Annotated in this window: 58 protein-coding genes (2 of these 58 only partly in view); 34 read left to right on the top strand and 24 right to left on the bottom strand. The window is 67.8% G+C overall.

What is annotated here, in order from left to right; translation table 11 throughout:
- The 3 genes from VMT65_RS20575 to VMT65_RS20565 all read left to right on the top strand — a co-directional run.
- Positions 1-31, top strand: the end of a protein-coding gene (locus VMT65_RS20575) for a MaoC family dehydratase (protein WP_326309931.1). The gene continues 389 nt to the left of window position 1, outside the view; the window shows 31 of its 420 coding nt (coding positions 390-420); the start codon falls outside the window, past its left edge; the stop codon is at positions 29-31.
- Complete coding sequence (locus tag VMT65_RS20570; protein WP_326309930.1) at positions 28-1203, top strand: lipid-transfer protein; 1176 nt, start codon at positions 28-30, stop codon at positions 1201-1203. The genes VMT65_RS20575 and VMT65_RS20570 overlap by 4 nt, the downstream gene beginning before the upstream one ends.
- An 87-nt stretch (positions 1204-1290) precedes the next feature.
- The gene (locus tag VMT65_RS20565) at positions 1291-2136 is read left to right on the top strand and encodes a helix-turn-helix domain-containing protein (RefSeq protein WP_326309929.1); all 846 of its coding nucleotides are present in this window, start codon (positions 1291-1293) and stop codon (positions 2134-2136) included.
- On the opposite strand, the gene VMT65_RS20560 is transcribed toward VMT65_RS20565, so the two are convergent.
- Entirely contained in the window at positions 2055-3059 is a 1005-nt protein-coding gene (locus VMT65_RS20560) for an LLM class flavin-dependent oxidoreductase (RefSeq protein WP_326309928.1), read from the bottom strand. The two genes, VMT65_RS20565 and VMT65_RS20560, sit on opposite strands and share 82 nt — an antisense overlap.
- Before the next feature lie 124 nt (positions 3060-3183).
- On the opposite strand from VMT65_RS20560, the gene VMT65_RS20555 reads away from it, so the two are divergent.
- On the top strand, positions 3184-3507 hold the full coding sequence (locus VMT65_RS20555) for a hypothetical protein (RefSeq protein WP_326309927.1): 324 nt from the start codon (positions 3184-3186) through the stop codon (positions 3505-3507).
- Here VMT65_RS20555 and VMT65_RS20550 read toward each other — a convergent pair.
- Complete coding sequence (locus VMT65_RS20550) at positions 3500-4087, bottom strand: TetR/AcrR family transcriptional regulator (RefSeq protein ID WP_326309926.1); 588 nt, start codon at positions 4085-4087, stop codon at positions 3500-3502. The genes VMT65_RS20555 and VMT65_RS20550 overlap by 8 nt on opposite strands.
- A gap of 77 nt (positions 4088-4164) precedes the next feature.
- Here VMT65_RS20550 and zapE point away from each other — a divergent pair, with 77 nt between their 5' ends.
- The 9 genes from zapE to VMT65_RS20505 all read left to right on the top strand — a co-directional run bounded on the left by zapE (position 4165) and on the right by VMT65_RS20505 (position 13006).
- Complete coding sequence (gene zapE / locus VMT65_RS20545; protein WP_326309925.1) at positions 4165-5133, top strand: cell division protein ZapE; 969 nt, start codon at positions 4165-4167, stop codon at positions 5131-5133.
- A 221-nt stretch (positions 5134-5354) separates the two neighbouring features.
- Positions 5355-6503 carry a glycosyltransferase family 4 protein gene (locus VMT65_RS20540; RefSeq protein ID WP_326310318.1) on the top strand — a complete coding sequence of 383 codons (1149 nt, stop codon included), beginning with the start codon at positions 5355-5357 and terminating at the stop codon, positions 6501-6503.
- A complete protein-coding gene (locus VMT65_RS20535) occupies positions 6503-7954 on the top strand; it encodes a UDP-glucose dehydrogenase family protein (protein ID WP_326309924.1) in 1452 nt (483 codons plus the stop codon). Before VMT65_RS20540 ends, VMT65_RS20535 begins: the two co-directional genes overlap by 1 nt.
- Before the next feature lie 322 nt (positions 7955-8276).
- The gene (locus VMT65_RS20530; protein WP_326309923.1) at positions 8277-9215 is read left to right on the top strand and encodes a DUF4129 domain-containing protein; all 939 of its coding nucleotides are present in this window, start codon (positions 8277-8279) and stop codon (positions 9213-9215) included.
- A gap of 49 nt (positions 9216-9264) precedes the next feature.
- Positions 9265-9768, top strand: a complete 504-nt coding sequence (locus tag VMT65_RS20525; protein WP_326309922.1) for a hypothetical protein — start codon at positions 9265-9267, stop codon at positions 9766-9768.
- A 20-nt stretch (positions 9769-9788) separates the two neighbouring features.
- On the top strand, positions 9789-10751 hold the full coding sequence (locus tag VMT65_RS20520; protein ID WP_326309921.1) for an AAA family ATPase: 963 nt from the start codon (positions 9789-9791) through the stop codon (positions 10749-10751).
- A gap of 7 nt (positions 10752-10758) precedes the next feature.
- The gene (locus tag VMT65_RS20515) at positions 10759-12033 is read left to right on the top strand and encodes a DUF58 domain-containing protein (protein WP_326309920.1); all 1275 of its coding nucleotides are present in this window, start codon (positions 10759-10761) and stop codon (positions 12031-12033) included.
- Entirely contained in the window at positions 12030-12461 is a 432-nt protein-coding gene (locus VMT65_RS20510) for a hypothetical protein (protein ID WP_326309919.1), read from the top strand. Before VMT65_RS20515 ends, VMT65_RS20510 begins: the two co-directional genes overlap by 4 nt.
- Entirely contained in the window at positions 12461-13006 is a 546-nt protein-coding gene (locus VMT65_RS20505; RefSeq protein ID WP_326309918.1) for an RNA 2'-phosphotransferase, read from the top strand. Before VMT65_RS20510 ends, VMT65_RS20505 begins: the two co-directional genes overlap by 1 nt.
- A gap of 39 nt (positions 13007-13045) precedes the next feature.
- Here VMT65_RS20505 and VMT65_RS20500 read toward each other — a convergent pair whose 3' ends face one another.
- Positions 13046-13393 (bottom strand): hypothetical protein, encoded by a 348-nt coding sequence (locus tag VMT65_RS20500; RefSeq protein ID WP_326309917.1) that lies wholly within the window; start codon positions 13391-13393, stop codon positions 13046-13048.
- Between the two features lie 194 nt (positions 13394-13587).
- Between VMT65_RS20500 and VMT65_RS20495 the strand changes: the two genes are divergently transcribed.
- A complete protein-coding gene (locus VMT65_RS20495; RefSeq protein WP_326309916.1) occupies positions 13588-14622 on the top strand; it encodes an AraC family transcriptional regulator in 1035 nt (344 codons plus the stop codon).
- 6 nt (positions 14623-14628) lie between these two features.
- Here the strand turns inward: VMT65_RS20495 and VMT65_RS20490 are convergent, their stop codons facing one another.
- Entirely contained in the window at positions 14629-14868 is a 240-nt protein-coding gene (locus VMT65_RS20490; protein WP_326309915.1) for a glutaredoxin family protein, read from the bottom strand.
- A gap of 127 nt (positions 14869-14995) precedes the next feature.
- Here VMT65_RS20490 and VMT65_RS20485 point away from each other — a divergent pair, with 127 nt between their 5' ends.
- Positions 14996-15244 (top strand): DUF433 domain-containing protein, encoded by a 249-nt coding sequence (locus VMT65_RS20485; RefSeq protein WP_326309914.1) that lies wholly within the window; start codon positions 14996-14998, stop codon positions 15242-15244.
- Between the two features lie 29 nt (positions 15245-15273).
- Here the strand turns inward: VMT65_RS20485 and VMT65_RS20480 are convergent, their stop codons facing one another.
- Positions 15274-16134, bottom strand: coding sequence for a MaoC family dehydratase (locus VMT65_RS20480; protein ID WP_326309913.1), 861 nt, complete (start codon positions 16132-16134; stop codon positions 15274-15276).
- A gap of 271 nt (positions 16135-16405) precedes the next feature.
- Positions 16406-18121, bottom strand: a complete 1716-nt coding sequence (gene kstD, locus VMT65_RS20475; RefSeq protein WP_326309912.1) for a 3-oxosteroid 1-dehydrogenase — start codon at positions 18119-18121, stop codon at positions 16406-16408.
- Positions 18122-18264: 143 nt separating this feature from the next.
- On the opposite strand from kstD, the gene VMT65_RS20470 reads away from it, so the two are divergent.
- From VMT65_RS20470 to dmpG, 3 genes are read left to right on the top strand one after another with little or no spacing between them, the layout of a single operon-like run.
- Complete coding sequence (locus VMT65_RS20470) at positions 18265-19050, top strand: 2-keto-4-pentenoate hydratase (RefSeq protein WP_326309911.1); 786 nt, start codon at positions 18265-18267, stop codon at positions 19048-19050.
- A 28-nt stretch (positions 19051-19078) separates the two neighbouring features.
- Positions 19079-19987, top strand: a complete 909-nt coding sequence (locus VMT65_RS20465; protein ID WP_326309910.1) for an acetaldehyde dehydrogenase (acetylating) — start codon at positions 19079-19081, stop codon at positions 19985-19987.
- Positions 19988-19999: 12 nt separating this feature from the next.
- Positions 20000-21064, top strand: coding sequence for a 4-hydroxy-2-oxovalerate aldolase (gene dmpG, locus VMT65_RS20460; protein WP_326309909.1), 1065 nt, complete (start codon positions 20000-20002; stop codon positions 21062-21064).
- A gap of 405 nt (positions 21065-21469) precedes the next feature.
- On the opposite strand, the gene VMT65_RS20455 is transcribed toward dmpG, so the two are convergent.
- Entirely contained in the window at positions 21470-21937 is a 468-nt protein-coding gene (locus VMT65_RS20455; protein ID WP_326309908.1) for a hypothetical protein, read from the bottom strand.
- A gap of 293 nt (positions 21938-22230) precedes the next feature.
- Between VMT65_RS20455 and VMT65_RS20450 the strand changes: the two genes are divergently transcribed.
- Both VMT65_RS20450 and VMT65_RS20445 read left to right on the top strand, forming a co-directional pair.
- A complete protein-coding gene (locus tag VMT65_RS20450) occupies positions 22231-23214 on the top strand; it encodes an NADP-dependent oxidoreductase (RefSeq protein WP_326309907.1) in 984 nt (327 codons plus the stop codon).
- Positions 23214-24164, top strand: a complete 951-nt coding sequence (locus VMT65_RS20445) for an AraC family transcriptional regulator (protein WP_326309906.1) — start codon at positions 23214-23216, stop codon at positions 24162-24164. Before VMT65_RS20450 ends, VMT65_RS20445 begins: the two co-directional genes overlap by 1 nt.
- A gap of 109 nt (positions 24165-24273) precedes the next feature.
- Here VMT65_RS20445 and hsaB read toward each other — a convergent pair whose 3' ends face one another.
- The 4 genes from hsaB to hsaA are packed head-to-tail and all read right to left on the bottom strand — an operon-like array spanning position 24274 to position 27834.
- Positions 24274-24858: a 3-hydroxy-9,10-secoandrosta-1,3,5(10)-triene-9,17-dione monooxygenase reductase subunit gene (gene hsaB, locus VMT65_RS20440; protein ID WP_326309905.1), complete on the bottom strand. Its 585-nt coding sequence runs from the start codon at positions 24856-24858 to the stop codon at positions 24274-24276.
- A gap of 22 nt (positions 24859-24880) precedes the next feature.
- Complete coding sequence (hsaC, locus tag VMT65_RS20435; RefSeq protein WP_442790271.1) at positions 24881-25780, bottom strand: iron-dependent extradiol dioxygenase HsaC; 900 nt, start codon at positions 25778-25780, stop codon at positions 24881-24883.
- Positions 25781-25782: 2 nt separating this feature from the next.
- Complete coding sequence (gene hsaD / locus VMT65_RS20430) at positions 25783-26661, bottom strand: 4,5:9,10-diseco-3-hydroxy-5,9,17-trioxoandrosta-1(10),2-diene-4-oate hydrolase (RefSeq protein ID WP_326309903.1); 879 nt, start codon at positions 26659-26661, stop codon at positions 25783-25785.
- Between the two features lie 3 nt (positions 26662-26664).
- Complete coding sequence (hsaA, locus tag VMT65_RS20425; protein ID WP_326309902.1) at positions 26665-27834, bottom strand: 3-hydroxy-9,10-secoandrosta-1,3,5(10)-triene-9,17-dione monooxygenase oxygenase subunit; 1170 nt, start codon at positions 27832-27834, stop codon at positions 26665-26667.
- A 199-nt stretch (positions 27835-28033) separates the two neighbouring features.
- On the opposite strand from hsaA, the gene VMT65_RS20420 reads away from it, so the two are divergent.
- Together VMT65_RS20420 and VMT65_RS20415 are read left to right on the top strand one after the other, a co-directional pair.
- The gene (locus VMT65_RS20420; protein WP_326309901.1) at positions 28034-29263 is read left to right on the top strand and encodes a Rieske 2Fe-2S domain-containing protein; all 1230 of its coding nucleotides are present in this window, start codon (positions 28034-28036) and stop codon (positions 29261-29263) included.
- The gene (locus VMT65_RS20415) at positions 29263-29592 is read left to right on the top strand and encodes a hypothetical protein (protein WP_326309900.1); all 330 of its coding nucleotides are present in this window, start codon (positions 29263-29265) and stop codon (positions 29590-29592) included. The genes VMT65_RS20420 and VMT65_RS20415 overlap by 1 nt, the downstream gene beginning before the upstream one ends.
- 6 nt (positions 29593-29598) lie before the next feature.
- Here VMT65_RS20415 and VMT65_RS20410 read toward each other — a convergent pair whose 3' ends face one another.
- Positions 29599-30009, bottom strand: a complete 411-nt coding sequence (locus tag VMT65_RS20410) for a cupin domain-containing protein (protein ID WP_326309899.1) — start codon at positions 30007-30009, stop codon at positions 29599-29601.
- A complete protein-coding gene (locus VMT65_RS20405; protein ID WP_326309898.1) occupies positions 30006-31070 on the bottom strand; it encodes a saccharopine dehydrogenase NADP-binding domain-containing protein in 1065 nt (354 codons plus the stop codon). The genes VMT65_RS20410 and VMT65_RS20405 overlap by 4 nt, the downstream gene beginning before the upstream one ends.
- A 96-nt stretch (positions 31071-31166) precedes the next feature.
- On the opposite strand from VMT65_RS20405, the gene VMT65_RS20400 reads away from it, so the two are divergent.
- Positions 31167-32078, top strand: a complete 912-nt coding sequence (locus VMT65_RS20400; protein ID WP_326309897.1) for an AraC family transcriptional regulator — start codon at positions 31167-31169, stop codon at positions 32076-32078.
- Positions 32079-32115: 37 nt separating this feature from the next.
- Positions 32116-32853, top strand: a complete 738-nt coding sequence (locus VMT65_RS20395; protein WP_326309896.1) for an SIR2 family NAD-dependent protein deacylase — start codon at positions 32116-32118, stop codon at positions 32851-32853.
- A 5-nt stretch (positions 32854-32858) separates the two neighbouring features.
- On the opposite strand, the gene VMT65_RS20390 is transcribed toward VMT65_RS20395, so the two are convergent.
- Positions 32859-33611, bottom strand: a complete 753-nt coding sequence (locus VMT65_RS20390) for a DUF427 domain-containing protein (RefSeq protein WP_326309895.1) — start codon at positions 33609-33611, stop codon at positions 32859-32861.
- 164 nt (positions 33612-33775) lie between these two features.
- On the opposite strand from VMT65_RS20390, the gene VMT65_RS20385 reads away from it, so the two are divergent.
- Positions 33776-35200, top strand: a complete 1425-nt coding sequence (locus VMT65_RS20385) for an amino acid permease (protein ID WP_326309894.1) — start codon at positions 33776-33778, stop codon at positions 35198-35200.
- Positions 35201-35204: 4 nt separating this feature from the next.
- On the opposite strand, the gene VMT65_RS20380 is transcribed toward VMT65_RS20385, so the two are convergent.
- From VMT65_RS20380 to VMT65_RS20355, 6 genes are read right to left on the bottom strand one after another with little or no spacing between them, the layout of a single operon-like run.
- Positions 35205-35702 (bottom strand): YbjQ family protein, encoded by a 498-nt coding sequence (locus VMT65_RS20380; protein WP_442790270.1) that lies wholly within the window; start codon positions 35700-35702, stop codon positions 35205-35207.
- A 16-nt stretch (positions 35703-35718) separates the two neighbouring features.
- On the bottom strand, positions 35719-36762 hold the full coding sequence (locus tag VMT65_RS20375) for an acyl-CoA dehydrogenase family protein (protein WP_326309893.1): 1044 nt from the start codon (positions 36760-36762) through the stop codon (positions 35719-35721).
- Positions 36763-36802: 40 nt separating this feature from the next.
- Positions 36803-37846, bottom strand: a complete 1044-nt coding sequence (locus VMT65_RS20370) for an acyl-CoA dehydrogenase (protein ID WP_326309892.1) — start codon at positions 37844-37846, stop codon at positions 36803-36805.
- Between the two features lie 19 nt (positions 37847-37865).
- Positions 37866-38996, bottom strand: a complete 1131-nt coding sequence (locus VMT65_RS20365) for an acyl-CoA dehydrogenase family protein (RefSeq protein WP_326309891.1) — start codon at positions 38994-38996, stop codon at positions 37866-37868.
- Positions 38997-39881, bottom strand: a complete 885-nt coding sequence (locus VMT65_RS20360) for an enoyl-CoA hydratase (RefSeq protein ID WP_326309890.1) — start codon at positions 39879-39881, stop codon at positions 38997-38999.
- Positions 39878-41425, bottom strand: a complete 1548-nt coding sequence (locus VMT65_RS20355; RefSeq protein ID WP_326309889.1) for a FadD3 family acyl-CoA ligase — start codon at positions 41423-41425, stop codon at positions 39878-39880. The genes VMT65_RS20360 and VMT65_RS20355 overlap by 4 nt, the downstream gene beginning before the upstream one ends.
- 71 nt (positions 41426-41496) lie before the next feature.
- Here VMT65_RS20355 and VMT65_RS20350 point away from each other — a divergent pair, with 71 nt between their 5' ends.
- From VMT65_RS20350 to VMT65_RS20315, 8 genes are all read left to right on the top strand, one after another.
- Positions 41497-42717 (top strand): acyl-CoA dehydrogenase family protein, encoded by a 1221-nt coding sequence (locus VMT65_RS20350; protein WP_442790289.1) that lies wholly within the window; start codon positions 41497-41499, stop codon positions 42715-42717.
- Complete coding sequence (locus VMT65_RS20345; RefSeq protein ID WP_326309888.1) at positions 42714-43508, top strand: SDR family oxidoreductase; 795 nt, start codon at positions 42714-42716, stop codon at positions 43506-43508. The genes VMT65_RS20350 and VMT65_RS20345 overlap by 4 nt, the downstream gene beginning before the upstream one ends.
- 207 nt (positions 43509-43715) lie before the next feature.
- Positions 43716-44471, top strand: coding sequence for a hypothetical protein (locus VMT65_RS20340; RefSeq protein ID WP_326309887.1), 756 nt, complete (start codon positions 43716-43718; stop codon positions 44469-44471).
- A 69-nt stretch (positions 44472-44540) separates the two neighbouring features.
- Positions 44541-45149 (top strand): TetR/AcrR family transcriptional regulator, encoded by a 609-nt coding sequence (locus VMT65_RS20335; RefSeq protein ID WP_326309886.1) that lies wholly within the window; start codon positions 44541-44543, stop codon positions 45147-45149.
- A gap of 68 nt (positions 45150-45217) precedes the next feature.
- Entirely contained in the window at positions 45218-46369 is a 1152-nt protein-coding gene (locus VMT65_RS20330) for an acetyl-CoA C-acetyltransferase (RefSeq protein ID WP_326310315.1), read from the top strand.
- Between the two features lie 134 nt (positions 46370-46503).
- A complete protein-coding gene (locus VMT65_RS20325; RefSeq protein WP_326309885.1) occupies positions 46504-48330 on the top strand; it encodes a multicopper oxidase family protein in 1827 nt (608 codons plus the stop codon).
- Between the two features lie 80 nt (positions 48331-48410).
- Positions 48411-48974, top strand: a complete 564-nt coding sequence (locus VMT65_RS20320) for a hypothetical protein (protein ID WP_326309884.1) — start codon at positions 48411-48413, stop codon at positions 48972-48974.
- Between the two features lie 188 nt (positions 48975-49162).
- Complete coding sequence (locus tag VMT65_RS20315; RefSeq protein WP_326309883.1) at positions 49163-50557, top strand: uracil-xanthine permease family protein; 1395 nt, start codon at positions 49163-49165, stop codon at positions 50555-50557.
- Here the strand turns inward: VMT65_RS20315 and VMT65_RS20310 are convergent.
- Together VMT65_RS20310 and VMT65_RS20305 are read right to left on the bottom strand one after the other, a co-directional pair.
- Positions 50546-51427, bottom strand: a complete 882-nt coding sequence (locus VMT65_RS20310) for a metallophosphoesterase family protein (protein ID WP_326309882.1) — start codon at positions 51425-51427, stop codon at positions 50546-50548. The two genes, VMT65_RS20315 and VMT65_RS20310, sit on opposite strands and share 12 nt — an antisense overlap.
- A gap of 76 nt (positions 51428-51503) precedes the next feature.
- Positions 51504-52760 carry an RNA-guided endonuclease InsQ/TnpB family protein gene (locus tag VMT65_RS20305; protein WP_326309881.1) on the bottom strand — a complete coding sequence of 419 codons (1257 nt, stop codon included), beginning with the start codon at positions 52758-52760 and terminating at the stop codon, positions 51504-51506.
- Positions 52761-52916: 156 nt separating this feature from the next.
- Here VMT65_RS20305 and VMT65_RS20300 point away from each other — a divergent pair, with 156 nt between their 5' ends.
- Positions 52917-53750, top strand: coding sequence for an SDR family oxidoreductase (locus VMT65_RS20300; protein WP_326309880.1), 834 nt, complete (start codon positions 52917-52919; stop codon positions 53748-53750).
- Between the two features lie 301 nt (positions 53751-54051).
- Here VMT65_RS20300 and VMT65_RS20295 read toward each other — a convergent pair whose 3' ends face one another.
- Together VMT65_RS20295 and VMT65_RS20290 are read right to left on the bottom strand one after the other, a co-directional pair.
- Entirely contained in the window at positions 54052-55131 is a 1080-nt protein-coding gene (locus VMT65_RS20295; protein ID WP_326309879.1) for an NAD(P)H-dependent flavin oxidoreductase, read from the bottom strand.
- Positions 55128-55477, bottom strand: the final stretch of a protein-coding gene (locus tag VMT65_RS20290) for a CoA-transferase subunit beta (RefSeq protein ID WP_326309878.1). It continues 409 nt past the right edge of the window; the window shows 350 of its 759 coding nt (coding positions 410-759); its start codon lies beyond the right edge, outside the window — the gene reads right to left on this strand; it ends in the stop codon at positions 55128-55130. The genes VMT65_RS20295 and VMT65_RS20290 overlap by 4 nt, the downstream gene beginning before the upstream one ends.

The following is a 55477-nucleotide window of genomic DNA, read 5'->3' as shown; positions in this document are numbered from 1 at the left end:
AGCCGTTATCTCCCTGGAGGAGTCGAAGTGAGCGAGCTGAGCCGCAAGGCGGCGATCGTCGGCATCGGAGCGACCGACTTCAGCAAGGACTCCGGCCGCAGTGAGCTGCGGCTGGCCGCCGAGGCCGTCACCGCCGCCCTCGCCGACGCGGGTCTCACGCCCGCCGACGTGGACGGTCTGACGACCTTCACCATGGACACCAATACCCAGGCCGCCGTGGCGCGCGCCACCGGGATCCCGTCCCTGAAGTTCTTCAGCAATATCCCCTTCGGCGGTGGCGCGGCCGCCGCGACCGTGCAGCACGCCGCCATGGCGGTGGCGACCGGTATCGCCGATGTCGTGGTGGCGTACCGAGCCTTCAACGAGCGCTCCGGAAACCGCTTCGGGCAGTTCGCGACTCACCTCGCGACCGGCAACCCCAGCTCCTCGGGCGTGGACAACGCGTTCTCCTACACGCACGGCCTGGGTACCCCGGCCGCGCAGGTGGCCATGGTGGCGCGGCGCTACATGCACGTATACGGCGCGCGCAGTGCGGATTTCGGCCGGGTGGCCGTCGCCGACCGCAAGCACGCGGCGGTGAATCCGGCGGCGCACTTCTACGGCAAGCCGATCACCCTCGAGGAGCATCAGGCCTCGCGCTGGATCGCGGAGCCGCTGCACCTGCTGGACTGCTGCCAGGAGACCGACGGTGGCGTGGCGATCGTCGTCACCAGTGCCGAGCGGGCCAAGGATCTACCCAACAAGCCCGCGCTGATCGCCGGTGCCGCACAGGGTTCCGGAGCCGACCAGTACGTCATGACCAGCTACTACCGCGACGCCATGACCGGCCTGCCGGAAATGGGCCTGGTCGGCGACCAGCTGTGGGCGCAGTCCGGGCTGCGGCCGCAGGATATGCAGGCCGGAATCCTCTACGACCACTTCACCCCGTTCGTGCTCATGCAGCTCGAGGAGCTCGGCTTCTGCGGTCGCGGCGAGGCCAAGGACTTCATCGCCGACGGCGCCATCGAACTCGGCGGCCGCCTCCCCCTCAACACCCACGGCGGCCAACTGGGCGAGGCCTACATCCACGGCATGAACGGGATTGCCGAGGGCGTGCGCCAAATCCGCGGCACCTCCGTGAATCAGGTGGAGGGGCTGGAGAACATCGTGGTCACCGCCGGAACCGGCGTGCCGACCTCGGGTCTGGTGCTCACCACCCACTGAACGGGGCTGCGGGCCCGGACGGATATCGGTAATTTGTCCGGGTCTTGCCCGATATGGAAACCGCTCGGTTTCCATAGAATCGACCTGGTGTCCGACAGGTCTGAAATGGGCGAGTTTCTTCGATCGCGACGGTCGCGATTGCGACCCGAGGACATCGGCTTGCCCGTGTGGGGGCGGCGGCGGGTGCCCGGGTTGCGGCGCGAGGAGGTCGCGCATCTGGCCGGGGTGAGCGTCGAATACTACGTGCGGCTGGAACAGGGTCGGGCCGAGGCGGTGTCGGAAGGCATCATCGACGCCATTGCCACCGCCCTGCGGCTGAGTGCGGACGAGCAGCGGCATTTGCACAACCTGGCCAAGCCGCCGCGTTCGCTCCCGCGGCCGGACGAGCCGCTGCGGCCGGGGCTGCAACAGCTGCTCGACTCCATGACCCGCACGCCCGCCTATATCGTCGGCCACCGCACCGACATTCTGGGCTGGAACGCCGCGGCGGTGGCCCTGTTCGGTATCGACTTCGCGGAATTGGCCGAGCGGGAACGCACCTGGCTGAATCTGATCTTCTTCGATCCGGGTATCCGTGCCCTGACCGCCGACAGTTGGCCGATGATCGCCGGGCATACCGCCGCCGATATGCGGCTGCGCGCGAGTCATCGGCCCGACGACCCGGAGCTGCGGGAGCTCTTGTGCGAGATGACCGAGCGCAGTCCGGAATTCCGGGAGTTCTGGGAGACGCACGAGGTCAGCGACTTTCAGCACGGTCGCTACGTCTTGCGTCACCCGCTCGTCGGCGAACTGCACGTGGATTACGAATTGCTGGATGTCCCGGCCGATCCCGGGGTGCGCGCGATCGTGACCTACTCCGCCGCGCCGGGCAGCGCGTCGGAGCGGGCGCTGGCCGCCGCGCTCGACGTGAGAACCTCCGAGGCCAGGCGGTGAAGTTGATCATCGAGGTGCTCGGGCGGGAAGAGCCACAGGCCGAGCGAGTTCGCCCCGGCGTCCAGTAGGGCGGTGAGGCGGGTGCGGACCTGGGCGGGCGTTCCGGCCACCGCGAACTCGTCGATCCAGGCGTCGGGCACCGGGAGTTGTTCGGAGGGCGCGAGTTCGGCCACGGCGGTGCGGATTTCCTTGGCGTACGGTGACTTTCCGACCAGGGCCGATGCCGATTCGGCCCGCAGGAACATGGCGACGGCCGCGCGCACCGCGTCCCGCGCGACCCGCTCATCCTCGTCGATGGCGGTCAGGACGAAGGCGGTGATGGGGGCGTGCCGCGGCAGCAGTTCGCGCACCCACCGCACATAGGCGGGACCGGCGAGCACGGAAAGTAGGACGCCGTCGGCCTTTTCGCCCGCCAGCCGCAGACCGCGCTCGTTGACCGCGCCGATCCACAGTTCCGGCGGTGTGGCGGGCGGGAAGCTCAGCTGGATGCCGGACAGGGTATGGGTGTCGGTCTCGCGGTCGACCGTCGCGCCGGCGAGCAGTTCGCGCAGGATGTCGGTGGTCTCGGCGAGGGCGGTCAGCGGTCGCCGGGGCAGCAGTCCCATCTGCTCGAGCCAGCCGCGACCACCCAGTCCGATGCCCGCGCGCACGCGGCCCGGATAGGTGCGCGCGAGGCCCGCGAATTCCATGGCCAGGACCGCCGGATGCCGGGTCGCGATGCTGGCCAGGCCGAGCCCGACGGGAATCTCGCGGGTCGCGGACAGGAGTTGGGTGAGGCCGGACAGGCCGCCGGTGAAGAAGCAGTCCTCGGAGAACCAGAGTTCGCCGAGGCCGAGGCGCTCGGCCAGGGCCGCGCCCGCGGTGAGCTGCTCGGGCGGGGTCAGGCTGCCGAAGACAATGCCGATCTTGTCGGAAGGGATCATGCCCGAGTTAACCGGGCATAGTGTCCACTTATTCCGGAGGGTTTGCGGCCGCTCGCGATTGGGCCACGGTCGCGGGTCGCGGCGTAGATTGGGGCGCAATGCCTTTGTGGGGAAAGGGGACGCGATGACCTTGCGAGATCGGCTGAACGAACTGCCGGCGATGGGGAGCACGCTGGTGTACGGGGAACCGCTGCAGACGCCCGACGGGACCACGATCATCACCGTCGCGGCGGTGAATCCCTGGCGGGGTTCGCGCCCGATCGGGGTGTTCGTCATCCATGGCGGTGAGGTCAAATGGGAAGCGGCCGTGGATGCCTCACGGATCGCGATCATCGGGGTGACCACCGGGCTGATCGCGGCGACCCTCGGAACCCTGGCGGTGGTCAAGTCCCCGCCCTGGCCGAACATGCGCTTCTGGGATGTCCGGTATCGGCAGGAGATCAAATAGCTGCACGCAGCTGAACGGCCAGCACGGCCGCCAGTTGCCGCACGCTCTGCGCGGTGCCCGGCGCGAGAGCGACGCGGGCACCGGCGAACCGGTCGAAGATCAGGCCCTCGATGACCGCGATGAAATCGGCCGCGGCCGTGGCCGGTTCGGTCGCGCCGAGGGTTTCGAACAGTCCCGTGGCGTGCCGATGCGAGAATAGGCAGCCCACGAGTTTCGCGTGTAGTTCGGCATCGCCGAGCAATTCGATGATGAGTGCGTGCCGCGCGATCAGATCGTTGCGCCGTTGCGCCAGTAGACGATCCAGCCACCCCGCGATCCCGTGCGCGAGCCGGTCCGGGTCCCGCTCGTCCATTTCCGGCGGCCGCGCCGCGAAATCGGTGCGCGAACGGGTCGCGATGCGATCCACCATGCCCTCGATCAGGGCCCGCCTGGTGCGGAAGTAATACGACGTCGATCCGGCGGGCAACTCCAGCGCGGTGTCCAGGGCGCGGTGGGTGAGCGACCGAAGTCCTTGGGCGGCAATGAGATCGATGGCGCTGTCCACGATGAGACCGCGCCGGTCGGATGTGGAAGTGGTCACCTTTGCTCCTCTGCGGCCGCCCGATCCTCTACAACTATAGAGGATGCTCTACAGAAGTAGAGGATGGAGGAGGGGTCATGGAAACTCCCGAGATCGTGCTCGACGCCGACCAGCGGATCGCCGCCGACCGGCTGGCCGCCATTGCCGAGCGGATCGGCAAACGGTCGCGATTCGCGATCGGGCGCACGGGTCCGCGCGGGCTGTACCTGTACGGCGGCCCGGGGCGCGGCAAGACCATGCTCATGAACCGCTTCTTCGACGCGGTGCCCTCGGATCGCAAGCGCCGCTATCACTTTCACGCCTTCTTCGCGCGCCTGAACGCGGGCATTCACGAGTACGGCACCATCGACGCCTCGGTGGACGCCCTGCTGACCGGCGTGGACCTGCTCTGCTTCGACGAATTCCACGTGCACGACTCGGGTGACGCGCGGCTCGTCTCCCGGCTGCTGGACACCCTTTTCGCCCGGCGCATCACGCTGGTGGTGACCTCGAACTACCCGCCGGAGGGACTGTTGCCGAACCCGTACCTGCACGCCATGTTCGTGCCGACCATCGACCGGATCCTCGAACAGCTCGAGGTGGTGTCGGTGAACGGGCCGATCGACTACCGCTCGCTGGGCGGACGGCACACCGGATTCGCGGCCGGGCGGTACCTGGTCGGCTCGTGCGAGGTGAGCGGTGCCGTGGAGATCCCCGTCGCGCATCGGCTCCTGCGCGCGCGGGCCCGCGAGAACGGCGAACTGACCGTCGATTTCGCCGAGCTGTGCGGAATCCCGGTCTCGGCGGCCGACTTCCTCGCCCTCACCCGGGACATCCACCGCTGGACGGTGTGCGGCGTGCCGCCCATGGGCACGGTCCCGCCGGACTGGGTCATGCGCTTCGTGAATCTGGTCGACGTGCTCTACGACGCCGATCTGGAACTGTCGATCTACGCCGAGGTGCCATTGGCCGAGTTGGGTGGCGAGATCCGGCGGGTTCCCGATCTCTACCGCACCCTCAGCAGGCTCGGTGAGCTGTCGGAACCGGCCAATCTCGAGGCGCGATAGCCGTTCGGCGAAAACCCGGTGAACTGGCCGACTTGATCGACAGGCACGGTTCAACTGCCGTCTATGCGCAGGGGGTCTTGCGTTGCGGGCCGCTTCCTACCGTGGCGTCAGGAGCTGCACCGAACCGGAGGGGACCGATGCGAATCCGCGAGCAGGCAAGGGATTCCGCGCCGCGGAAACCCAGCCTACCGAGTAGCCCCCATAGCCGGAACACCGCCCGCCTGCGGGTGTTGGTGGTCGCCGAGTCCTTCCTTCCCCAGGTCAACGGCGTCACCAACTCCGTACGGCGGGTGCTCGATCACCTTGCCGCCAAGGGCCACGAGGCCACCCTGGTCGCGCCCACCGGACCCGAGAAGTACGCGGGCTTCCGCGTGCACGTGGTGCGCGGCGCGCGGCTGCCGTTCTATCGGGACTTCCGAATCGGCCTTGAGACGCGGCGGCGGCTGCGCAAGATCATGCGCGAATTCCAGCCCGACGTCGTGCACATCGCCTCCCCGGCGACCCTCGGCTATCAGGCGGCCAAGGTCGCGAACGAGCTCGGGGTGCCGACCGTGGCCATCTATCAGACCGATCTGGTGGGTTTCGCCCTGCGCTACGACCTGCCCGGCGGCGTCCGCGCCATGACCGCGTTGACCCGGCGCATCCACCTGCGCGTGGATCGCACCCTCGCGCCCTCCACCGCCAGCCTGCGCCAGCTCGAGCTGATGGGCGTCCCCGGGCTGGGGCGGTGGCCGCGCGGGGTCGATCTGCAGCAGTTCGGACCCTTCCGGCGCTCGGACGAGCTGCGAAAGCGCCTGGCCCCCAACGGTGAAGCACTGATCGGCTACATCGGGCGACTCGCTCCGGAGAAGGAGCTCGAGTTGCTCGCGCACCTGCGCGTGCTCGACGGCGCGAAGCTGATCATCGTGGGCGGCGGGCCCGAGGAGAAGCGGCTGCGAAAGCTGTTGCCGGAGGCCGAATTCCTCGGCGTCCTGCACGGTGAGGAGCTCGCGGCGGCCTACGCCTCGCTGGATGTCTTCGTGCACACCGGTCGTCACGAAACCTATTGCCAGGCCGCCCAGGAGGCGCTCGCCTCCGGGGTGCCCGTGGTCGCGCCCAAGGCGGGCGGGCCCCTCGACGTGATCACGCCCGGCGCCGGATTCCTCTACCCGCCCGGCGACGGCGAGGCCATGACCGGCCTGGTGCGCCGCCTGCTCGCGGATCCGGCGCTGCATGAGCAGACCGCGGCCGCCGCCGTGCGCAGCGTGCGCGACCGATCCTGGGCGGCGGTCAACGACCTGCTCATTCGCCACTACCGCGAGGTGATCGCGGAACGCCGGCAACCGGATTCGCCGCACTGCGAGATCCCGGCCACCAAGGAGGCATCCTGATGCTCCGCATCTCCGTCATCGGCACCGGATACCTGGGTGCCACCCATGCCGCGGGCATGGCCGAACTCGGCTTCGACGTGCTCGGCGTGGACAACAATCCGGCCAAGGCCGCGGCGCTGTCCATGGGGAAGGTGCCCTTCCACGAGCCCGGACTGCCGGAGCTGCTGGCCGGGCACGTCGCGGGCGGGCGTTTGCGGTTCGGGACCTCGCTGGTCGAGGCGGCCGAATTCGCGGACGTCCATTTCCTTTGTGTCGGAACGCCTCCCGGGGTGAACGGGGCCGCGGATCTGTCGCAGCTGTACTCGGCGCTGGACGGGCTGGTGCCGCATCTGACGCGCAACTGTCTGATCGTCGGCAAGTCCACGGTGCCGGTCGGCACCGCCGAGGCGCTCACCGCGCGCATCGCCGAGCTCGCGCCGGAAGGGATTTCGGTCGATCTGGCGTGGAACCCGGAGTTCCTGCGCGAGGGGCACGCGGTGTACGACACGCTGCACCCGAATCGGCTGGTGTTCGGGGTGACCACGCCGGACGCGGAATGGGCGCTGCGGCAGGTGTACGCGACGCCGATCGCGGCCGGATCGCCGGTGGTGATCACCAATATGCCGACCGCCGAGCTGATCAAGGTGTCGGCGAACGCCTTTCTGGCGACCAAGATCTCGTTCATCAACGCCATGGCCGAGCTGTGCGATCTCACCGGCGCCGATGTGACGCTGCTGGCCGATGCGCTCGGGCACGACGATCGGATCGGGCGCAAATTCCTCGGGGCCGGGCTGGGGTACGGCGGCGGGTGTCTGCCGAAGGACGTGCGGGCCTTGATCGCCCGGGCCACCGAGCTCGGGGCGGGGGAGTCGGTGGAGTTCCTGCGGGACATCGACGCGATCAATGTGCGGCGGCGCGAGCGGGTGGTGGCGGAGACGCTGGCGCTGCTCGGGGGCGGGCGACGGCCTTCGGGTCGGGTCGGCATCCTGGGCGCGGCCTTCAAGCCGCTGTCCGATGACGTCCGCGATTCACCGGCCTTGGATGTGGCGCGGCGACTGCGTGCCGCCGGCGTGGATGTCACCGTATTCGACCCCGCCGCAACGATTCCGGCCCGGAACGTGGCACCGGAGCTGGTGTTCGCGGCCACCGCGGCGGCGGCGCTGCACGAGGCGGACGTGGTGCTGCATCTGACCGAATGGCGCGAATTCCGGGAACTGGACCCGGTTTTCCTGCGCACGGTGGCTCGCGGACGGGTCATCGTCGACGCGCGGAACACCCTGGACCCGGAGCCGTGGCTGGCGGCCGGATGGGATTTCCGGGCGATGGGGCGGCTGGTGGAGCCGCGCACCGCGGCCGGGCGCGTGGGCGCTCCGGCCGTAACCCAGCATCCCGCACCGACCGTCGTGGCGCGGGAGTTGGCCGCACCGTCGCCGCTGACGCGACTGCGGGCCCGGGTGCGCCGCACGGCGTGAGACCGGCGAACGCCCGGAACAGGATCAGGGAGCCGGCGGCGCGGGAAGTCGGCGTGTTCGCCTCCGGAAGCGCCTCATGTCCTGGTTCGGGCGGGAGGGCAATCGTGCGGAGATGGTGATAAGTGGGGTTGCGCGGTGATCTCGGGCATGGGATGAATTGGGCGGGGTGACCTGGGTTTTCGGGGGTGTTGAGGGTCGGGGTGCTGGTGGGGGATTTATGTGGTTCGGGTATGTGAGTCCGGGTTCTCGATTTTGGTCCTGACGGACCACTCGGCATGTAACCATTGCCCTGTTTTCGGCTGGACTCTGGTTAGGAGTGTTCGTGACTGGGGTGGGGACGGTGGCAGCGCGCGCGATCGCATTGATCGGGCTCGTCATGCTGGCTGTCGTCGCACTGCGCGGATACCTGCCGGGGACCGGCGGACCCGCCGCACCCCATCCGTCCTCGGCCGTCTCGCTGGCCCTGATGCCCGTGCTGTTGCTGGTGTCGATGGTGATTCTGGTGGCGGGGGTGATCAACAGTCAGCACCGGCTGCCGCTGGCCATGCCCGAACCCGATCGCGAGAACGCCCTGCGCGGACCGGGATTGCGCCGGATCGGGCTGCTGGTGCTGGCCGGAATCGCCGCTCTGGCGCTGATCGTCACCGCGGTGGTGTCGGTGTACCTGGTGACCCCCGCGCGGCAGAGCGAGGTGGGCGAGCGCCCGACCGCCGCGCCCACCGGGACCGCGGTACCACCGGAAACCGTTGCCCCGCCGTCGGATACGGTGTCTTCCCCGCCGCTGTCGGGTACCGCGCTGCTGCTGGTCGGCATCGCGGCGGGCGTGCTGGTGGCGATCGCCATGGTCGGGTTGATCGTGGTGGCGGTGAGTTCGAATCGGACGCCCTCGCTGCAGCGCACGCCGCTGCCCCAGGCCACGCCCGCCGAGGCGGTGTCACTGGCCAAGGTGGCGGAAATGGGTCTGGCGGCCATGATCGCGCCCGGACAGGATCCGCGCACGGCCATCATCGCCTGCTACGTCGCCATGGAACGCGGTCTGGCGACGGCGCGCGAGGTCGCGCCGCTGGCCTCGGACACGCCCTCGGAAGTGCTGGCGCGCGCCTTCGATCGCGGCTTCCTGCACGACGCGTCGGCGCGGGAACTGGTGGCACTGTTCGAGGAGGCCCGGTTCAGTCCGCACTCCATGCTGGAGTGGCAGCGGATGCGGGCCGAGCAGCTGCTGCGTATCGTATTGGCTGATCTGCAGGGGCAGGCGGCATGAACAGCCTTGTCGCAGTGCGGATCCCGTGGCACCGGACGGGGGGTCGGCCATGAATCGAATCGCGATCGTGGTGGGCGCGCTGGCCTTGGCCGCGCTGTTCGAGATGGTCTGCTTCGGCGATCAGCGCGAGGCGCTGCTGGCCGTCACCGGGATTCCGGTGGCGGGGGCGCTCGGGCTGCTGGTGTGGTCGCTGGTGGATCGGGCGCGCCGACTCGCACCGCCCGAACCGGACGACAACGACATCGACAACGGCCCGGCCGAGATGCTGCGCCGCTGGCAGGCGCGCGCCCAGATGCTGGCCGATCGGTCCGAGGGCACGCGCGCCGACTGGGATCGGCACCTGCGGCCGCTGCTGGCCAAGGAATTCGAGCTGACCAGCGGACACCGCATGGCCAAGAACCGGCGGGCGCTCGAGGCGGCGGGGCGGCTGCAGTTCGGGCCCGAGCTGTGGCGCTGGGTGGACCCGGCCAATTCGGCGCTGCGCGATCAGGCCAATCGGGCGCCCGGGCGCGCGGCGCTCGACGAGATTCTGCGCCGGTTACAGAACATGTGAGATGAGATGCGAGACATGCGATGACATCACCGATGGACGTGACCATCAAGCGCACCGACGCCGTGCTGCGCGAAGTAGCCAGGGTGGTGGTCGGCAAGCGGGACGAACTGCAGCTGATCATGATCGCGGTGCTGTCCGGCGGCCACATCCTGATCGAGGACCTGCCCGGGCTGGGTAAGACCCTCATCGCGCGCTCGTTCGCCTCGGCGCTCGGATTGAACTTCACGCGCGTGCAGTTCACCCCGGATCTGTTGCCCGCCGACCTCATCGGCTCCACCATCTACGACATGCATTCGGGCCGTTTCAGTTTCCGGCGCGGCCCGGTGTTCACCAATATGCTGCTCGCCGACGAGGTCAACCGCACCCCGCCCAAGACCCAGGCCGCCCTGCTGGAGGCCATGGCCGAGGGGCAGGTCTCCATCGACGGCGAAACCTTCCCGCTGCCCGAACCTTTCATCGTCTTCGCCACCGACAACCCGATCGAGTACGAGGGCACCTACCCGCTGCCCGAGGCCCAGCTGGACCGCTTCGCCATGCAGCTGCGGCTGGGCTACCTGTCGGAGAACGACGAGATGAACATGATCCGCCGTCGCCTGGAACGCGGATCGCAACCGGCCCAGATCGCGCAGGTCGTCGACGCCGACGGACTGCTGGAAATGCGGCAGTCGGTCGAATACGTGACGGTGCACCCCGATGTGGTCGGCTACGTCGTCTCGCTCGCCTCCGCCACCCGCGGCCACCCGCAGGTCGAGGTCGGCGCGAGTCCGCGCGCCGAGCTCGACCTGGTCCAAATGGCCCGCGCCCGTGCGCTTCTCAACGGCCGCGACTATGTCGTCCCCGAGGACGTGAAGGCCCTGGCCATCCCCGCCATGGCCCACCGCATCACCCTGCGCCCCGAGATGTGGGTGCGTCGCATTCGCGGCGAGGACGTCATCGCCGAACTCCTGCGCCGCCTGCCGGTTCCGCGCGCCACCCCGGCCTGAGGTTCGTATGAAGCATCGCGATACCAGCTCCACCGTCGAGGCCGAATTGCGGTGGCGGCCAGCGCCACTGGTGTTCATGCTCGCCGCGGTGTCCGCACCGGCGCTGGTGTTGGCGATCGTGTTGGGGAAGTGGCAGCTGGTGGTGTTCGCCGCGCCCATGCTCGGGGTGCTGGCGACCGCGCCACTGCAGCAGTCGCGCACCAGGATTCAGGTCGACGGGGCGGGGGTGCTGCGCTGCTTCGAGACCGAGGAGGTGGTGCTGACCGCGGCCGCGTTCGTGGAGACCGGGCACGCGCTGCTGCGGCTGCATCCCGAACCCATGCGGAGCATGGAGGTGCACGTCGAGGAGACGGTGGACTCCGGGCCCGCACCGGCCGGATTGCGGCTGGCGCTGTCCGCGCCGCGGTGGGGGCGGTACCCGGTGCCGATGCGGGTGACGGCGCTGAGTCCCGCCGGGCTGGCGGTCGCCTCGGTGCGACTGCCCGCCGGTGAGGTGTACGTCTATCCGATCACCGACCCGCAGCGAATGCGCCTGCCGCGCACCGAACTTCCCGAGCGGATGGGCACACATCTGACCCGCAGGCACGGGCCGGGCGTCGAGTACGCCGACATTCGCGCCTATACCCCGGGTGATCAACTGCGCACCGTTAACTGGCCGGTGAGTGCGCGGCGCGGCCAGCTCTTCGTGACCGAGCGCTTCACCAACCGGGCAGCGGATGTGGTTGTGCTGCTGGATACTTCGCTGCAGGCGCCCGGGCCCGCCACCGATTCGCTCGAATTGTCCGTGCGCGGTGCGGCGCAGGTCGCGCAGTCGGCGCTGCAGGCCGGTGACCGCACCGCCGTGGTCTGCCTCGGCCGCAATCCGCGCTGGCTGCGCCCGGATATCGGCCGCCGCCAGTTCTATCGGATCGTGGACACCGTCCTCGACGTCGGCGACGAGCACCTGCTCACCCGGGGCACGCTGGCCCCGCACGCCGCGGTACCCATCGGCGCGGTCGTGGTGGCCTTCTCCACGCTGCTCGACACCCAGTTCGCGCTCGCCCTCATCGATCTCCGCAAACGCGGGCACGTCGTGGTGGTGGTCGACGTGCTGCGCGGGCCGCCCTTCCACGGCGACCTCGACTCGACGCTGGCGCGCATGTGGCAGCTCGAGCGGACCTCCATGTACCGCGACATGGGCACCGTCGGCGTCGACATCGTGTCCTGGCCCGAGGGCACCCGCCTCGATCAGGTCATGAAGCTGCTGCCCGAGCATCGCCGCACGGTTCGGGTGCGCCGATGACCAAATTCCTGGCCGTTCTGTCCGGACTGCTGCTCGCGGCCGCGGTGGCGATCGTGCTGCCGTGGGCGGCGATACCGGTGGTCGCGTTGGCCGTGGCCGGATGGCGCTGGCGCGTGGCCGCGGTGTTCGCGGTACTCACGGCCATGGCGGCCCTGGCCTGGGTCGGCACCGGGGCGCTGGTCGCCGGTGGCATCGGGTTGGTGGCGACCACGTACCTGCTGAATACGGCCACGGTGTCGGCCCCGGTGGGCGTGGTGCCGACCACGGTGCCGTCGGTGGCGGGCGCGGTGGTGTTCACCGTCGCCGCCGGGGCCGCCACCGTGCTGCCCGCCGGACTGACGTGGGTGCCGATCCTCGCCCCGTTCACCGTGATTCTGTTGTACGCCTTGCTGATTCGCGGACTGGCCGACGAACGGGCGCGCGAGTGATGGACGAGCAGCGGTTGGTCAGGACCTCGAAGCGACTGTCGAGGCATCTGCGCCACGCGCCCGCGGAGATCGGCCTCGTGCTGGACTCCGCCGGGTGGGTGGAGGTTTCGGCGCTGCTGGCCGCCCTGGGCAACCACGGCCGCGCGCTCACCCGGTCCGAACTGGACGAGGTGGTGGCGCGGAACAACAAGCGCCGCTTCGAATTCGACGCGACGGGGACCCGGATTCGGGCGAGTCAGGGACACAGTGTCGACGTTGACCTGGAGTACCGGGCGAGTACACCGCCCGATCTGCTCTACCACGGCACCGTTGCCGCGGCCCTGTCCGGAATTCGCGCCGAGGGGTTGCGGCCCATGCGCCGCCACGACGTCCATCTCTCGGCGGATCTGGATACCGCCGTGCAGGTGGGGTCTCGGCGTGGCAAGCCCGTGGTGCTGACCGTGGATGCCGCGGCCATGAGCCGCGACGGGCACGTTTTCCGGGTCAGCACCAACGGGGTCTGGTTGGTGGCCGCCGTTCCGCCCGGGTACCTGACCGGACTCTGATCGTCCGGCCGGACCCGTGGGCGGGCGGCGGCCGCCGGGTTACTGGAGGGCGGGTGGCATACGGGTCGGCTTGATGCGGCCCGCGTCGATGAGCGCCCGGAACGCCGCGGCCTTGCGCGCGCATTCCGCTACCGGGCAGCGGCGGTGCTGCTGCATGGTGCGGTGGGCTTCCGCGAGGCCGAGCGGGTGATCGGGGGCGAGGTGGGACCAGGAGGACGGGTCGGTGCCCGTCAGCGCTGATGCGCTGTGCTCCTTGTTGATTCGGTCGCGGATCCGGTCTACGGAGAGTCTGTCCGGATCCTGTTGTGGGTGGTGCAGGCTCATGATGGCAATCGTCATGATCACGAGCGTCGCGAGGGTTGCCGTGAACACTTGCCAGGCGGCCATTGGCTCACCTTCTCCATGTCTATCGGTTGTAGTCAGCTAGTTGTTCAGTTGGTTAGCTAGATATTCACCGTATGTCCGATGACGTTACGCCTCCAGCGCGTCCTGGGTCAGAAACAACCGAATTTCGGCCGCTTTCAGCAACTTCCCCGCTCGTTCCGCCCCCCGACACGCTGAAAGTTTGCGACCATTTCGATGTGACGGACGGTCAGGCTCAACTGCGCTCCATCACCAGCGCGGCACTTCTCGTCGAGTTCGCGGTGGCTCGCGGTCTCGGTATGCCCGATCTCTTGCGCGACACCGGCATTCGGGAACGCGACCTGTTGGACTCCACCGCCGAGATCACCCTCGCGCAGGAGTTGGCCCTGATGCGCAATGTCGTGGCCGGAGTCGGGGATGAGCCCGGTATGGGGCTTATGGCCGGATTGCTGTGCCACCCACCGAGTCTCGGGGTGCTCGGCTTCGCGCTCATGAGCTGTCCGACGGTGCGCGACGCGGTCGATCTGGCGCTGCGCTACGCCGACCTGTCCTTCACCGTGGCCCGCCACCAGTTGGTCATCACCGGCGACGATGTGTCGATCGTGCGCGACGACAGCGGGGTGCCGCCGGAGGTGCGGCGGTTCGCGGTCGAACGGGATGTGGCGGCCATCTGGACCATTCAGCAGGACGTCATGCCCATGCGCCCGCCCATCACCCGGGTGGCCGTGGCCTTTCCGCCGCATCCGGTCTACGAGATGTTCGGTGCCATGCTCGGGGTCGAGGAGGTCGTCTTCAATGCCCCGCGCTCGGTGGTTACCGGACCGTCCAGTATTCAGCATCTGCAACTGCCCCAGGCGAATACGGCCACCGCGCGGTTCTACGAGCAGCAGTGTGCCGAACTCATGCAGCGCCGCAAGCGCCGCCAGGGCATCAGCGGCCAGGTGCGTCAGCTGCTCATCTCCCGCGGCGGCATAGCCGACCAATCACGCATAGCGGCCGAATTGGACGTCAGCGTACGCACCCTGCGCCGTCGGCTCGCCGATGAGGGCACCACCTTCCGTGAACTGTCCACGGAGACAGTGGGTCTGCTCGCGGAGGAACTGCTGGTGGCCGGAATGACGGTGGAACAGGCCGCGATTCGCCTGGGGTACGCGAGCGTCTCCGCCTTCACCTCCGCGTTCCGGGCGTGGAAGGGGCAGTCGCCCGGCCAGTACGCGCGCGAGAATCGCGGGCGGGTCTCGGTGCGAGTCTGAGGGCCCTCAGCCTTTCAGGGCGGCGGCCAACTCCGCATTGGTCGGCTCGATGAGCACCCGCCCATCCGGCAGCACGATCACCGGAATGTTCTTCCGCCCGCCCGCGATCTCGACGGCCCGCTCCCGAGCGGCCTCATCGTGCTCGACATCCACTTCGGTGAACGCCACCCCGTTCTCCCGAAACCACACCTTCGCCCGTCGGCAGTCCCCACACCAGTCCGCCCCGTACATCACGATGTCGCCCATATGCCCGACTCTGCCACACCCCGGCAACCGCCCCGCCAACAAGTCCGACCGCCCGGTCCTCCACCCCACAGACCCGGGCAACCGCTACCTCAGAGTTCGATTACATCCCGCCCATACCCTTCCCTCCATGGCCTTCCTCCACCGCATCACCCTCGACCCCGCAACCTGCCAGGGCGCCCCCGTCATCCAGGGCACCGGCTATCCCGTCGCCCTGATAGTGGACCTCCTCCGCAGCGGCATCACCCCCGCCGAACTCCTCACCGACTGCCCCACCCTCACCCGAGAAGACCTCATAGCCGCCCTCCTCTACACGACCAACCCCACAACGAGATCAGGGAGCTCTCCCCGCGAAAACCTGTCCGGTATCCCGCGGTGAGAGCTCCCTGATCGTGGAGCGTCGCTGAGTTACGAGTGCGTCAGGACCACGTCGGCCAGGACGGGGGCGTCGTCGCGCTCGACGACCGTCACGGCGATGACGAGTTCGCCGTCCTGCTGCCAGATGCGGGAGCGCAGGGTCTCGCCGGGGTACATGACACCGGCGAAGCGGGCGCGGAAGCCCTTGACGCGGGCGACATCCGAGGCCAGCACGGTGTCGGTGGCCGCCTTGAGGACGAGGCCGTAGGTGCACAGGCCGTGCAGGATCGGGTTGGGGAAGCCAGCGTTGCGGGCGAATTCGGGATCCGAGTGCAGGGGGTTGCGGTCGCCGCACATGCGGTACAGCAGGGCCTGCTGGGGCAGGGTCGGGGTGAGGACCTCGAAATCCGGTGCGCGGTCGGGGAGTTCGGTCTTGGCGCTGGGGCCGCGCTCGCCGCCGAAGCCGCCCTCGCCCTTGGCGAAGATGGAAGAGCGTGCGGTCCACAGGGTTTCGCCGTCGGAGCCGACGGCGGTGTCCTCGCGCCAGACGACGGCATTGCTGCCCTTGTCCCAGATCTCGGTGATGCGGCCGGAGATGGAACCCTTGCCCGAGGCCGGAATCGGCCGGTGCACGATGATCTCCTGGCTGCCGTGCACGACCTTGGCCAGGTCGATGTCGATGCCGTCGAACTTCACCTTGGGCGGCTCCGTCTCGTGGAAGGACGGCGCGACGGTCGCGAAGGAGGGCAGCACGGCGGGCTCGCGGTCGTCGAGGTAGCGCAGCTCGGCCGGGTCGGTCCAGCGGTCGCCCGCGCCGAGGGCCAGGTTGTAGGTCTGCACATCGCTGGCGGACCAGCTGAATTCGCGCGCCGGAATCCGCGCGCCGAGCGCGACACTCAAATCGATGGGCATGAAGGTTCTCCTCGTCACTCGCGTCCGATGCTCCGGCGCGGATCGCCGCCTCGCAAGCCCCCGCTCCGCTGACCGGGTAGCGGTGGCGCCGAAAAAGTCTGATCCCGGTCCCGCCGCTGGTAAGAGCGTTCGGCGGCGGTCCGGGCGTTCAGTTGTGTGCTCCCCGCGCCCGCCGGGATAGAGCGGTACGGCGGGCATGCGGGTGGGTTGGGCGCGGACTCGACGTGACCCGACTCGCGCCCAACCCGATCCTGAACCGGGTTGGGACGGTTCAGGACGCCTTCTCGGCCGGGACGTTCGCGGCGTCGCGCTTGCGCGCGGCGACGTCCAGGGCGGCCAGATAGCCGAAGGTGATCGCGGGCCCGATGGTCGCGCCGGGCCCGGCGTAGGTGTGGCCCATGACCGGCGAGGAGGTATTGCCCGCCGCGTACAGCCCCTCGATGACGGTCCCGTCCTCGCGCAGCACGCGCGCGTCGTTGTCGGTGACCAGACCGCCCTTGGTGCCCAGATCGCCCGGGACCATCTTGACCGCGTAGAACGGCCCGACCTCGAGCTTGTTCAGGCACGGGTTCGGCTTGATGGTCGGGTCGCCGTAGTAGCGGTCGTAGGCGCTGTCGCCGCGGTTGTAGTCGAGATCCTTACCGGTCTCGACGAACCCGTTGAAGCGCTCGATGGTGGCCGCCAGCTGGTCCGCGGGCACCCCGATCTTCTCGGCCAATTCGGCCACCGTGGGCGCGACGACGATCAGGTCGTTTTCCATCCAGCGGGACGGAATCCGCTGGCCAGGCTGCAATCCCGCGAAGATGTAGCGGGACCGGTAGCGATGGTCGAAGACCAGCCAGCACGGCACGTTCTCGCCCGGGCCCTCACCCTGCCCGTATTCGCCGCCGTACATGGTGTGCACAGCCTCGACGTAAGGAGCGGACTCATTACCGAATCGCCGGCCTTGCGTATTGATCATGATGGAGCCGGGCAGGTTTCGCTCCGCGAGGCAGAACCAGGGCTTGCCTTCACCGCGGAAGGTGGTCGGCCCCCACCAGGCGTCGTCCATGAACGCGATATCGCCGCCCGCCTCGATGCCCGCCCGAATGCCGTCGCCGGTATTGGCGGCCGCGCCCGTGGTCCACTCGGTGGTGATGGGCTCGCGCTGGTACTTGTGCCGCATATCGGCGTTGTGCTCGAAGCCGCCGCTGGCCAGGATGACGCCGTAGCGGGCGTTGAAGCGGACCGCCTCGCCGTTCTGCTCGGCGTCGACGCCGGTGACCACGCCGTTCTCGATCACCAGTCCGGTGAGCGGAGTGTTCAGCAGCACCGGCACATTCGCGTCCAGCAGGCCCTTGCGCAGCCCCGCGATAATGGCCTGCCCCATGCCGACCAGCGCCTTGCCGGTGACCTTGCCCCACGCCCAGCGGGTGCCCACGCGCAGCACGCGCGCGATGCCGCTCGGGTGGCGGCGAATCAGGTTGAGCTTCTTGTAATCCGCCTGCATGACCACCACGTTCAGCGGCGCCTTGGAGTAGGCGGGCTCGAGCTTGAAGCGTTCGTCGCCGAGGATCTTGAGGTTGAACGGCTTGGGCTCGCAGCTGCGGCCGTCCGCCTTGCCGCCCGGTGCCTCGGGGTAGTAGTCGGAGTAGCCCGGCACCCAGGTCATCTTCAGGGCCGAGTGGTCGAGTACGAAGTCGAAGGCCTCCGCGCCGCGATCGAGGTAGGTGTCGATCTTCTCCTTGGGCACCACGTCGCCGATGATGCTGTACAGGTAGGTCCGCGCCTCGTCGAGGTCGTCGCCGCGGCCCGCGGCCTTGAGCACCTTGTTTCCGGGAATCCAGACGCCACCGCCCGATCGCGCGGTAGAACCGCCGTAATGAGCGGCCTTTTCGATGAGCACCGTGCGCAGACCGTGGTGCGCAGCGGTGAGGGCGGCGGACATACCGGCGGCACCGCTGCCGACCACCACCACGTCGTAATCCCGATCAGTCATGTAGAACACGTTATAGAATCAATCCTGGTTTGGTCTATGTTGGTCTGGCAGATGGGACTGCCGAAGCGACGTTCTTCACAAAAACTCGTTTCAATTTCTAGTCTCGTTACCGGAAGGCCACCGGCCGGTACCCCCGATGGAAGGAACACAGCGTGCTGACCGACGCGCTACGCAAGGAACTGGCCGACGAGCTCGCCGCGGCGGAGCGGACCCGGGTGCCCATCGATCCGCTGGTCGCGCGGTATCCCGAGATCGACGTGGTGGACGCCTACGAGATCCAGCTCATCAATATGCGGCAGCGCTTCGACGGCGGCGCCAAGGTCGTGGGCCACAAGGTGGGGCTGTCCTCCAAGGCCATGCAGCAGATGATGGGCGTGGACGAGCCGGACTACGGGCATCTGCTCGCGGAAATGGAAGTGTTCGAAGACGTTCCGGTCGACACCGCCAAATACCTGTACCCGCGCGTGGAGGTCGAGGTCGGTTTCATCCTGGGCGCGGATCTGCCCGGGGAGGACTGCACCGAGGAGGACGTCCGCAAGGCCACCGTCGCCTACGCGCCCTCCATCGAGCTCATCGACACCCGCATCAAGGACTGGAAGATCGCGCTCTGCGACACCATCGCCGACAACGCGTCCTCCGCCGGTTACGTGCTGGGCAAGCAGCGCGTGTCGCCGGATCAGTTGGATATCAAGAACATCGACGCCGTGCTGACCCGCAATGGCGAGGTCATCGCGGAGGGTCGCTCGGACGCCGTGCTGGGGGACCCGACCATCGCCGTCGCCTGGCTGGCGCGCAAGGTCGCCTCGTTCGGCGTGCGGTTGAAGGCGGGCGACATCGTGCTGCCCGGTTCCTGCACCCGCGCCATCGACGCCCGTCCGGGCGACGAGTTCATCGCCGAGTTCGCCGGACTCGGTTCCGTCCATTTGGCTTTCGCGTAGACCTGATCGAAACGAGTAGGAGAACCCCGTGACTGCAAGCAAAGTCACCGCCGCGATCGTCGGGTCCGGCAATATCAGCACCGATCTGCTCTACAAGCTGCTGCGTTCGGACAAGATCGAACCGCGCTGGATGATCGGCATCGACCCGGATTCCGAGGGTTTGAAGCGGGCGCGCGGGCTGGGCCTGGAGACCTCCGCCGAGGGCGCGGACTGGCTGCTGGCCCTGCCGGAGAAGCCGGACCTGCTGTTCGAGGCCACCTCCGCGTACGTGCACCGGGCCTATGCGCCCAAGTACGCCGAGGCCGGGATTCGCGCCATCGACCTCACCCCGGCCGCCGTCGGCCCGGCCGTGATTCCGCCGGTCAACCTGGACACGCTGCGGGACGAGATGAACGTCAACATGATCACCTGCGGTGGGCAGGCGACGATTCCGATGGTGCACGCGGTGTCTCGCGTGGTGCCGGTGGAGTACGCCGAGATCGTGGCGTCGGTGTCGTCCGTGTCGGCCGGTCCCGGTACCCGCGCGAACATCGACGAGTTCACCAAGACCACCTCGGCCGGTGTCGAGACCATCGGTGGGGCCAAGCGCGGCAAGGCGATCATCATCCTGAACCCGGCCGAGCCGCCGATGATCATGCGCGACACCATCTTCTGCGCGATTCCCGAGGACGCCGACCACGACGCCATCACCGAGTCGGTGCACCGGATGGAGAAGGCCATTCAGGAGTACGTGCCCGGCTACCGGCTGCTCAACGAGCCGCAGTTCGACGAGCCGTCGGTGATTTCCGGTGGCATGGCGAAGGTTTCGATCTTCGTGGAGGTCGAGGGCGCGGGCGACTTCCTGCCGCCGTACTCGGGCAATCTCGACATCATGACCGCGGCCGCCACCCAGGTGGGCACTGTGCTGGCCGATCAGATCCTCTCGGCTCGGGTGTAAGGAGTTCCGACAGTGAGCAATTCGAACATTCTCAAGCCGTTCTCCGCGGATCTGGACGTCCGGGTCACCGACACCAGCCTGCGCGACGGCTCGCACCACAAGCGGCACCAGTTCACCGTGCAGGAGGTGCGCGATATCGTCGGCGCGCTCGACGCCGCCGGTGTGCCGGTCCTCGAGGTCACCCACGGTGACGGTCTCGGTGGCTCCTCGTTCAACTACGGTTTCTCGAAAACCCCTGAGCAGGAACTGATCAAGGCCGCCGCGGAGACCGCCAAGCGGGCCAAGATCGCCTTCCTCATGCTGCCGGGCGTCGGGGTCAAGGAAGACATCAAGATCTCGCAGGACAATGGCGCGTCGATCTGCCGCATCGCCACCCACTGCACCGAGGCCGACGTCTCCATCCAGCACTTCACCATGGCCCGCGACCTCGGCCTCGAGACCGTCGGCTTCCTGATGATGGCCCACTCCACCACCCCGGAGAACCTGGCCAAGCAGGGCCGCATCATGGCCGACGCGGGCTGCCAGTGCGTCTACGTCGTCGACTCGGCGGGTGCCCTGGTGCTGGACCAGGTTACGGACCGTGTCTCGGCGCTGGTCGCCGAACTCGGCGACGACGCCCAGGTCGGCTTCCACGGCCACGAGAACCTGGGCCTGGCCGTCGCCAACTCGGTCTACGCGGTGCGCGCGGGAGCGACCCAAATCGACGGCAGCGCACGCCGTTTCGGCGCGGGCGCGGGCAACCTCCCCGTCGAGGCCTTCATCGGCGTCTGCGACAAGCTCGGCATCAAGACCGGCGTCGACTTCTTCGCCGTCACCGATGCCGCCGAAGACGTTGTCCGCCCGGCCATGCCGAGCGAATGCCTCCTCGACCGCCAGGCCCTCATGATGGGCTACGCCGGCGTCTACTCCTCCTTCCTCCGCCACGCCGAACGCCAAGCCGAACGCTACGGCGTCTCCGCCGCCGAAATGCTCGTCCGCGCCGGCCAACGCAAACTCGTCGGCGGCCAGGAAGACCAACTCATCGACATCGCCCTGGAACTCCAGCGCGAAAAGGAAAAGTCAGCCGCCAACGCCTGACCCACCCTCGAACTGGGCCGCAACCGACTCCGGTTGCGGCCCAGCGTCATTCATCGCCGCCGCCGGTCGGTTTGGCGGGGATGGCCGGTACCCGCCTGAGTGATCCAGACGATCTGCCGAGCGTCGTCGATCGCATACCAGATTCGACCGCCTCCGGTGACCTCATACTGCCACTGCTCCAACCTGACGCCGTCGACCTCGGTATGGCCCAGATCCCATCTGAGCTGGTGTTGCCGGAACGGATCATCGGGACACCGCGGATTCGCGGTGATCGAAACCCAGGCTCGGTCGAGGTTGCCCCGAGCCTGGGCAATCAGCGCCGACCAACCTCTGGCGGACTGCCGGTCGGCGAATCGGACGATCCACCCCGTTGGCCTGCGTACTTCGTCTCCTCTACCAAGCTGATCAACCATCTGCCCTACCCGGACGTTCGACATCGGCAGCTTCGCTGGTGTCGAACGGTCCGAGTAGGCGGCGGGTCAGTTCAGGATCGGAGTACACCTCGGCAGTCGATTGCCATTCTCGAAGCGCGCGCGAAAACGGAAGCAGCAGACCAGTGTCGGCTCCGGCGAGCAGCTGGTCCAGCAGTTCCGTAACGCACTCGCGGCGTGCGTCGGCGGGGAGCCAGGTCAGCCACGGAAGTTCTTCCGCGAAGACCTCCTCGGCCAGTGTCCGGTTCGCTTTCGCGATGATGCCGAGCGAACGCGCGGCGAGGCTGAGCCCCTTGACCATGGCCTCGAAACGTCCCGAGCGCATGAGTACGAGGTTCTCCGCGTCGCGCCGCTCGAGAATCACTTCGGCGTCCTCGAGCGCGGGGAACACACTGGTCTGCTTGTTGATCAGTGTGGAGAACGGGAAGGTTCGGGTAGCCATAGCGCCAGCATACATCGTAGTTCTAAACTAGTTCAGAACTCTTTCGGAGAGGTGGTTCAGCATGCGGTCACTACTGGCTTGGGTTCGCCGGATGCGTGATGTGCGACGTCGATCGGTCGCTCTGAAGAGACTGCAACGGGCTGCCGCGGACGGTGCGGTCGATTTGAGTGTGCTGGAGGACAAACGGAGCTACCGCCGGTAGGTGGCCAAGGCGGGTGAGTCTTGGCTTCGATACGTAGGGACAAAAAAGAGAGACTCGAGAGCATTCATGGTCTCTTCCTTGCTGTCTAACGTTGTCTTCGTTCGGTTCGAGGGATGAGCCGAGGGACTTCGTTAGGGAGATGAAGGCTATGCGGGCTGTGGTTCAGAAGAGCTTTGGGGGGCCTGAGGTGCTCGAGGTTGTGGAGACCGAGAAGCCGGAGCTGTTGAGTGGGGAGGTGCTTGTCAGGGTTAAGGCGAGTGCGGTCAATCCTGTTGATGTGGCGGTGCGGTCGGGGGCGTTTCCGTTGTTGGGGGAGCCGCCGTTTGGGGTGGGGTGGGATATTTCGGGGGTTGTCGAGGCGGTCGGGCCGGGGGCTCGGTATGAGGTGGGGGAAGAGGTGTATGGGATGCCGTTCTTTCCCAGGGCGGCAACGGGTTACGCGGAGTATGTCGCCACGCCTTCGCGGCAGGTGGCGCGGAAGCCCAAGTCGCTGAGTCATGTTGAGGCGGCCGCGTTGCCGTTGGCCGCGCTCACCGCTTGGCAGGGGCTCGTCGACAAGGCCGGGGTCGAGGCGGGGGATCGGGTGTTGATTCACCGGGCCGCCGGTGGGGTGGGGCACCTGGCGGTGCAGATCGCGAAGGCCAAGGGGGCGTATGTGATCGCGCTCGCCAGCGAGGGGAAGCACGAGTATGTGAAGGGGCTGGGGGCCGATGAGGTGATCGATTATCGGACAACGGATTTCACCGAGGTGGTGCAGGATGTCGATATCGTGTTCGACTCCGTTGCCGATGGGGTGCGGTCGTTGAGTGTGTTGAAGCCGGGTGGGGTGCTGGTGACGATTCTCGAGCACCCGAGTTCAGAGCTGGAGCAGACCGTGAAGGCGGCGGGGCGGCGGTTCGCGGGTGTGTCGGTGGAGCCGGACTACTGGGGGCTGGAGCAGATCGCGGAGCTGGTCGACGCGGGGAAGCTGCGGCCGACCATCGCCGAGACGCTGCCGCTCGAGGACGCGGGGAAGGCGCACGAGATCGTGGCTTCCGGTCAGACGGTCGGCAAGGTTGTATTGACCGTCGAGTGATGGGAGAGCGGGCGATGGATGTGCTGAGCGAGGCCCTGGCCTCCATGCGGACGGGTGCGCCGAATTCGGTGCGGACCGATGGCCGTGCGCCGTGGGGCCTCCAACTGCCGCCGACCGCGGGCGCGGGATTCCATGTGGTGCTGCACGGGACCTGCTGGTTCTATCCGACCGAGGATCCCGCGCGGGCCATCGCCATGGGACCGGGCGACGTGGTGTTCGTGCGGGACGGGGCGGGGCACATCCTCGCCGACCACCCGGACACCCCGCCGGAGGTGCCGCGGCCCGACCAGTACATCCAACGCCCGCCCGTGGGCGTGCTGCAACTCGGCGGCGACGGCCCGGCCGCCAGCCTGCTCTGCGGCAACTATCACCTCGACGGCCAGCGGCCGCATCCGCTGCTGCGGCAGCTGCCCGAGGTGATCCATCTGCCCGCACGGCACGGGAAGCATCCGGAACTGGCCGCCGCGGTCGGGCTGCTCGGCGCGGAACTCGACAATCCGCGCATCGGCTCGCACGGCATCGTGCCCGCCCTCATCGACGCCCTGCTGCTCTACATCCTGCGCGCCTGGATCGAGGAGCAGCCCGAGAAGCAGGTGACGGGATGGGCTGCGGCCCTGCGTGATCCGGCGGTCGCCCCCGCGCTGGCCGCCATGCACGGCGATCCGGCCGCACCCTGGACCGTGCAATCCCTGGCCGACCATGCGGGGCTTTCGCGGGCGGCCTTCGCCCGCAAGTTCAATGCCATGGTCGGCGAGCCGCCGTTGGCGTACCTGACCCGCTGGCGGCTGACCACCGCCGCTCGGCTACTCCGCGAAGAGGACCTGGCCGTCGAAAAGGTCGCCGCCAGAGCGGGATACAGCTCCGAGTTCGCCTTCGGCAAGGCCTTCAAGCGCGAATACGGCCTGGCCCCAGGCCAATACCGCCGCCAAGCCCGCGCCGCAGCGGCCTGACTTATCAACAGATTCATGCACACCGAAGAGCACCTGTGGATGAATCCCACAGGTGCTCTTCGCAGTTGGGGTTTCAGGGGCGAAGCCCCTGAGAGCTACCGAGAGTTGGTCACAACCAGGTGTCCAGCGTCGTGGTGGTGAGGAAGTGTTCGAGATCCGCACGCCAGGGCGCGGGCGTCGACTTCTCCGGCTCGATGGCCGTGTACTGGCCGCGATAGAACAGCAGCGGCCTGCCGGAGTCGGTGGACTCCGACAGGGCCTGTACCCGGCCGATCACAATGTAGTGATCGCCGCCGTCGAGCACGTTGTCCACAGTGCACTGGATCGTGGCCAACGCGCCGTCCAATACCGGGAGCCCCAGTTCCGAGGTGTGCCAGTCGATTCCGGCGAACTTGTCGGGTTCGCGGGAGCCGAAGCGGGCGCACACCGGCTGCTGCTCCTCGGCGAGCATGTTCACGGCGAAGCTGCCGTTGCGCTGGATCGCCGCCCAGGAGCGGGACTCCTTGGTGGGGCAGAACAGCACCAGCGGCGGATCCAGGGACAGCGCGGCGAAGGACTGGCACGCGAACCCGATCGGGGCCCGCGTCTCGCCTTCGCCGTCGAAGGTGGTGATGACGGTGATGCCGGTGCAGAACTGCCCCAGCACATTCCGGAACTTCCGCCCGTCGATGACGGGTTCTGCGTCGGTGGTCATGAGCCGTCCCTGTCCGTTCGCCCTACTTGAATCCGACGCTGAAGTCGTGGCCCCACAGGCTGACCGCGGTGGACTCCCGCGCGATCCACGAGTGATCGTCGACTTCGAGTCCCTCACAGCCGAATTCGATGTCGAACCCGCCCGGCGTCTTCATGTAGAACGACAGCATCTTGTCGTTGATGTGCCGACCGAGGGTGGCCGACATCTTGACCTTCTTGCGGTTGGCGCGATCCAGGCAGAGGCCGACGTCGTCGGAGTTCTCCACCTCGAGCATGAGGTGCACGATGCCCGTCGGGTTGGGCAGCGGCAGGAACGCCAGCGCGTGGTGGCGCGGGTTGCAGCCGTAGAAGCGCAGCCAGGCCGGTTCGCCGTCGGCGGGACGACCCACCATCTGCGGCGCCAGCCGCATGGAATCGCGCAGACGGAAGCCCAGGATGTCCTGGTAGAACGCCTGTGCCGCGGCGTCGTCCGTGCAGGTCAGCACCACGTGACCCAGACCCTGCTCGGCGGTCACGAACTTGTGGCCGTACGGGCTGACGAACCGGCGGCCCAGGTACTGCGCGCCGTAGAACGCCTCGAGGGTGTTGTCGGAGGGATCCTGGAATCGGATCATGCCCTCCACACGCCGCTCGGCGAGCTCGTCCTTGGTGCCCTCGGTGTAGGCGATGCCGTTCTTGGACAGCGTCTCCCGCAGCTGTTGCAGGGCACGGGCATCGGTGACCTCCCAGCCCGAGACCAGCAGGCGATCCTTCTCGCCCGGGACGATCACCAAGCGCGCCGGGAAATCGTCCATGCGCAGGTAGAGCGCGTCGGGGTGGGCCCCGGTGCCCTCCATCATGCCGAGCACCTTGAGCCCGTACTCCCGCCAGGCCGCCATATCGGTGGCCTCGATGCGCATGTAGCCGAGCGCCTTGATACCCATGCTCACTTCTCCTTGACGCCCAGCAGGAAGTCGGTTGCCAGGCGGTTGAATTCGTCGAACTTCTCCAACTGCGCCCAGTGGCCGCATCCACCGAACACGTGCAGCTGCACGCGCGGCACCATCTTCAATGCCACGAGCGCGCCGTCGATCGGGTTCACCCGGTCTTCGCGCCCCCAGATCATGAGTACAGGCTGCCGCAACTTGAAGGCGTCGCGCCAGATCATGCCCTTGGCGAAATCCGGTCCGGCGAAGGACTTGCCCATGGCGCGGGTGGCGGCCAGGGACTCCGGCTGGCTGGCCGAGGCGAACCGCTCCTCGATGAGTTCCGGCGTGATCAGCGACTGGTCGAAGACCATGATCCGCAGGAACGCCTCCAGGTTCTCCTTCGTGGGTTCGAAGTTGAACTTGGACAGCAGCTTCACGCCCTCGGTGGGGTCCGGCGCGAACAGGTTGGTGGACAGGCCGCCGGGGCCCATGAGCACCAGCTTGCCCGCGCGGTCCGGGTAGTCCAGCGCGAAGCGGGTGGCCGCGCCGCCGCCGAGCGAATTGCCCAGCAGGTGCACGCGTTCGGTGATGTCGAGGGTGTCGAGCAGATCCTTCAGCGCCGAGGCCGAGTGCACGAAGTACTGCGGGTGCTCGGTCGGCTTGTCGGACAGGCCGAAGCCCGGCTGGTCGACGGCCAGCACGTGAAAGTCCTTGGCCAGCACCGGAATGTTCTTGGCGAAATTGGACCAGGACGACGCGCCGGGACCGCCGCCGTGCAGCAGCACGATGGTGGGGCCGTTGCCGACCCCGGCCTCGTGGTAGTGCAGCTTCAGATCCGGGCGCACCTGCGCGAAGCGCGAGGTGGATTCGAAGGTGATCTCTTCTACGGAGGTCATGGATTACACCATCGTGTCGGTGATCGGGAGCCCGAACGCGTGCGTGCCGTACATGACGTAGGCGCGCTCGGCGTCATTGGCCGCGTGCACGCGACCGGCGTGCGCGTCGCGCCAGAAGCGCTGCAGCGGAGTGCCGTTCGCGAGCGCGGTGGCGCCCGAGGCCTCGAACAGCTTGTCGATCGAGGCGACGGCCCGGCCGGTGGCCCGCACCTGGTCGCGGCGGGCGCGGGCGCGCACGTCGAACGGCACGTCCTCGCCGCGCAGCAGGTAGGCGTACTCGTCGGCGACATTGCCCGAGAGCTGACGCCAGGCGGCGTCGATGTCGCTGGCGGCCTCGGCGATGCGCACCTTGCCGAACGGATCGTCCTTGGCGTTCTCGCCCGCGTAGGCCGCGCGCACGCGCTTGCCCTGATGCTCGACGTGGGCTTCGTAAGCGCCGTAGGCCATTCCGACGATCGGAGTGGAGATGGTCGTGGGATGGATAGTGCCCCAAGGCATCTTGTATACCGGATCGGTATTCTGTTCCAAGCCAGGCGCTTTCAGCTCGCTCATGGCACGGAAGCTGAGGAAACGGTGTCTGGGGACGTACACATTCTCGACGACGATGGTGTTGGAGCCGGTGCCGCGCAGGCCGACCACGTGCCACACGTCCTTGATCTCGTACTCGCTGCGCGGGATCAGGAACGAGCCGAAGTCCACCGGCTTGCCGTTCTTGATCACCGGACCGCCGACGACCACCCAGTCCGCGTGACCCGAGCCCGAAGACCAAGCCCAGGAACCGTTGACGGTGTAGCCCTCGCCGTCCTCGGTCACCACGCCCGCGCCCATGGGCGCGTAGGACGAGGAGATGCGGACGTCGGTGTTCTCGCCCCAGACCTCTTCCTGCGCCCGCTGATCGAACAGCGCCAGGTGCCAGTTGTGCACGCCGATGATGCCCGCCACCCAGCCGGTGGAGCCGCACGCGCTGGCGATCTTGCGGACGGTGTCGTAGAAGACGACCGGATCGGCCGCGTAGCCGCCCCACTGCTTGGGCTGAAGCAGCTTGAAGAAACCGGCGGCCTCGAGTTCCTTGATGGACTCCTCCGGGATCTGGCGCAGATCCTCGGCCTGCTGGGCGCGCTCGCGCAGGGTGGGCAGCAGCGCCTCGACCCGCTCAACTACTTCTTGCGTCATCTCGCCAGTTGCTCCTGCCTGGTGCTGGTACGGGAAGCGGTCTTCGTTTGCCCCTGAGAGTAGAACACGTTCTTATTCCTGTCGAGAACGTGCTGCTGGCGCAGCTCAGAGTGCCCCCATCCTGGTAGTTGGTCCTATCGCTGGCCAACCGTGAGCCAATTTTGTAACGTGTTCTAGTACATTCACAGGAGGATCAACGATGGCGACATCCGCCCAAGGGCCCCGCGGGAAGGTCCGCGAGATCGACGTGGGTTCGATGCCCACCCGCTACGCCCGGGGCTGGCACTGCCTGGGACTTGCCAAGGACTTCCGCGATGGCAAGCCGCACGCGGTCAATGTGTTCGGCACCAAGCTGGTCGTTTTCATGAACAGCCAGGGTGAGCTGAAGGTGCTCGACTCCTACTGCCGCCACCTCGGCGGCGACCTGTCCATGGGTGAGGTCAAGGGCGACTCCATCGCCTGCCCTTTCCACGACTGGCGCTGGGGCGGCGACGGCAAGTGCACCGGCATCCCCTACGCCCGGCGCGTACCGCCGCTGGCGCGCACCCGTTCCTGGATCACGTTGGAGCGCAATGGCCAGCTGTTCGTCTGGCACGACCACGAGGGCAACCCGCCGCCGGACGAGGTGACCATCCCCTACATCGAGGGCCCGTTCACCAATGCCGACGGCAGCCCGTCGGAGGAGCGCAACGCGGGCTGGACCGACTGGACCTGGCATTCGATGCTGATCGAGGGCTCCAATTGCCGCGAGATCATCGACAACGTCGTGGATATGGCGCACTTCTTCTATATCCACTACGCCTTCCCGACGTACTTCAAGAACGTGCTCGAGGGCCATGTGGCCACGCAGTACCTGGAGACCAAGGGGCGTCCGGACATCGGGCAGGCGGCCGAGGCCGGGATCGATGTGCTGCTCAAGTCCGAGGCGTCGTACTTCGGGCCGTCGTACATGATCAACCCGCTGCTCAATATCTACAGCGGCTTCGAGGTCAAGACGGTTCTCATCAACTGCCACTACCCGGTCACGCAGAACTCCTTCATGCTGCAGTGGGGTGTCTCGCTGGAGAAGCCGAAGGGGCTGCCCGACGAGCAGGCGGAGGCGTTCGCCGCCAAGATGACCGAGGGCGTCTCCGAGGGCTTCCTGCAGGACGTGGAGATCTGGAAGCACAAGTCCAAGATCGACAACCCGCTCCTGACCGAGGAGGACGGCCCGGTCTATCAGCTGCGTCGCTGGTACGACCAGTTCTATGTGGACGTCGCCGATATCGATCCGAAGTCGGTGCAGCGCTTCGAATTCGAGATCGACACTTCCAAGGCCGTCGAGTCCTGGACCGCCGAGGTCGAGGAGAATCTGCGCAAGAAGCGGGAAGCCAAGGAGGCCGAGGCCGCCGCCGACGACGCGGCCTCGTCGGAGGAAGCGGGAGTCTGATGACCAGCTGGGCGAAGGCACCGGATTTCGCGGACCGTCCGGAACAGCGTGAACAGGTGCGCGCCCAGACGGTTCTCGACAAAGAGCACTACATGGAATCGGGCATGACACCGATCGCGTGTCAGTCCTGCGGCACCGAGGTGCTGGTGCGCAAGCACTCGCACAACCAGAAGACGGTGCAGTGGAAGGAGAATCCCGCGGCGCACTGCCCGGTGTTCCAGAAGCTCGCCGAGAACGGTCCGGTGTTCGGCAAGCCCGATTCCTGCCCCAATCTCGAGAAGACCATCGACCACGCGGTGGCCGAAGGGATTCTCGAAGTCGACCAGTAGGGCTCGCTAGTCGAGCCTGAAGTCGGCGAAATCGAAACCGGGGGAGACCACGCAGCTCACCAGGCTGTAGTGGTCTCCGGCCGGTCGGGCGGATTGGGAAACCCCACCGGGGACCACCGCCTGGGGGCGCTGCCCCTGCTCGACATCGGGTCCGAGGACGACCTCCTCACCCCCGATGTTCAGCAGCAGGGGCCCACCCCGATGCCAGAACCAGATCTCGTCCGAGGTCACCGTGTGCGGCGCGGATTTCTCGCCGGGCAGCAGCAGGAAGTAGATCGCCGTCGCGCTCGCACGCGGCCCGCCGTAGCCCTCGGGTTCGAATTCCACTCCGCTGCGCCAGGTTTCCCGATACCAGCCGCCCTCGGGATGCGGTTCCAGATCCAACTCCGCGGCCAGCTTCGGTCGGTCGTCGCTCATGCACCCACTGTATTGGTGATCGTCCAGGTGATGCCGTGGGGCGCGAGGGAATTCAGGAAGTCCGCGGCGTCGAAGGCCTCGGCCGGGGCGAGCGCGCCCGCCTTCGCGGTGCCGGCGGCCAGTCGCACCGCCGCTTCGACGGCGAGCAGGCCGGAGTCCCGGTAGGAATCCACGCCACTGAGCACACCGCGCAGCGTGCGGCCATCCGCACCGCGCGCGTCGACCACGGTGTCGTAGCGCATATCGGAGTCGGGGCCGGGCCGTTCGGGCAGACTCGCGACCAGTTCGGGCGTCAGGCCGGTGATATTCGAGCGGAAGATCTCATCGACCGCACCCGTGACGGCGCGGGCGTCGGTGTGGCGCGGAATGGTGAGCACCGCGGCGAAGGCGAACTTGGCCACCGCCGTCGGTTCGGTGGCGTTCGGGTGCGCGATGGGCGCGAGATCGACCTGGCCGGTGCGAAATTCGCCGTCGGCATAGTGCCAGCCGCCCGCGCGGAACCAATCCAAGCTGGCCAGTACGGTTTTCGCGCTGCCGCGCGAGCCGTCCCCGCCGGCGCGGCTGTGGTGGCTGATCACGAATTCGGCGGGGCCGAGGCGGCGGGCGAGGAGATCGGCGAGCAGATCGGCGGGGAGATTGCTGTCGGTGACTCCGGAAAGCACACTCACCCCGGCCTTTTCGGCGCGCGGGCCGTACTCGTCGAAGGCGCGGCGGGTGAACAGCTGCTCGCCGGAGATGTCGACGTAGTGCGCGCCCGCCTCGATGGCGGCGGCCAGGATCTGTTCGCCGATGTCCACATAGCCGGGCAGGCTGCTGATCACCACGTCCGCGCCGGTGAGCGCGGCGACCAGGGCGGCGCGGTCATCGGCCGCCGCGATTCGGATCTCGGCCCCGGGCAGTCCGGCCGCGTCGGCCGCGGCACGCAGCCGTTGGGCATTGCGGCCCACCAGGATCGGGGTCAGGCCGCGGCGGCGCAGGTCGGACAGGATGTAGCCGCCGGTGTGGCCGCTCGCACCGTACACGGCGATGGTCGGGAACCGGGTGGATTCGTCGTTCGTCATGCCCTCAACGTTATGGAGGATCGATGAGCATATGAATAGCTCGAATGCTCAGAACGATGCTCCAAACGCTCAACCGATGAGCTGTATGGTGAATCGGTGGACATCCTCAGCGAGACCGTCGCCGCCATCCGCACGGGCAGTCCCGCGTCCGGCCTGTTCGTCCGGCACGCGCCGTGGGGTCGGCGCTATCCGAAGGTCCCGGGCGCGGGATTCCATGTGGTCCTGCAGGGTTCGTGCTGGGTGGTGCCGCCCGGCGGGGAGCCGATCGCCCTGGGCGCGGGCGATGTGCTGTTCATGCCGCGCGGCGAGCACCACGATCTGCTCGACGCCCTCGGCACGCCGATCAGCGAGATCGCCCAGCCCGGAGAACCGCGCGAGATCGCGGGTCCTGGCGCGCGGACCGTATTGGTCTGTGGCGCTTACGAACTCGGCAGGCAGCGCAGCCATCCGCTGCTGGACGAGCTGCCCGAGTTCATCCATCTCCCGGCGCGTCCAGGTCGCCATCCCGCGCTCCGCTCGGCGGTCGATCTGCTCGCCGCCGAGATCGCCGAACCCCGGCCGGGCACCGATGCCGCCATCCCCGCGCTGCTCGACACGCTGCTGCTGTTCATGCTGCGCGCCTGGTTCGACGAGCGGCCCGCCCCGACCGGCTGGGCCGGGGCCTTCACCGATCCGGCCGTCGCCGCGGCCCTGCGCGCCATTCACGCTGCGCCGGAACGGGCTTGGACGGTGCCGGAGCTGAGCGCGCTCGCGGGTGTCAGCCGCGCCACCCTGGCCCGGCGTTTCCTGGCCACCGTCGGCGAACCGCCGCTGTCCTACCTGACCCGCTGGCGCATGCTCACCGCCGCCCGCCTGCTGCGCGACACCGATATGCCGCTGGCCGGTGTCGCCCGAAAGGTCGGGTATCAGAGCGAATTCGCGTTCGCCAAGGCGTTCAAGCGCGAATACGGCGTCGCGCCCGGACAATACCGGCGGGCCGAGGAGCAGCCCGCCGTCCTTGCGGTGTAAACGGCCCGGCCCGTGGATTCGGCCTAGGGTGGACAGAGTGACGGACTGGCGCACTCGCAAGGGACCGATCGGAGTACTGACGGGGGCCGGCATCTCGACGGACTCCGGAATCCCGGATTTCCGTGGGCCGCGCGGGGTCTGGACCGAGGACCCGATCGCGGAGCTGCTGTCGACCTACCAGAACTATGTGGCCGATCCGGAGCTGCGGGTGCGGGCCTGGCTGGCGCGGCGCGACAATCCGGCCTGGCGGGCGACGCCCAATCCGGCGCACGAGGCGCTGGTACGGCTGGCGGCCTCGGGCCGCGAGGTCGGCATCATCACCCAGAACATCGACCGGCTGCATCAGCGCGCCGGCTCCGACGGCGTGGTGGAGATCCACGGCAATATGTTCGAAGTCGTCTGCATCGACTGCGATTTCACCGACACCATGGTCGCCACCCTGGCCCGGGTCGCCGCGGGCGAACCCGATCCGGACTGCCCGAACTGCGGCGGCATTCTCAAGGCCGCGGTCATCATGTTCGGCCAGCAGCTCGACACCACCGCCATCCGCGCCGCCGTGCAGATCGCGGAGAACGCGGAAATCTTTCTGGCCGTTGGCAGTTCACTCCAGGTCGAACCCGCCGCGTCCATGTGCGCGGTGGCGGTGGACGCGGGGGCCGACCTGGTCATCGTGAACGCCGAGCCGACCCCCTACGACGAGTACGCCGCCGAGATCGTGCGCGACCCGATCGGGGCGGCACTGCCCCGACTGGTCTCGGAGATCCTGGGGGCCTGAGGTTTTCAGCTGAACGGCGTCTTGGGACGCGGCTGGAGTTCGCCGTCCACCCAGATGTCGACCTTCTCGTTGTAGAACGAGGCCATTCCGGCGATCTTCTGGCTCTCCGGCAGCGGCGTGCGGTAGATCCACACCAGATCCGGATGGCTGGACTCGGCCAGCTCGACATTCCAGTACTCGGCATGGCCCTTGTAGGGGCACGAGGTCCGCGTCGTCGACGGCCGTAGCAGGTCCATGCGGATATCGGTGAGCGGCAGGTAGTAGCGCGCGGGCAGGCCGGTCTCGAACAGGATGTGCGGGGAATGCGAGTCGGCCAGCGTCACGCCGTCGAGCTCGACGCGGATGTGGCGGGAGCTGGCGAGGATGTCCACCCGCGTGTAGGGGTCGCGCGGGTGGACGTAGATCGGCTCGTCCTCCTCGAACCATTCGTCCATGGCGGCGAAGTCCAGCTTCACCAGCTCGCGCAGTTCGGCGATGGGGGAGTCGAGGTGACGCACGGCCGCCCCCGCGGCGGTGATGCCGTCGGCGACGACATCGAATTCGGTGCCCACGCCGCGACTGGGCGACGGACGGGTCTTGCCATTGGGCTCGAGTTTCACCCGCAGGTCGGCGACCGGCAGGTAGTAGGTGGGGTAGTGGGGTCCCTCCCACACCAGCGTCGGATGGACGGTGTCGGCGGCCAGGTGACCGCCCAGATAGGCGCGCACCCGCTTGGCGCTCGGTTCGACGCGCACCCGGCCACGCTGTGTTTCGGTCATACCCTCCGACGGTACCCCCGGAATGGAAACGCCTGTCGGGGCGCGGGATTCGCGCATTCGCGGCACACTCCGCCGGCGCGGGTCCGGAGGCGATTTTTCCGGGCTGACCAGCCTCGATAAGGTGTTCTGGCAACACTCGAGCAACACAAGAAGGTGGCGGTCTCATGTCGGAACCCGGCGGTGCCCAAGTGACGGACGTGGGCAGCGGCGAGCAGCACCAGGGTCTGCGCACCGGCCTCCGGCGTCGGCACATGACCATGATCGCCATCGGCGGCGCGATCGGCGCCGGTCTGTTCGTCGGCAGCGGCTCGGTCATTCGGACCGCGGGCCCCGCCGCGATCCTGTCCTACGCCGGGGCCGGACTCGTGGTCCTGTGCGTGCTGCGCGCGCTCGGCGAAATGGTGGTGGCCCGCCCGGTCGCCGGATCCATGGGCGAGTACGCGCGCATGGCCATGGGCCCGTTCGCCGGATTCACCGTCGGCTGGCTGTACTGGTACCTCTACGTCATCCTCGTCGGGGCCGAGGCGGTGGCGGGCGCGGCCATCCTGTCGACCTGGATCGAGCTGGACCAGTGGATCCTCTCGGCCGGGCTGCTGGTGCTGATGACCGCGGTCAATCTGGTCTCGGTGAAGTCCTTCGGCGAGTTCGAGTTCTGGTTCGCCTCCATCAAGGTGGCGGCGATCGTCGTCTTCCTGGTCATCGGCCTGGCCTGGGTGTTCGGCCTGTGGCCCGGGTCCACGCCCGGCTTCGGCAATCTGACCGAGCACGGCGGGTTCGCGCCCAATGGCATCGGCGGCATCTTCTCCGCCATCGTGGTGGTGATGTTCGCCTTCGGCGGCACCGAGATCGTGACCGTGGCCGCCGCGGAATCCAAGGAACCCGGCAAGACCGTCGCCCGCGCCACCAACAATGTGCTGTGGCGGGTCGGCCTGTTCTACGTGGCCTCGATCTTCCTGGTCGTGACGATCCTGCCGTGGAACGACGCCAAGGTGTTGAAGAGCCCGTTCGTGAGCGCGCTGGACCACATCGGGATTCCGGCGGCGGGCACCATCATGCAGGTCGTGATTCTGACCGCGGTGCTGTCGGTGCTGAACTCGGCCATCTACGTCTCCTCGCGCATGCTCTACGTTCTCACCCGCGACGGTGACGCCCCCGCGTCGCTGGTGAAGCTCAACAAGCGCGGTGTCCCGGCCCGCGCGGTGCTGCTGGGCACCGTCGCCGCGTGGGGCGCGGTCATCGCCTCCTACGTGTCCCCCGACAAGGTCTTCACCTTCCTGGTGAATTCCATCGGCGTGGTCCTGGCCTTCGTCTACGTCGCGATCATGTTCTCCCAGTTGCGACTTCGCGCCCGCCTACGCCGCGAGGACCCCTCGGCCCTGACCTACCGCATGTGGGGCTACCCCTACATCAGCTGGGCCGTGGTCGTCGCCATCGTCGCCGTCTTCGTGGCCATGGCCCGCAACCCCGACCAGCGCAACCAGCTCCTCGCCTCCACCGTCAGCCTCCTGGTGGTCATGGCGATCTACCCCCTGCGCGCCAAACTCGGCCGCAAGCCCCCGGTCCGCGAGGTCGAGGTGCTCCACCACTGACCGCCTACTGGTCGGCGGCCTTCACGATCACCGCGGTCCCGTAGGCCGCCACTTCGCTCATGGTGTTGGCGATCTCGTTGCAGTCGAAGCGCATGGCGATGACCGCGTTCGCGCCATAGGCCATGGCGTGCTGGCACATTCGCATGATCGCCTCGTGCCGCGACTGGTAGAGCAGCTGCGTGTACTCGTGAATCTCGCCGCCGCCCAAGGCCCGGAAGCCGGCCGCGAAGTTCGCGCCCAGGCCGCGGCTGCGGACGGTCAGGCCCGCGACCTCGCCGATCACCTTGGTGATCTCGTGGCCGGGAACGTCGTTCATGGTCGAGACCAGGATCGGGAACTGCGGGCCCGGGGGCTGCTGCGGCTGGCCCTGCGGGTAGGGCTGTTGACCCTGAGGCGGATACGGCTGGCCCTGCTGCGGGTACCCGGGCGGCGGCTGCTGCGGGTATCCGGGCTGGCTCGGCTGCTGCGGGTACTGGCCCTGTGGCGGCATGGGTTGGTTCATGAGGCGGATCGTACGGCTAGGCCGGGCGGGCCAGGGGGCGGGCGGGGGTGCCGAAGAGTTGGGTGTCGGCGTGGGCGCGCTTGAAGAACAGGTGCGCGTCGTGTTCCCAGGTGATGGCGATGCCGCCGTGCATCTGCACGGTTTCGGCGACGACCGCGTTGAGGGCGTCGATGGCGTGCAGGCGGGCGGCCTGGATGTCGATCGGGTCGAGGCCGCCCTCGGCCAGGCCCGCGATGGCGAGATAGCCCAGGGAGCGGGCGGATTCGACCAGCACGTACATATCGGCCATGCGGTGCTTGAGGGCCTGGAAGCTGCCGATCGGGCGGCCGAACTGGACCCGGGACTTGGTGTATTCGACGGTCAGGTCGAGGCACTGCTCGGCCGCGCCGATCTGCTCGGCCACCACTGCCGCCCAGGCGATTTCACGCAGTCGGGTGACATTCGGCGTGCCCACGGGGCGGGCGTCGACGGAATCGAAGTCGATGCGCGCGAGCTTGCGGGTCGGGTCCTGGGTGACCAGCGCGGTCCGGGTGACCCCGGCGGCGGCGCCGTCGACCTCGAAGAGCCCGTCGGCGGTCAGCACCAGCAGGGTGTCGGCGTGGACGCCGTCGAGCACGTAATGCGCCGAGCCGGAAAGCTTTTCACCGGCGACGGTCACCCCGAACGAATCCCAGCCGCGCGGCCCGGCCCAGCACAGCGCCAGCGTGCGAGCGCCCTCGGCGACCTCGGGCAGCAGCCGCTCGTTGGCCTCGGTGTTCCCGGCCAGCAGCAGTGCCTGCACACCCAGCACGGCCGAACCGAGCATGGGCGGCGCGGCGAGGGTGCGCCCGAGTTCCTCGACCACCAGCAGGGATTCGACCAACCCGACCCCGATGCCCCCGAACTCCTCCGGAATCGCCAGCGCCGCGACCCCGACCTGCTCGCACAGCAACTTCCACAGCTGCTCGTCGTAGCCGCGCTCGCTCTCCAGCCCGCGCCGCACGGCCGCGTTGTCGGCGTGCTTGGTCAGCACCGCGCGCACGGTCGCGGCGAGTTCCTGCTGTTCGGCAGTGAGGCTCATGCCTTCGCTCCCAGGTCGTAGGGGTGATTCGAGGTCGTGCTCATGCGACGTTTCCGGCGCGCAGGGCCGTGGCGATGCGGGCGCGGTGCTGGGCCGGGGTGCCCCAGGCCGAGCGCAACGCGGTGACCTTGGTCAGCCACAGGGACAGGTCGCATTCGGCGGTGTAGCCGATAGCGCCGTGCACCTGCAGGGCGATGCGGGCGGTCCGGTAGGCCGCTTCGCCGCAGGCCAGCTTGGCGGCGGAGCTGTCGCGGCCGCGAATCACGCTGTCCGCGTTCGACTCCAGGGTCAAGGCGGCCCGGTAGAGCAGCGGCTGCGCCATTTCCAGGGCGATGTGAGCGTTGGCCAGATGGTGCTTGATGGCCTGGTTGCGGCCGATCGGGGTGCCGAACTGCTGGCGCTGCTTGACGTATTCGACGCTGGTATCGAGCAATGCGCGTCCCGCGCCGAGCAGCTGGGCGGCCGCGGCCAGGGCGGCGGTGTCGAAGGCCAGATCGATTGCGGCGCTGACACCTTCGCCCGCGGCCAGGGTTTCGCCCGGGGTCACGGTGAACAGCCGGCGGGCGGCGTCCACCGACTTGACCTGCGCACCGGCGGTGCCCAGCGCGATACGGTCGCCCTCGGCGATCAGCACCGGATCGGCGATATCGGCATCCAGTGCGGTGGCCGCGTCATCGACCCGCCCCGCGTTCGCCCCGGCCGCGGCCGTGAGCGCGAGGGTGGCCAGTTTCGCGCCCTCGGCCAGCTCGGGCAGCTGCCGGGCGGCCAGCGTCGAATCCGGAAGTGCCTGCAGCAGTGCGGGAATCGCGGCGGCGGTCTCCACCAGCGGACCCGGCACGGCGGCCCGGCCGATCTCGGTGAAGGCCACGATCAGTTCGACCGGCCCCGCGCCGAAGCCGCCGTTCTCCTCGGTGCTGGTCAGGCCCAGCGCGCCCGCCTCGGCCAGCTGGCCGATCAGCGCGCGCCCGGCGGCGGAATCGCCCGCGCCCCAGGCCCGGACAATGCCGGGGGTCTTGGCGGCCTCGCCCATCTTGCGCAGGCTGGCGGCGAAATCGTTCTGTTCCGTGGTCAATGCGAATCGCATGTCGTCGTCCTCCCTGTGGCTATCGCGGCAGGCCGAGCAGGCGTTCGGCGATGATATTGCGCTGAATCTCGTTGGTACCGGCGTAGATCGGGCCCGCCAGCGAGAACAGGAAGCCGTCGGTCCAGCCCGACTCCTGCTCCGCGGCCGCCCCGTGCAGATCCAGGGCGGTCTCGTGCATGGCGATGTCCAGGTCCGACCAGAACACCTTGTTCACCGAGGATTCCGCGCCCAGCTGGCCGCCGTCGGCCAGGCGGGTCACGGTGGCCCAGGTATTGAGCCGGTAGGCCTCCGCACCCACCCAGGCGTCGACCACGCGGTCGGCGACGGCGGTGTCGGACTCGTCGGACACGGTGCGCCACAGCTCGATCAGCTTGGCGGCGGTGGCGGTGAAGCGGCCCGGCGCGCGCAGCGACAGCCCGCGCTCATTGCTCGAGGTCGCCATGGCGACCTTCCAGCCATTGTTGGCCTCGCCGATCACGTCGGCGTCCGGCACGAACACATTGTCCAGGAAGATCTCCGCGAAACCCGGCTCGCCGTCCAGCTGCGGAATCGGCCGCACCGTAATGCCTTCCGCGGTGAGCGGGAACATCAGGTAGGTGAGGCCGCGGTGGCGCTCGGCCTCCGGGTCGCTGCGGAACAGGCCGAAACCCCAGTCCGCGAACGAGGCCCGCGAGCTCCAGGTCTTCTGGCCATTGAGCAGCCAGCCGCCCTCGGTGCGCTTGGCGGTGGAGCGGATGCCCGCCAGATCGGATCCGGCCTCGGGCTCCGACCACGCCTGCGCCCAGATGTCGTCCGCGCGCGCCATTCTCGGCAGGATGCGCGCGAGCTGCTCGGGCGAGCCGTGTTCGAACAGGGTCGGCGCGAGCAGGAAGATGCCGTTCTGCGAGACGCGACCCGGTGCGCCCGCCGCGTAGTACTCCTCCTCGAAGATGACCCATTCGGTCAGCGAGGCGTCCCGGCCGCCGTACTCGGCGGGCCAGGCGACACAGGACAGGCGAGCCTCGGCGAGCTTGGCCTCCCAGGCCCGGTGCGCCTCGAACCCCGCCTTGGTGTCCATGGACGGCAGGGGAGTGGCGGGCACGTTGGCCGCCAGGAATTCCCGCACCTCGGCGCGGAATTCCTCGGTCTTGGCATCGAATTCGAGATCCACTTACTTTGCCCCGTTGTGATCAGTGGCCGCAGCCTTCATGGACTTGGCGTTCATCCCGCCCAGCGAGTCGGTGCCGACCTCGGCATTGTGGGCGTGCGCGAAATGGTGCAGCCCGAACACGGAATCCATGCCCGCGCGCATGCCCATCAGGTCCTCGCACTGGTTGACGGCCTTCTTGGTCAGCGCCAATCCGAACTGCGGCATCTGGGCGATCTTCTCGGCCAGCGCGAAGGTCTCGGTCTCCAGATCCTCGCGTGCGACAACGCGATTGAGCATGCCCCACTCGTAAGCCTGGGCGGCGGTGAAGCGCTCACCGGTGAACAGGATCTCCTTGGCCCGGCGCGGACCCAGCACCCACGGGTGTGCGAAGTACTCGACGCCCGGAATGCCCATGCGGACAACCGGATCGGAGAAGAAGGCATCCTCGGACGCGACGATCATGTCGCACGACCAGGCCAGCATGAGCGCGCCCGCGATGCACGCGCCCTGCACCATGGCGATGGTCGGCTTGGGAATCTCCCGCCACCGGCGGCACATGCCCAGATACACCTCGGACTCGCGCGCGAAGCGCTGATCGCCGCCGAGCCGGTCGGTGTGGTCCCACCACAGCGCGGCCTTGTTCTCGTAGGAGATGTGGTGGTCACGCCCCGGCGTGCCGATATCGTGCCCGGCGCTGAAATGCTTTCCGGCACCGCCCAGGACGATGACCTTGACCTCCGGATCCTCGACGGCCCGCACGAAGGCGGCGTCGAGCGCGTAGGTCATGACCGAGTTCTGCGCATTGCGGTAGTCCGGCCGGTTCAGCGTGACGACCGCGATGGGCCCGCGCTTCTCGTAGCGAACGACATCGCCCTCATCCGGGACAGGTCCCTGTTCCTGGCTCACGCCTTCTCCTCCCGTAGTTCCCGCTTGAGCACCTTCCCGGCGGCGCTGTAGGGCAGCTGATCGCGGAACTCCACGAAGCGCGGCACCTTGAAGTTGGCCAGCAGCGTCTTGGCGTGCGCCACAACGTCTTCGGCGGTCAGCTCCGCGCCCGGCTTGCGCACCACGAAGGCCTTGCCGACCTCGCCCATGCGCTCGTCCGGGATGCCGATGACCGCGGTCTCGGCCACACCGTCCAGCCGGGCCAGGGCCTGCTCCACCTCGGCGGGGTACACATTGAACCCGCCGGAGATGTACATGTCCTTGAGCCGGTCGGTGATCTTCACGTAGCCGCGCTCGTCGATGGTCGCCACATCGCCGGTGTGCAGCCAGCCGTCGGCGTCGATGGTGTCGGCGGTGGCTCGCGGGTCGTCGAGGTAGCCCAGCATCACCTGCGAACCGCGCAGCAGCAGTTCGCCATTGTCGGCCAGCCTGGTCTCGAAGTCGCCGATGGCGCGGCCGCAGGTATTGGCGATGGTCTCCGCGCTGTCCTCGGGACGGCACATGGTGCCGAAGCCGCCGGACTCCGAGAGCCCGTACGCGGTGAGCACCACATCGAATTGCAGTTCGGTGCGCATTCTTTCGATGAGCACGACCGGCACGGTGGCCGCACCGGTGACCGCGACCCGCAGGCTCGACAGATCGGCGTCGTGGCGGGCCGGGTGCTCGAGAATGGTCTGGTAGATCGTCGGCGGACCGGTGAGCACGGTAATGCCCTCGTCGTGCACCAGCCGCATGGTCTCCGGCACGTCGAAGGTGGCCTGCGGAATGATGCTCGCCCCGGTGACCAGGCACGCGATGATGCCCGCCTTGTAGCCGAAGTTGTGGAAGAACGGCGGCACCACCAGATACCGGTCGTCGCTGTTCAGCGTGGCGCATTCGGCCCAGGCCCGCGCGCCCGCCAGCGCCTGCCGGTGCGCGATCAAAGTGCCCTTGCTGCGCCCGGTGGTGCCGGAGGTGAACAGAATGTCGGAAAGGTCCTCGGGCGAGACGGATTCGGCCCGCGCGATCACCTCGTCCAGGCCGACCGCCTCGGCCAGCTTGGGCAGCTCCGACCAGACGATGGCGTCGGCCACCGGCTCCTCCCGCTCGGAGGGGATCACGATGACCGTTTCGATACCCAGTTCCGGTGCGGCGGAGCGCAGTTCGGTCAGCCGATCGCGGCCGAGGAAGGTGCCCGCGATGAACAGCGCCTTGGCGTCCACCCGGCCCAGCACGTCCGCTGCCTCGTCGGCCACGTACCGCGTGTTCAGCGGAACGATCGCGGCACCCACGTAGTGGGTGGCCAGGACCGCCGTCACCCAGTGGTGGGTATTGGGCGCCCAGATGCCGATGCGGTCGCCGCGCTGAATGCCGCGCGCCATGAGCGCACGGGCGGTCTCACGCACCGAGTCCAGCAGTTGCGACCAGCTCAGTCGCACGGCACCGTCGCCGACGGCGGGCGCATCACCATGACGACGCGCCGCCTCGTGCAGGGCGAGCGGTGTGGTCTGCGGAGGAGATGTCACAGGGCGTCCTCGCTGTCCGGGAATGGGTCTAACAAAGCAAGTGCTTGGTAGGTTACTCTACCGACGTGAGCATGATCCAGACCCCCGAACCGGCCACCGGGATGGAGCCGCCCGAGGACGCCGAATTCCGTACCGAGGTGCGGGAATGGCTGGCCGAGAACCTGAACGGCCAGTTCCGCGAGCTGCGCGGTCTGGGTGGTCCCGGGCGCGAGCACGAGGCCTTCGAGGAGCGCCTGGAATGGGACCGCGCCCTCGCCGCCGCCGGTCTGACCTGCCTGGGCTGGCCCAAGCAATGGGGCGGCCGCGACGCCACGCTGCGGCAGCAGGTCATCTTCCACGAGGAGTACGCCAAAGCCGATGCGCCGAGCCGGGTCTCGCACCTGGGCGAGGAACTGCTCGGACCCACGGTCATCGCCTTCGGCACCGAGGCGCAGAAGCAGCGCTTCCTGCCGGGCATCCGCAATGTCACCGAGCTGTGGTGCCAGGGCTATTCGGAGCCGGGCGCGGGTTCGGATCTGGCCGCGGTGACCACCTCCGCCCAGCTGGACGGCGACGAGTGGGTCATCAACGGGCAGAAGATCTGGACCTCCCTGGCGCACCTGTCGGACTGGTGCTTCGTGGTCGCCCGCACCGAGAAGGGCTCGACCCGCCACCACGGCCTGTCCTATCTGCTCGTGCCCATGAAGCAGCCGGGCGTCGAGGTGCGGCCCATCATCCAGCTCACCGGGACCGCCGAATTCAACGAGGTCTTCTTCGACAATGCCCGCACCGCGGCCGATCTCGTGGTCGGGCAGCCCGGCGACGGGTGGAAGGTCGCCATGGGCACGCTCACCTTCGAGCGCGGCATCTCCACCGTGGGTCAGCAGATTCGCTACGCGCGCGAGCTCGCCGATCTGGAGGCGGTGGCGCGGGAGAACGGTGCCATCGAGAATCCGGTCATCGCCGATCGACTCGACAGGGCCTGGGTGGGTCTGCGCGTGCTGCGCGCCCACGTGCTGCGGACGCTCGAGTCTGGTCATGACGGGGCCTCCGTTGATGCTCGCACCGCCGCCGGGCAGGCCTCGGTCACCAAGCTGCTGTGGGCCAATTGGCATCGCGGCCTTGGGGAATTGGCCATGGACGTGCTCGGCGCGCCCGGCCTCATCGCCGACGGCCCCGGCGACGATCTCAATGCCTGGCAGCGCATGTTCCTCTTCACGCGTGCGGACACCATCTACGGCGGTTCGAACGAAGTGCAGCGCAATATCATCTCCGAGCGCGTGCTCGGACTTCCCCGAGAGGCTCGACCGTGACCGACCTGTCCATCGCTCCAGAAATCACCCCGGGCCACAATCTGCTCGCGGGCAAGATCGCGGTCGTCACCGCCGCGGCGGGCACCGGTATCGGCTCGGCCACCGCGCGCCGCCTGCTGTCCGAGGGCGCGGATGTGGTGATCTCCGACTGGCACGAGCGTCGCCTGAAGGAGACCGAGCAGGCGCTGCAGGCCGAATTCCCGGACCGCCGAATCGCTTCCGTGCCCTGCGACGTCAGCTCGACCGAGCAGGTGGACGCGTTGATCGCCGGTGCCGTGGCCGCGCTGGGCCGCATCGACATCGTGGTCAACAACGCGGGCCTCGGTGGCGAGGTGCCCGTGGTCGACATGACCGACGAGCAGTGGGACAAGGTGCTCGACATCACCCTCAACGGGACCTTTAGGGCAACTCGCGCCGCGCTCAAGTACTTCCGCGAAGCGGGCCACGGCGGCGTGATCGTCAACAACGCCTCGGTGCTCGGCTGGCGCGCCCAGCACGGCCAGGCCCACTACGCCGCCGCCAAGGCCGGGGTCATGGCATTGACCCGCTGCAGTGCGGTCGAGGCCGCCGAATTCGGCGTGCGCATCAACGCCGTTGCCCCGTCCATCGCCCGGCACGCCTTCCTGGACAAGGTCACCTCGGCGGACCTGCTGGATCGCCTGGCGGCCGGTGAGGCCTTCGGACGCGCGGCCGAGCCGTGGGAGGTGGCCGCCACCATCGCCATGCTCGCCAGCGACTACACCACCTACCTCACCGGTGAGGTGGTCTCCATTTCCAGCCAGCGCGCGTAATTCGGAATACCGCGCGCGCCAACCGAATTAGTGCGTTCGGGCGGCGCGAAATGCTGTGTCTTCAGGTCGCAGCTTTTCTCACTGCCGCGTCCCCGGAGGGGGCGCGGCAGTGCCCATTTTTTTGAGGGCGGAAAATGGCTGGCGCGTTGAGGGTCTCCCTGTGCAATCCTGGTTTAGGCCGGTACCGCTAGTCGAAGGGCACGACCCATGGGTCCGGATCGCAGACAACAAGCAGCCCCAGAACAAGCCCACGAGGAATTGGAACTCGAGCTGGTGCGCGAGGTCGTCCTGGCGCGTCGAAGACTCGACAATGTCGTTCTGGCCGCACTGACATTGGGCGCGGAATTGCTCGACCACGACTCCGAGCGCGCCACCGCCATGCGGGCCGCGCAGATCCTCGAACAACACGCCGTGGACGAGAGCGACGTGGTGCGTGATCCGCGCGCCGCCTTGCGGCGCGACATGATTCGCGACCGCGATCGCGCCCGTCGCCTCGGTCTCTCGCGCGCGGCGGGGTACGTCGATTCCGAGGCCGATCGGCGGCGCCGCAAGAGAACCGCGCTGCTGTGCGAGGTACGCGCCGACCTTTTGGAGGTGGTGCGCACCTGCAGACGCCTACGGTACGACCACGTGGCCTTCGCCGATCAAATAGCGCAGGGGTTGTGTGCTGCCACAGACAAATTGGTGGTGGGCGCCGATATGGAGACATATCGGGCATGGCAAAGGGGAATGGTTCTCAAAATCATCGAGGAGCCCGATGGGGATGGGGGCCCGCCGCGGGTCATGGCCACGGTAGACGCCGGGCCCGGTCACGAACCGCTGACCGTCGAATGGGACAGTCCCGAACGCCGATTGGCGCTGGTGGCCCGGATGGCGCGGGCGGGAATCTCGCCGGTGGTGATCTGTGATCGACTCCTGGCAGACCTCTCGGTCTCGTCACCCCTGCGGTATTCGGTGCGCTGAGTCGCTTTCCAGTGGGCGCTGAGTGGGAGGCAGGTGGACCAAGCAAATGCTTGGTTGTATATTGGCGGGGTGACCCAACCTGACCCCTCCAAATCAGCACGTCGCAACGAGCTGCTCGGCCTGGCCGCGAACCTATTCGCGGAGCGGGGCCTGCGCGCCACCACGGTTCGTGACATTGCCGACGCGGCGGGGATTCTATCCGGGAGTCTCTACCACCACTTCGATTCCAAAGAAGCCATGGTGGACGAAATCCTGCGCGGGTTCCTCGACGACCTCTTCGGCCGCTACCGCGAGATCGTGGCCGCGGGCCTGCCCGCGCGCGACACGCTGGAAGCGCTGGTGGTCGCCTCCTATGAGTCGTTCGACCACTTCCACGCCGCCGTGGCCATCTACCAGGCCGAGGCCAAACGACTCAGCGGCACACCGCGATTCGGCTACATCACCGAGTACAACAAGGAGTTCCGCGAGCTCTGGCACCGCGTCCTGACCACGGGCGTCGAAGACGGCAGCTTCCGGCCGGAGATGGATGTCGAACTGGCATACCGGTTCCTGCGCGACACGGTGTGGGTATCGGTGCGCTGGTACCAGCCCGGCGGCCGCATCACGGTGGACAGCCTCGCCAAGCAATACCTGACCATCGTCCTCGACGGACTCACCAATCCCGAACAACGCGTGTAGTTCTCAGCTCTCGTACGCAGCAGTAGGAGTTACCAATGTCAGCACCGTCCCGCCGCCAGTATTCGCCGATGCGTGAGGCGTATGTGATCGACGCCGTGCGCACCCCGGTGGGCAAGCGGGGCGGTTCGCTGTCCGCCGTGCATCCCGCCGATCTCGGCGCGGCCGCCATCAAGGGACTCATCGAGCGCACCAATCTGACCCCGGCGGCCGTGGACGATGTGGTGTTCGGCTGCTGCGACACCATCGGCCCGCAGGCCGGAAACATCGCGCGCACTTCGTGGTTGGCGGCGGGCTACCCGGAGTCGGTGCCGGGCGTCACCGTGGACCGGCAGTGCGGTTCCTCGCAGCAGGCCATCACCTTCGGCGCGCAGGCCATCATGTCCGGCACCGCCGAGGTGATCGTGGCGGGCGGCGTGCAGAACATGTCGGCCATTCCGATCTCGGCGGCCATGCTGGCCGGGCAGGCCTACGGCTTCGACTCGCCGTTCGTCGGCGCGCAGGGCTGGGACCACCGCTACGGCACCGGCGAAGTGTCGCAGTTCAATTCGGCCACCATGATCGCCGAGAAGTGGGACATCTCCCGCCGCGAGATGGAGGAGTGGGCGCTGCGCAGCAATGAGCGTGCCCGCAAGGCCATCGTGGACGGCAAGTTCGACCGCGAGATCGTGCCGGTCGGCGATTTCTGGATCGACGAGTGCCCGCGCGAGACCAGCCTGGAGAAGATGGCCGGGCTGCAGCCGCTGGCCGAGGGCAGCCGCATTACCGCCGCGCTGGCCAGCCAGATCTCCGACGGCTCCAGCGCCACCCTGCTCGCCTCGGACTGGGCGGTCGCCGAATACGGGCTCACCCCGCGGGCCCGCATCCACCACGTGAGCGCGCGCGGCGCGGACCCGATCTACATGCTCACCGCGCCGATCCCGGCCACCAAATGGGCGCTCGAGAAGACCGGCCTGACCATCGACGACATGGACGTCATCGAGATCAACGAGGCCTTCGCCTCGGTGGTGCTGGCCTGGATCAAGGAGACCGGGGCCAACCCGGACAAGGTCAATGTCAATGGCGGCGCGATCGCGCTCGGTCACCCGCTGGGTGCGACCGGGGCCAAGCTGTTCGCGACACTGCTCAACGAGCTGGAGCGGGTGAACGGTCGCTACGGCCTGCTCACCATCTGCGAGGGCGGCGGCACCGCGAACGTGACCATCATCGAGCGCCTGGGCTAGTCGGCCGTCGCTGTCGAGAAGCCGCACACCGCTTTTCGGCGTGCGGCTTTTCGTATTCACCGGTCGGTAATGTCGGCTATCGTCGGACGATAGACCAGTTGACATAGCGGTGCTGTCCGGGTGGGGACTGGATGATGAGCGACCTGTCGAGGCGGGGGTTCCTGCTGGGGGCTCTCGGAATCGCGGGCATGGGCTATCTGGCGTCGGCGTCGGCCGATCCGGTGCCCCTGCCCCCGCCGCCCGTGCCCATCCCGCCGCTGCCCGCGCCGACCATCACGCCGCTCAACTATCACTCACCCGCGTTGCAGCCCTTCGTCGACGAGCTGCCGATCCCCGAAACCCGGGCGGCCGCCGGGGAATTGGCGGCCACCTCGGGCATGCACCGCTATCACCGGGACCTGCCGGAGACGCGCAGCTGGGGATTCGGGCAATCGGTGCTGGGGCCGAATCTCGAGGCGTATCGAGATCAAGTGGCGCGCATCGGGTTTCGCAATGAACTCGGCACCCACGTGCTGGCCCCGCACGTGGATCTCACCATGCACGGGGTCACCGAGCTCGACCGCACCGATCCGCGCTTCACCGTGCACCTGCACGGCGGCGCGAATTCGCCCGACTCCGACGGACATCCGCTCATCGCGTGGCGCAATGGCGGCGGGCCCCGCTTCGCGTACGGGAATCGGCAGGAGGCCGCCACCCTCTGGTATCACGATCACGCCATGGGGATCACCCGGCTGAACATTCAGGCCGGGCTCGCCGGGCTGTATTACCTGCGAGACGAATTCGACACCGGACGCGCGGACAACCCGCTCGGGCTGCCCAGCGGTGAGTTCGAGGTGCCGCTCATCGTGCAGGACCGGACCTTCAACGCCGACGGCAGCCTGCAACCCATGGTCGCGACCTATATTCCCCAGGGCTACAACCAATCCGGGCAGCTGGGCGACGTGTGCTGCGTGAACGGGGTGGTGTGGCCGCGATTCGAGGTCCGGCGCACCGTGTACCGGTTCCGGCTGCTCAATGGATCCAATTCGCGCCCTTATATTTTCGAGTTCTCCAACGGCATGCTGTTCTTCGCCATCGGCGGGGATCTGGGGCTGCTGGATGGGCCGGTGCCGACACCGTCCATTCGGGTGAGCCCGGGGGAGCGGGTGGACATGCTCGTCGACTTCAGCGGCCTCGCGGACGGCGAGACGGTCGATTTGATCAATACCGCCAAGAACGATCTCGGCAATACCGTGTTCATGGTCCCGGAGTTGCGGCCCATCATGCGGTTCGTGGGCGCGGGCGACGGTCCGGCCTACGACATTCCGTTCACCCTGCGCGGCGGGCCCGGCCAGCCGGACGCGCTGGAACCCGTCTACCGCCCGGGCTCGGTGCGCACCATGACGCTGCTCGGACTCAATGACGATTCCCGGGCCGCGGCGGTCTTCCCGACCATGATGTCGCTCAACAACCTGGCGTTCCTGAGCTCGGATATCGACATGGCGCGGGCCGGGACGGTCGAGCAGTGGGACATCGTCAACACCACGCCCTTCGACCACCCCATCCACCTGCACCTGGCGCGGCTGCGGGTGATCGCGCGCCAGCCCATCCTCACCTCGGCCTACTTCTTCGCCAACTACCCGCCGAAGTTCGGCATCCGCTGGGCCCCCTCGGCCGACCCCTACGTCATCGACCCCGAACAGGGCCCGCCGCCTTGGGAAGTCGGCTGGAAGGACACCATCGAGTGCCCCACCGACACCATCACCCGCATCCTGGTGAAGTGGCCTTCCGTCGAGGAACTCGGCTTCGACCCGGACACCACCATTCCGATCCCGCCGGGCGCGGAAGCCATGTCCCCCACCGGCACCGGCATGTCCGGCGACATGGCCGACGCCCCCGAGATCCACGGCTACGTCTGGCACTGCCACAACCTCGACCACGCCGACCACGACATGATGCAGCAGATCCGCGTCCGGCCCTGATCGTGCGCGAAGTTGATGACACCGTGCGCGAAGTTGCCGACACGGCACCGGCTTTCGCCACGGCGGGGTAGGTTGCGGTCATGCCGACATCGGAGGAAGGGCGACTGGAGGAGATCGCCCGCAAGGCCCGTCGGGTGCAGGACGCCATCGCCGGTGTCCGGGCGACCGCCGTCGAAGTAGTGGGCCGAGGTGAGGTGGCCCGGGTGCGCGTCGAGACCGACGCGGACGGCCATATCCTAACGCTGGAGATGCCGGATTCAGAGATGGCGCAAGCAGTTTCGCGTGCTCACGAGCTGTCTCTGCAAAGCGCGCTCGCGCAGGCGGCGGCCCTCCGCGAAGAACTCACTTCCGACCCTGCCGTCGCCCACGCACTGCGTTACTTCGCGCGAACGGCCCCCGAACGCTCGCACGACGCTGCACAACCGAACGGTATTGAGCCACAGTTCATCGCCGACACTGTTACTGACGATCCTGCCAGCCCGGTTGCCCTGCCCCGTGTCCCGCTGTGGCGTTCCCCGCAGCCCCTTTCGGATAGTCCGAATGCCGGTGCGGCACTGGGGATGCACGACGCGTCGTCGTCCGCGGATGGCTCGAACCCGTACGCCCTGCCGCCGGCAGTCCGGCGTCGCTACGGTCTGGTCTGATCGCCTCGCCGCCGGAATTCCGCACCCGGTTGCTCGCCGCATGCCACGGTCCGCATCGGTCGCCGACGCGGTGTTCCCGGGCGGCACGCCGGTCGAACCTCGCCCTATGCGAGGAGGGGAGCTGGGGGTTTGCTCGCATTAGGATGTCCGCGAAGCATTTCGGACCTTCGGGAGAAAGCGGGCGGTTGATGGTTTTGGGTGTCCGCTGGACGGTGCACGGTGACGGGCGCACGCCCGCGCCGGGGGCGGTGGTACGTCCGGACGAGCGGCTGTCGTGGCCGCGCACCTTCGGGCTCGGCGCACAGCACGTCGTGGCCATGTTCGGCGCGAGCTTCGTGGCGCCCGTACTGATGGGGCTGGACCCCAACCTCGCCATCATGATGTCGGGCGTGGCCACGGCCATCTTCCTGCTCGCCACCCGCGGCCAGGTGCCCAGCTATCTGGGCTGTTCGCTCTCGTTCGTGGGTGTGGCGGCGGTGATCCGGGCGCAGGGCGGCAGTAGCGCGACGGTTACCGGGGCCTGCCTCGCGGTCGGCGCGGCGCTGTTCCTCATCGGTTTGGCCGTACAGAGGTTCGGGGCGCGCATCATTCACGCCGCCATGCCGCCGGTGGTGACCGGCGCGGTGGTCATGCTCATCGGCTTCAATCTGGCCCCCGTCACCGCCGCGACCTACTGGCCGCAGGATCAGTGGACGGCCCTGCTGGTCATGCTGTTCACCGGCCTGGCCGTGGTCGGATTGCGCGGATTCTTCTCGCGCATCGCGATTTTCCTGGGCCTGGTATTCGGCTACGCCCTGTCCTGGGTGCTGGATCGGGTGCTCGGACAGATCCATTCGGCCGACGGCAGCGGCAAGGTCACCGACCACTGGCGACTGGACCTCTCGGGTGTGGGCAAGGCGGACTGGATCGGCCTGCCCACCTTTCACGCGCCGTCGTTCCAGTGGTCGGCCGTCCTGGTGGCGCTGCCGGTGGTGATCGCGCTGGTCGCGGAGAACGCCGGGCACGTGAAGGCCGTCGGCGAGATGACCGGCGACAATCTGGACGCCCGACTCGGCACCGCCATTGCCGCCGACGGCGCGGCGTCCATGCTCTCCACCGCGGTCGGCGGCCCACCCAACACCACCTACTCCGAGAACATCGGCGTCATGGCGGCCACCCGCGTCTACTCGACCGCGGCCTATTGGGCGGCCGCCTTTTTCGCCCTGCTGTTCGGTCTGTGCCCGAAGTTCGGGGCGATCGTCGCGGCCATTCCGGGCGGTGTGCTCGGCGGCATCACCGTCATCCTCTACGGCATGATCGGTCTGCTCGGCGCGCAGATCTGGACCAATGCCAAGGTCGATCTCCGCAATCCGCTGAACCTGGTGCCCGCCGCGGCCGGGCTGATCATCGGCATCGGCAATGTGAGCATGAAGTTCACCGACAACTTCACCCTGAGCGGCATCGCGCTGGGCACCCTGGTCGTGATCTCCGGCTACCACGTGCTGCGCTTCTTCGCGCCCGCGCACTTCAAGGGCGAGGAGCCCCTGCTGGACGAGGGCACCTCCTCCTACGACGAAGTCAGCCGGGACGAATCAGGCCGGTAGGGAACGGGGCTCGGTCTCGTCGGTGCCCGCCAGCCGCTGCTCGGCATAGGGCAGCTCCAGTACGTACCAGGAGTGTTCGGTCGAATACTCCAGGTACTGCGCGGCTTCCGGATCGCAGGCCAGACCCTCGACCCGGGTCCACTGCCCGTCACCGCTCGCGATGGTGTCGGTGTAGCGCACGTGCAGATGCCCGTGGAACAGCACGGCGGGTCGCAGCGTGCGCACCACCCGCTGGATGCGGTCCTGGTTGGGATAGCACTCCGGCTTGTCCTTGCGGTTCCACGGGGGCTCCGAGGCGCGCGGCTTGTCGTGGGTGAGCAGGACGTCCACCGGCGAGTCGTCCGCCTCCAACAGGGCGTCCAGTTCCTCGTCGGTCATCTCCTCTTCCGGAAACCACAGCGTGCCAGCGGTTTCCGGCCGCTTCGAGGATCCGTAGCGCCGCCGCGTCTCGGCCTTGGCTGCCTTGCGCGCCTCCCGGGCCAGCCGCCAGGCCTTGTCGGTGGAGGCCGCCCCGCCGAAGGCGGCGAAGCTGGTCCCCGCCCAGGTCCAGCGGTGCCCGCGCGGCGCGTACCGCAGATGGCTGCGGCACACCAGGAATCCCTCGTCGTCGGGATGCTCGTCGTAGAGTTCGTGCAGCAGCGAACTCTTGTCGTGGTTCCCGTCCAGGAAGTACACGGTGACCCCGGCCTTCTTGGCCGCCCGATTCACCACGTCGAAATACCGCCGCCCCGAATGCATGTGCTCCCAGGCCCCGAAGTCGCCCACCACGAAGACCCGCGCGCACTCCTTCCGCCTGGCGACCTGCAACAACGCCTGCGCGAACGTCGCGTTCCCATGCAGATCTCCGGCAATCAGGACATTCCGTTGCACGAATTCAGCGTAGTCTCAGCGCTGAGATTCTTCCTGCTTCATCGACCGCCGCCTGGCTCCCGCAGGAGCGATGGTCTTACGCGGTCTCGGCGAGGCGTTTCACCTCTCCGGGGAACTTCCCGGCGAGGTCTATATTCTCGTTTTCGGTCAGGAATGCAACGAGTAGGTTTCTGGCTGCGTTGTGGTCGCGATCGTGGGTCACTGCGCACCTGGGACACACCCACTCCCGGTCGGCCAGGGTCAGTTCGCTGTTGATCAGACCGCAGTCACCACAGGTTCTCGTGGACGGGAACCAACGGTCGGCCTTCCATACTCGCGACCCGTACCAGCCCGCCTTGTACTCGAGTTGCCGCATGAACTCGTAGAACCCTGCATCGGCCAGCCCTCGTGCCAACCGCCGGTTGGCTGACATACCTTTCACGTTCAATGTCTCCACCGCGAGCACGGACTTGGTTCTCGCCAGTCTCGTGGTGGTCTTATGCAGAAAATCGATGCGTCGGTGTGCGATCCGGAGATGCAGAGCGGCGACCCTCGTGCGGGCTTTGCGCCAATTGTTCGACTGCGGCTGACACCGGGCGAGTCTACGGTTCGCGCGCTTCAACGCCCGCTGTGCCTGCGTCAGAGGCTTTGGTGCGCGAAGTTCCTCGATGCTGCCGTCCTCATCGACGATCACCGCGAACCTATTGAGTCCCAGATCGATTCCAGCCTTCGGGGCACCTTCGGGGACACGGCGGCGAGCGTTGATCTCGTCGCGATCGACCTCGAGTTGGAACGATATCCACCAGCGACCGGCCCGCTCGCGCACGCTTGACCCGAGGATGCGGGCAGTATCAGCGGCCAACCGATCAGTGAGCCAGGACATGTTTTCGCGCGTGGCAACCGGACCGATTCCTGGCAGCCAGACTGCATGAGGGTCGACTGGCTTGGCGCGATCGGCGTCGTAGCGGAATCGATTGCCGTGTTTGCGTTTGCGCCATTTCGGAAACCGAACCCGCGCCCCTTGGCGGTTGCCGTTGCGTGAGGCCAGCCAGTTGGCAAACCCTGCCGCCCTCGCCCGGCATGCTTCTTTGGGCACTCGCGACGATAGCCGGTCCTCACTAAACCATGGAAAGCGGGTGGGATGAGTTTCGCGCCAGGCCCTTTCCAATGCGGGCGCGGTCCAAGGCACCTCGGTCAACTGGTCGCCGGAAAGCCCGTAGGTCTCCTCGGCCCTGCGTTGCGCCGGCTTCTTGCACACGATCTCCAGGCAGAAGTTCTCGACCACGCGCGACAGCCCCGCATGCCGCGCCATCAGCACGACCTGATCGGGATCGGGTGCGAGTTCGAACCGCACCCCTTGTACATGCCTCACGCGTCCCCCGTCTTCGCCCAGCTAGGCGCTGAATCGAACATATAGACGATAGCTGAAAGGTATGGCAAACATTGAGGAACGGTCGAATGCATGCTCGACCGGTGCCACGCCAGGTCGCTGCGAATTACGCTGCCCTCTATGAACTCTGTGTTGGTCACGGGCGCGGCGCGCGGAATCGGAAAAGCCATCTGCCTGCGGATGGCGCAGCAGGGCTGGCAGGTCTATGCGGGCCTCCGCAAGCTCTCCGATGGTGAAGCGCTCACTGCCGTCGATTCCCGCATCATCCCTGTGCAGCTTGATGTCACCGATCCCGAGGATGTCGCCGCCCTCGACCGAGTGCTCCCTGCTGACCTCACCGCCGTGGTCAACAACGCGGGGATCGTCGTGGACGGCCCGGTCGAATTACTCACCCTCGACGAACTCCGAAACCAGTTCGAGGTCAACGTCTTCGGCCAGGTGGCGGTGACCCAGGCCGTCCTCCCACGCCTGCGCGCCAGCAAGGGCCGAGCCGTCTTCATCTCGTCGCTGAGCGGCCGCGTCTCCACCCCCGGCACCGGAGCCTACAACTCCTCCAAGTTTGCCCTCGAGGGCCTGGTCGACGCCCTCCGAGTAGAACTGCGCCCCTTCGGAATCCACACCTCCCTCATCGAACCCGGCCCCATCGCCACCGATCTCTGGTTCGGCGCAACCGACATGGTCGACACCACCACCGCCCATCTCACCCAAGCCCAACGCGACCTCTACAGCGCCCACCTCGCGGGCCTCCGCAAAATGTCCCAACAGGTCCCCAAAATCGCCGCCCCGGTCGACTCGGTCGTCAAGGAGGTCGAAAAAGCCCTCATCGCAAAACACCCCCGCGCCCGCTACATCCCGGGCCTGCCCGGAAAAATCCAGGTAGCAGCCACCACCGTCACACCCACCCCAATCCTGGACGCCCTCTTCGCCCTGGTCTCCGGCATCCGCAAGAGGTAGTCAGTTATCCCCGTAGGTAGGCAGACAACTGGTGTCCAGCGAGCCCGACGTCGTTCGCATCTACGAGCCATCCGTCATCCTCGGAGGAGTCCCGCGACTTCGCGGAGGTTACCCGGGCGGGGGCATGGCGAGATATTCGCATGGATTGTGTTGTTAGCAGCCGAAATGCGCGAAGCCGCCCCCGGGCGAGAGGATCCGGGAGCGGCTCGGGCGCGCCCGACAGGGGGCGCGGCACATGGATCCGAGGGTGTTCGGATCCGGGTGCGCGGTCGGGCTGTGGTGGCCGCGCACGTTCGATGCGTCAGGCCGTGGTGGTGACGCGGTACTGGTTGAGGCTGTCGATGCGCTCGACGGCCTCGGTGATGATGCGGTCGATGAGGTCGGCGACGGTGGGGAGGTCGTCGATGATGCCGGCGACCTGGCCGGAGGCGAGGACGCCCGCGTGGGTATTGCCCTCCACTAGACCGGCTTTCAGCAGCATCGGGGTATTGGCGGCCATGATGACCTGGGACCAGGTGAGGTCCTTGTGCTTGCGCATGGCCAGCCCGTCCTTGACCATGGTCGACCACTTCATGCCGGTCATGGACTTGAACTTGACGGCATTGGACACGGCGGCGGCGAGACCGCGCACGCCGCTGGAGTGCTCCAGCTTGTCGACGAGTTCGGTGTTCAGCACGCGGTGCGGCATGCCGTCGACCTTGGTCGAGACGACCGTGTCCTGGAGTCCGCGGGTCAGGTACTCCTGTTTGACCGAGTCCGGTACCGCCGAATCCTGCGTGAGCAGGAAGCGGGTGCCCATCGCGACACCGGCCGCGCCGTAGGACAGCGCGGCAGCCAAGCCGCGGCCGTCGAAGAAGCCGCCACCGGCGATCACCGGAATGTCGACGGCGTCGAGGACGGAGGGCAGCAGCAGAGTCGTTGCGACGGAACCGGTGTGGCCGCCGCCCTCACCGCCCTGCACGATCACCGCGTCCGCGCCCCAGGAGGCCACCTTGACCGCGTGCTTGGCCGCGCCGATGGACGGCACCACCACCACGCCGTTGTCCTTGAGCCGTGCGATGAGCTCCTTCTTGGGAGCCAGCGCGAAGGAGGCCACCTTGACGCCCTCGCGGATCATGAGCTCGCAGCGTTCGGCGGCGTCGGAGCCGTCGGCGCGGATATTGACGCCGAAGGGCTTGTCGGTCTTCGCCTTCGTCTTGGCGATGGCCTGCTCGAGTTCCTCGAAGGTCATGGTCGCCGAGGCGAGGATGCCGAGGCCGCCCGCATTGGCGGTGGCCGCGACCAGGCCCGGACCGGCGACCCAACCCATGCCGGTCTGCACGATCGGATGCTCTATGCCGACCAGTTCGGTCAGCGGGGTCTTCAGGCGTTGGGCGGTCATGCCGTTACTTCCTTCTCGCGGAAGCCCTTGGGGTCGAGAACATTACGGATGATGTTCAGCTCTTCTTCGGTGGGCAGCCGGGTCTCGCCCGCCTCGGCCAGCCCCTCGATCTCGAACGACGTGTTCTCCGCGACCTCGTCCGCGGTCACGCCCGGATGCAGCGACAGCGCGCGCATGGTGTGGTCCGGCCCGTTGTAGTCGAACACGCCCAGGTTCGACACCACCCGGTGCAGATGGTGGAACCGATACGCCGGATTCTCGGAATCGATCTTGTCGTAACCGATTCCGGAGACGATGTCGACCTGATCCACGAACACCCGCTTGCCGTGCTTGGGCACGAAGTAGC

Source organism: Nocardia sp. CDC153, from assembly GCF_035818515.1.
Lineage (GTDB): Bacteria > Actinomycetota > Actinomycetes > Mycobacteriales > Mycobacteriaceae > Nocardia.
The sequence above is the reverse complement of the archived record's forward strand: the minus strand, read 5'-3'. Positions and strand labels throughout refer to the sequence as shown.

Excerpts from the sequence above, each read along its gene's own strand:
- hsaC (WP_442790271.1), bottom strand. The coding sequence starts at position 25,780 with ATGGGTATCAAGGCGCTCGGCTACATGCGCATCGAGGCCACCGATATG.
- VMT65_RS20325 (WP_326309885.1), top strand. The coding sequence starts at position 46,504 with ATGAGCGACCTGTCGAGGCGGGGGTTCCTGCTGGGGGCTCTCGGAATC.
- VMT65_RS20490 (WP_326309915.1), bottom strand. The coding sequence starts at position 14,868 with ATGGGCGACATCGTGATGTACGGGGCGGACTGGTGTGGGGACTGCCGA.
- VMT65_RS20300 (WP_326309880.1), top strand. The coding sequence starts at position 52,917 with ATGAACTCTGTGTTGGTCACGGGCGCGGCGCGCGGAATCGGAAAAGCC.
- VMT65_RS20370 (WP_326309892.1), bottom strand. The coding sequence starts at position 37,846 with ATGCGATTCGCATTGACCACGGAACAGAACGATTTCGCCGCCAGCCTG.
- VMT65_RS20445 (WP_326309906.1), top strand. The coding sequence starts at position 23,214 with ATGGGAGAGCGGGCGATGGATGTGCTGAGCGAGGCCCTGGCCTCCATG.
- VMT65_RS20535 (WP_326309924.1), top strand. The coding sequence starts at position 6,503 with ATGCTCCGCATCTCCGTCATCGGCACCGGATACCTGGGTGCCACCCAT.
- VMT65_RS20315 (WP_326309883.1), top strand. The coding sequence starts at position 49,163 with ATGGTTTTGGGTGTCCGCTGGACGGTGCACGGTGACGGGCGCACGCCC.
- VMT65_RS20410 (WP_326309899.1), bottom strand. The coding sequence starts at position 30,009 with ATGAGCGACGACCGACCGAAGCTGGCCGCGGAGTTGGATCTGGAACCG.
- VMT65_RS20500 (WP_326309917.1), bottom strand. The coding sequence starts at position 13,393 with ATGGCCGCCTGGCAAGTGTTCACGGCAACCCTCGCGACGCTCGTGATC.
- VMT65_RS20295 (WP_326309879.1), bottom strand. The coding sequence starts at position 55,131 with ATGACCGCCCAACGCCTGAAGACCCCGCTGACCGAACTGGTCGGCATA.
- VMT65_RS20415 (WP_326309900.1), top strand. The coding sequence starts at position 29,263 with ATGACCAGCTGGGCGAAGGCACCGGATTTCGCGGACCGTCCGGAACAG.
- VMT65_RS20385 (WP_326309894.1), top strand. The coding sequence starts at position 33,776 with ATGTCGGAACCCGGCGGTGCCCAAGTGACGGACGTGGGCAGCGGCGAG.
- VMT65_RS20320 (WP_326309884.1), top strand. The coding sequence starts at position 48,411 with ATGCCGACATCGGAGGAAGGGCGACTGGAGGAGATCGCCCGCAAGGCC.
- VMT65_RS20455 (WP_326309908.1), bottom strand. The coding sequence starts at position 21,937 with ATGGCTACCCGAACCTTCCCGTTCTCCACACTGATCAACAAGCAGACC.
- VMT65_RS20350 (WP_442790289.1), top strand. The coding sequence starts at position 41,497 with ATGATCCAGACCCCCGAACCGGCCACCGGGATGGAGCCGCCCGAGGAC.
- VMT65_RS20375 (WP_326309893.1), bottom strand. The coding sequence starts at position 36,762 with ATGAGCCTCACTGCCGAACAGCAGGAACTCGCCGCGACCGTGCGCGCG.
- VMT65_RS20525 (WP_326309922.1), top strand. The coding sequence starts at position 9,265 with ATGAATCGAATCGCGATCGTGGTGGGCGCGCTGGCCTTGGCCGCGCTG.
- zapE (WP_326309925.1), top strand. The coding sequence starts at position 4,165 with ATGGAAACTCCCGAGATCGTGCTCGACGCCGACCAGCGGATCGCCGCC.
- VMT65_RS20520 (WP_326309921.1), top strand. The coding sequence starts at position 9,789 with ATGACATCACCGATGGACGTGACCATCAAGCGCACCGACGCCGTGCTG.
- VMT65_RS20510 (WP_326309919.1), top strand. The coding sequence starts at position 12,030 with ATGACCAAATTCCTGGCCGTTCTGTCCGGACTGCTGCTCGCGGCCGCG.
- VMT65_RS20330 (WP_326310315.1), top strand. The coding sequence starts at position 45,218 with ATGCGTGAGGCGTATGTGATCGACGCCGTGCGCACCCCGGTGGGCAAG.
- VMT65_RS20405 (WP_326309898.1), bottom strand. The coding sequence starts at position 31,070 with ATGACGAACGACGAATCCACCCGGTTCCCGACCATCGCCGTGTACGGT.
- hsaD (WP_326309903.1), bottom strand. The coding sequence starts at position 26,661 with ATGACCTCCGTAGAAGAGATCACCTTCGAATCCACCTCGCGCTTCGCG.
- hsaA (WP_326309902.1), bottom strand. The coding sequence starts at position 27,834 with ATGACGCAAGAAGTAGTTGAGCGGGTCGAGGCGCTGCTGCCCACCCTG.
- hsaB (WP_326309905.1), bottom strand. The coding sequence starts at position 24,858 with ATGACCACCGACGCAGAACCCGTCATCGACGGGCGGAAGTTCCGGAAT.
- VMT65_RS20560 (WP_326309928.1), bottom strand. The coding sequence starts at position 3,059 with ATGATCCCTTCCGACAAGATCGGCATTGTCTTCGGCAGCCTGACCCCG.
- VMT65_RS20340 (WP_326309887.1), top strand. The coding sequence starts at position 43,716 with ATGGGTCCGGATCGCAGACAACAAGCAGCCCCAGAACAAGCCCACGAG.
- VMT65_RS20555 (WP_326309927.1), top strand. The coding sequence starts at position 3,184 with ATGACCTTGCGAGATCGGCTGAACGAACTGCCGGCGATGGGGAGCACG.
- VMT65_RS20380 (WP_442790270.1), bottom strand. The coding sequence starts at position 35,702 with ATGAACCAACCCATGCCGCCACAGGGCCAGTACCCGCAGCAGCCGAGC.
- VMT65_RS20420 (WP_326309901.1), top strand. The coding sequence starts at position 28,034 with ATGGCGACATCCGCCCAAGGGCCCCGCGGGAAGGTCCGCGAGATCGAC.
- VMT65_RS20485 (WP_326309914.1), top strand. The coding sequence starts at position 14,996 with ATGGCCTTCCTCCACCGCATCACCCTCGACCCCGCAACCTGCCAGGGC.
- VMT65_RS20390 (WP_326309895.1), bottom strand. The coding sequence starts at position 33,611 with ATGACCGAAACACAGCGTGGCCGGGTGCGCGTCGAACCGAGCGCCAAG.
- VMT65_RS20515 (WP_326309920.1), top strand. The coding sequence starts at position 10,759 with ATGAAGCATCGCGATACCAGCTCCACCGTCGAGGCCGAATTGCGGTGG.
- VMT65_RS20480 (WP_326309913.1), bottom strand. The coding sequence starts at position 16,134 with ATGCCCATCGATTTGAGTGTCGCGCTCGGCGCGCGGATTCCGGCGCGC.
- VMT65_RS20505 (WP_326309918.1), top strand. The coding sequence starts at position 12,461 with ATGGACGAGCAGCGGTTGGTCAGGACCTCGAAGCGACTGTCGAGGCAT.